Source organism: Pseudomonas sp. EggHat1, assembly GCF_014892995.1.
Taxonomy (GTDB): domain Bacteria; phylum Pseudomonadota; class Gammaproteobacteria; order Pseudomonadales; family Pseudomonadaceae; genus Aquipseudomonas; species Aquipseudomonas chaetocerotis.
Genome location: NZ_JACKQK010000016.1, coordinates 56,835 through 111,253, shown reverse-complemented (window position 1 = coordinate 111,253; position 54,419 = coordinate 56,835). Strand labels below are relative to the sequence as shown.

At 63.3% G+C, this 54,419-nt stretch carries 58 protein-coding genes (2 of these 58 cut by a window edge); 25 read left to right on the top strand and 33 right to left on the bottom strand.

The genetic code is table 11. The features are described from left to right. From INS93_RS21320 to INS93_RS21305, 4 genes are all read right to left on the bottom strand, one after another. Positions 1 to 865 carry the 5' portion of an endonuclease/exonuclease/phosphatase family protein gene (locus INS93_RS21320; protein ID WP_160018543.1) on the bottom strand. 8 nt of this gene lie to the left of the window's left edge, so only the first 865 of its 873 coding nucleotides appear in the window; it begins with the start codon at positions 863 to 865; its stop codon lies beyond the left edge, outside the window. Between the two features lie 19 nt (positions 866 to 884). Further along, entirely contained in the window at positions 885 to 1,511 is a 627-nt protein-coding gene (locus INS93_RS21315; protein ID WP_192985439.1) for a thiol:disulfide interchange protein DsbA/DsbL, read from the bottom strand. 275 nt (positions 1,512 to 1,786) lie between these two features. Continuing rightward, a complete protein-coding gene (locus INS93_RS21310) occupies positions 1,787 to 2,392 on the bottom strand; it encodes a c-type cytochrome (protein WP_192985438.1) in 606 nt (201 codons plus the stop codon). Between the two features lie 51 nt (positions 2,393 to 2,443). Further along, complete coding sequence (locus INS93_RS21305; protein WP_192985437.1) at positions 2,444 to 2,734, bottom strand: c-type cytochrome; 291 nt, start codon at positions 2,732 to 2,734, stop codon at positions 2,444 to 2,446. Positions 2,735 to 3,116: 382 nt separating this feature from the next. On the opposite strand from INS93_RS21305, the gene yihA reads away from it, so the two are divergent. Continuing rightward, positions 3,117 to 3,767, top strand: coding sequence for a ribosome biogenesis GTP-binding protein YihA/YsxC (yihA, locus tag INS93_RS21300; protein ID WP_160018547.1), 651 nt, complete (start codon positions 3,117 to 3,119; stop codon positions 3,765 to 3,767). Positions 3,768 to 4,158: 391 nt separating this feature from the next. Here yihA and polA read toward each other — a convergent pair whose 3' ends face one another. Beyond that, the gene (gene polA / locus INS93_RS21295) at positions 4,159 to 6,954 is read right to left on the bottom strand and encodes a DNA polymerase I (RefSeq protein ID WP_192985436.1); all 2,796 of its coding nucleotides are present in this window, start codon (positions 6,952 to 6,954) and stop codon (positions 4,159 to 4,161) included. 261 nt (positions 6,955 to 7,215) lie between these two features. On the opposite strand from polA, the gene INS93_RS21290 reads away from it, so the two are divergent. Continuing rightward, positions 7,216 to 7,500 carry a DUF2782 domain-containing protein gene (locus tag INS93_RS21290; protein WP_192985465.1) on the top strand — a complete coding sequence of 95 codons (285 nt, stop codon included), beginning with the start codon at positions 7,216 to 7,218 and terminating at the stop codon, positions 7,498 to 7,500. A 16-nt stretch (positions 7,501 to 7,516) separates the two neighbouring features. After that, the gene (locus INS93_RS21285) at positions 7,517 to 8,467 is read left to right on the top strand and encodes a homoserine kinase (RefSeq protein ID WP_192985435.1); all 951 of its coding nucleotides are present in this window, start codon (positions 7,517 to 7,519) and stop codon (positions 8,465 to 8,467) included. Positions 8,468 to 8,734: 267 nt separating this feature from the next. On the opposite strand, the gene INS93_RS21280 is transcribed toward INS93_RS21285, so the two are convergent. Genes INS93_RS21280 through INS93_RS21260 form a run of 5 tightly spaced genes read right to left on the bottom strand, consistent with a single transcriptional unit; the run spans position 8,735 to position 12,693 of the window. Further along, a complete protein-coding gene (locus INS93_RS21280) occupies positions 8,735 to 9,367 on the bottom strand; it encodes an SCO family protein (protein ID WP_192985434.1) in 633 nt (210 codons plus the stop codon). A gap of 8 nt (positions 9,368 to 9,375) precedes the next feature. Beyond that, complete coding sequence (gene cyoE / locus INS93_RS21275; protein WP_372241834.1) at positions 9,376 to 10,266, bottom strand: heme o synthase; 891 nt, start codon at positions 10,264 to 10,266, stop codon at positions 9,376 to 9,378. 28 nt (positions 10,267 to 10,294) lie between these two features. Then, positions 10,295 to 11,353, bottom strand: coding sequence for a COX15/CtaA family protein (locus INS93_RS21270; protein ID WP_160018553.1), 1,059 nt, complete (start codon positions 11,351 to 11,353; stop codon positions 10,295 to 10,297). 55 nt (positions 11,354 to 11,408) lie between these two features. Further along, entirely contained in the window at positions 11,409 to 11,987 is a 579-nt protein-coding gene (locus tag INS93_RS21265; RefSeq protein WP_192985433.1) for a hypothetical protein, read from the bottom strand. Next, positions 11,962 to 12,693, bottom strand: a complete 732-nt coding sequence (locus tag INS93_RS21260; RefSeq protein ID WP_192985432.1) for an SURF1 family protein — start codon at positions 12,691 to 12,693, stop codon at positions 11,962 to 11,964. Before INS93_RS21260 ends, INS93_RS21265 begins: the two co-directional genes overlap by 26 nt. Before the next feature lie 71 nt (positions 12,694 to 12,764). Between INS93_RS21260 and INS93_RS21255 the strand changes: the two genes are divergently transcribed. Beyond that, positions 12,765 to 12,968 (top strand): twin transmembrane helix small protein, encoded by a 204-nt coding sequence (locus tag INS93_RS21255; protein ID WP_021487546.1) that lies wholly within the window; start codon positions 12,765 to 12,767, stop codon positions 12,966 to 12,968. A 6-nt stretch (positions 12,969 to 12,974) separates the two neighbouring features. Here INS93_RS21255 and INS93_RS21250 read toward each other — a convergent pair whose 3' ends face one another. From INS93_RS21250 to coxB, 4 genes are read right to left on the bottom strand one after another with little or no spacing between them, the layout of a single operon-like run. Continuing rightward, positions 12,975 to 13,871 (bottom strand): cytochrome c oxidase subunit 3, encoded by an 897-nt coding sequence (locus INS93_RS21250; protein ID WP_021487545.1) that lies wholly within the window; start codon positions 13,869 to 13,871, stop codon positions 12,975 to 12,977. 11 nt (positions 13,872 to 13,882) lie between these two features. Continuing rightward, on the bottom strand, positions 13,883 to 14,431 hold the full coding sequence (locus INS93_RS21245) for a cytochrome c oxidase assembly protein (RefSeq protein WP_160018557.1): 549 nt from the start codon (positions 14,429 to 14,431) through the stop codon (positions 13,883 to 13,885). 10 nt (positions 14,432 to 14,441) lie between these two features. After that, positions 14,442 to 16,025 carry a cytochrome c oxidase subunit I gene (gene ctaD / locus INS93_RS21240; protein WP_160018558.1) on the bottom strand — a complete coding sequence of 528 codons (1,584 nt, stop codon included), beginning with the start codon at positions 16,023 to 16,025 and terminating at the stop codon, positions 14,442 to 14,444. Positions 16,026 to 16,029: 4 nt separating this feature from the next. Then, positions 16,030 to 17,154, bottom strand: coding sequence for a cytochrome c oxidase subunit II (gene coxB / locus INS93_RS21235; RefSeq protein ID WP_192985431.1), 1,125 nt, complete (start codon positions 17,152 to 17,154; stop codon positions 16,030 to 16,032). A gap of 404 nt (positions 17,155 to 17,558) precedes the next feature. Between coxB and INS93_RS21230 the strand changes: the two genes are divergently transcribed. Then, positions 17,559 to 18,200, top strand: a complete 642-nt coding sequence (locus INS93_RS21230; protein WP_192985430.1) for a hypothetical protein — start codon at positions 17,559 to 17,561, stop codon at positions 18,198 to 18,200. On the opposite strand, the gene INS93_RS21225 is transcribed toward INS93_RS21230, so the two are convergent. Continuing rightward, on the bottom strand, positions 18,190 to 19,119 hold the full coding sequence (locus INS93_RS21225; RefSeq protein WP_192985429.1) for an AEC family transporter: 930 nt from the start codon (positions 19,117 to 19,119) through the stop codon (positions 18,190 to 18,192). The genes INS93_RS21230 and INS93_RS21225 overlap by 11 nt on opposite strands. A gap of 354 nt (positions 19,120 to 19,473) precedes the next feature. Here INS93_RS21225 and glsB point away from each other — a divergent pair, with 354 nt between their 5' ends. Next, positions 19,474 to 20,382, top strand: coding sequence for a glutaminase B (gene glsB, locus INS93_RS21220; protein ID WP_192985428.1), 909 nt, complete (start codon positions 19,474 to 19,476; stop codon positions 20,380 to 20,382). A 227-nt stretch (positions 20,383 to 20,609) separates the two neighbouring features. On the opposite strand, the gene INS93_RS21215 is transcribed toward glsB, so the two are convergent. From INS93_RS21215 to INS93_RS21205, 3 genes are all read right to left on the bottom strand, one after another. Continuing rightward, on the bottom strand, positions 20,610 to 21,053 hold the full coding sequence (locus tag INS93_RS21215; protein ID WP_192985427.1) for a GNAT family N-acetyltransferase: 444 nt from the start codon (positions 21,051 to 21,053) through the stop codon (positions 20,610 to 20,612). Between the two features lie 27 nt (positions 21,054 to 21,080). Next, a complete protein-coding gene (locus INS93_RS21210) occupies positions 21,081 to 22,070 on the bottom strand; it encodes an asparaginase (RefSeq protein ID WP_192985426.1) in 990 nt (329 codons plus the stop codon). Between the two features lie 128 nt (positions 22,071 to 22,198). Next, entirely contained in the window at positions 22,199 to 23,638 is a 1,440-nt protein-coding gene (locus INS93_RS21205) for an alanine/glycine:cation symporter family protein (protein WP_192985425.1), read from the bottom strand. Positions 23,639 to 23,797: 159 nt separating this feature from the next. Between INS93_RS21205 and INS93_RS21200 the strand changes: the two genes are divergently transcribed. Then, the gene (locus INS93_RS21200; protein WP_192985424.1) at positions 23,798 to 24,616 is read left to right on the top strand and encodes a helix-turn-helix domain-containing protein; all 819 of its coding nucleotides are present in this window, start codon (positions 23,798 to 23,800) and stop codon (positions 24,614 to 24,616) included. Between the two features lie 4 nt (positions 24,617 to 24,620). Here INS93_RS21200 and INS93_RS21195 read toward each other — a convergent pair whose 3' ends face one another. The 3 genes from INS93_RS21195 to INS93_RS21185 are packed head-to-tail and all read right to left on the bottom strand — an operon-like array spanning position 24,621 to position 26,384. Further along, positions 24,621 to 25,292 (bottom strand): GNAT family N-acetyltransferase, encoded by a 672-nt coding sequence (locus tag INS93_RS21195; RefSeq protein WP_192985423.1) that lies wholly within the window; start codon positions 25,290 to 25,292, stop codon positions 24,621 to 24,623. Next, positions 25,292 to 25,732, bottom strand: coding sequence for a GNAT family N-acetyltransferase (locus tag INS93_RS21190; RefSeq protein ID WP_192985422.1), 441 nt, complete (start codon positions 25,730 to 25,732; stop codon positions 25,292 to 25,294). The genes INS93_RS21195 and INS93_RS21190 overlap by 1 nt, the downstream gene beginning before the upstream one ends. Positions 25,733 to 25,751: 19 nt before the next feature. Next, complete coding sequence (locus tag INS93_RS21185; protein ID WP_192985421.1) at positions 25,752 to 26,384, bottom strand: FMN-binding negative transcriptional regulator; 633 nt, start codon at positions 26,382 to 26,384, stop codon at positions 25,752 to 25,754. A gap of 97 nt (positions 26,385 to 26,481) precedes the next feature. On the opposite strand from INS93_RS21185, the gene INS93_RS21180 reads away from it, so the two are divergent. Continuing rightward, positions 26,482 to 27,948 (top strand): PLP-dependent aminotransferase family protein, encoded by a 1,467-nt coding sequence (locus tag INS93_RS21180; RefSeq protein ID WP_192985420.1) that lies wholly within the window; start codon positions 26,482 to 26,484, stop codon positions 27,946 to 27,948. Positions 27,949 to 28,071: 123 nt separating this feature from the next. Here INS93_RS21180 and INS93_RS24830 read toward each other — a convergent pair whose 3' ends face one another. Continuing rightward, a complete protein-coding gene (locus INS93_RS24830) occupies positions 28,072 to 28,200 on the bottom strand; it encodes a hypothetical protein (protein ID WP_256667064.1) in 129 nt (42 codons plus the stop codon). A 13-nt stretch (positions 28,201 to 28,213) separates the two neighbouring features. Then, positions 28,214 to 29,638, bottom strand: a complete 1,425-nt coding sequence (gene aspA, locus INS93_RS21175) for an aspartate ammonia-lyase (RefSeq protein WP_192985419.1) — start codon at positions 29,636 to 29,638, stop codon at positions 28,214 to 28,216. A 249-nt stretch (positions 29,639 to 29,887) separates the two neighbouring features. On the opposite strand from aspA, the gene INS93_RS21170 reads away from it, so the two are divergent. Continuing rightward, positions 29,888 to 30,793: a LysR substrate-binding domain-containing protein gene (locus INS93_RS21170; protein WP_192985418.1), complete on the top strand. Its 906-nt coding sequence runs from the start codon at positions 29,888 to 29,890 to the stop codon at positions 30,791 to 30,793. Positions 30,794 to 31,238: 445 nt separating this feature from the next. On the opposite strand, the gene INS93_RS21165 is transcribed toward INS93_RS21170, so the two are convergent. Both INS93_RS21165 and INS93_RS21160 read right to left on the bottom strand, forming a co-directional pair. After that, a complete protein-coding gene (locus INS93_RS21165) occupies positions 31,239 to 32,333 on the bottom strand; it encodes a polyamine ABC transporter substrate-binding protein (RefSeq protein WP_192985417.1) in 1,095 nt (364 codons plus the stop codon). A gap of 115 nt (positions 32,334 to 32,448) precedes the next feature. After that, positions 32,449 to 33,477, bottom strand: a complete 1,029-nt coding sequence (locus INS93_RS21160; protein WP_192985416.1) for a histone deacetylase family protein — start codon at positions 33,475 to 33,477, stop codon at positions 32,449 to 32,451. Positions 33,478 to 33,786: 309 nt separating this feature from the next. Between INS93_RS21160 and INS93_RS21155 the strand changes: the two genes are divergently transcribed. The 4 genes from INS93_RS21155 to INS93_RS21140 are packed head-to-tail and all read left to right on the top strand — an operon-like array spanning position 33,787 to position 38,014. Then, positions 33,787 to 34,101 carry a PepSY domain-containing protein gene (locus INS93_RS21155; RefSeq protein ID WP_224490501.1) on the top strand — a complete coding sequence of 105 codons (315 nt, stop codon included), beginning with the start codon at positions 33,787 to 33,789 and terminating at the stop codon, positions 34,099 to 34,101. Positions 34,102 to 34,111: 10 nt separating this feature from the next. Beyond that, positions 34,112 to 35,389 (top strand): sialidase family protein, encoded by a 1,278-nt coding sequence (locus INS93_RS21150; protein ID WP_192985415.1) that lies wholly within the window; start codon positions 34,112 to 34,114, stop codon positions 35,387 to 35,389. Further along, on the top strand, positions 35,382 to 35,981 hold the full coding sequence (locus tag INS93_RS21145; protein ID WP_192985414.1) for a hypothetical protein: 600 nt from the start codon (positions 35,382 to 35,384) through the stop codon (positions 35,979 to 35,981). Before INS93_RS21150 ends, INS93_RS21145 begins: the two co-directional genes overlap by 8 nt. Further along, entirely contained in the window at positions 35,978 to 38,014 is a 2,037-nt protein-coding gene (locus INS93_RS21140; protein ID WP_192985413.1) for an LTA synthase family protein, read from the top strand. The genes INS93_RS21145 and INS93_RS21140 overlap by 4 nt, the downstream gene beginning before the upstream one ends. A gap of 196 nt (positions 38,015 to 38,210) precedes the next feature. Here the strand turns inward: INS93_RS21140 and INS93_RS21135 are convergent, their stop codons facing one another. From INS93_RS21135 to adhP, 3 genes are all read right to left on the bottom strand, one after another. Further along, positions 38,211 to 39,203: an AraC family transcriptional regulator gene (locus INS93_RS21135; protein WP_192985412.1), complete on the bottom strand. Its 993-nt coding sequence runs from the start codon at positions 39,201 to 39,203 to the stop codon at positions 38,211 to 38,213. A gap of 81 nt (positions 39,204 to 39,284) precedes the next feature. After that, a complete protein-coding gene (locus INS93_RS21130) occupies positions 39,285 to 40,079 on the bottom strand; it encodes a hypothetical protein (RefSeq protein ID WP_192985411.1) in 795 nt (264 codons plus the stop codon). A gap of 118 nt (positions 40,080 to 40,197) precedes the next feature. Next, positions 40,198 to 41,220, bottom strand: coding sequence for an alcohol dehydrogenase AdhP (gene adhP, locus INS93_RS21125; RefSeq protein ID WP_192985410.1), 1,023 nt, complete (start codon positions 41,218 to 41,220; stop codon positions 40,198 to 40,200). Between the two features lie 276 nt (positions 41,221 to 41,496). Between adhP and purE the strand changes: the two genes are divergently transcribed. The 6 genes from purE to INS93_RS21095 all read left to right on the top strand — a co-directional run bounded on the left by purE (position 41,497) and on the right by INS93_RS21095 (position 45,450). Then, positions 41,497 to 41,988 (top strand): 5-(carboxyamino)imidazole ribonucleotide mutase, encoded by a 492-nt coding sequence (purE, locus tag INS93_RS21120; protein ID WP_003242109.1) that lies wholly within the window; start codon positions 41,497 to 41,499, stop codon positions 41,986 to 41,988. Positions 41,989 to 42,136: 148 nt separating this feature from the next. Continuing rightward, positions 42,137 to 43,222 (top strand): 5-(carboxyamino)imidazole ribonucleotide synthase, encoded by a 1,086-nt coding sequence (locus tag INS93_RS21115; RefSeq protein ID WP_192985409.1) that lies wholly within the window; start codon positions 42,137 to 42,139, stop codon positions 43,220 to 43,222. 54 nt (positions 43,223 to 43,276) lie between these two features. Beyond that, positions 43,277 to 44,041 carry a substrate-binding periplasmic protein gene (locus tag INS93_RS21110; protein ID WP_192985408.1) on the top strand — a complete coding sequence of 255 codons (765 nt, stop codon included), beginning with the start codon at positions 43,277 to 43,279 and terminating at the stop codon, positions 44,039 to 44,041. A gap of 64 nt (positions 44,042 to 44,105) precedes the next feature. Beyond that, positions 44,106 to 44,351 carry a GlsB/YeaQ/YmgE family stress response membrane protein gene (locus INS93_RS21105; RefSeq protein ID WP_192985407.1) on the top strand — a complete coding sequence of 82 codons (246 nt, stop codon included), beginning with the start codon at positions 44,106 to 44,108 and terminating at the stop codon, positions 44,349 to 44,351. A gap of 64 nt (positions 44,352 to 44,415) precedes the next feature. Next, entirely contained in the window at positions 44,416 to 44,952 is a 537-nt protein-coding gene (locus tag INS93_RS21100) for a DUF3299 domain-containing protein (protein WP_192985406.1), read from the top strand. An 18-nt stretch (positions 44,953 to 44,970) separates the two neighbouring features. Further along, positions 44,971 to 45,450 (top strand): FAD/FMN-containing dehydrogenase, encoded by a 480-nt coding sequence (locus INS93_RS21095; RefSeq protein WP_192985405.1) that lies wholly within the window; start codon positions 44,971 to 44,973, stop codon positions 45,448 to 45,450. A gap of 124 nt (positions 45,451 to 45,574) precedes the next feature. Here INS93_RS21095 and INS93_RS21090 read toward each other — a convergent pair whose 3' ends face one another. From INS93_RS21090 to INS93_RS21080, 3 genes are all read right to left on the bottom strand, one after another. Continuing rightward, a complete protein-coding gene (locus INS93_RS21090; protein ID WP_192985404.1) occupies positions 45,575 to 46,474 on the bottom strand; it encodes a D-hexose-6-phosphate mutarotase in 900 nt (299 codons plus the stop codon). 99 nt (positions 46,475 to 46,573) lie between these two features. Continuing rightward, complete coding sequence (locus tag INS93_RS21085; RefSeq protein ID WP_192985403.1) at positions 46,574 to 47,950, bottom strand: TRAP transporter large permease subunit; 1,377 nt, start codon at positions 47,948 to 47,950, stop codon at positions 46,574 to 46,576. Continuing rightward, positions 47,943 to 48,488, bottom strand: a complete 546-nt coding sequence (locus tag INS93_RS21080; RefSeq protein ID WP_192985402.1) for a TRAP transporter small permease subunit — start codon at positions 48,486 to 48,488, stop codon at positions 47,943 to 47,945. Before INS93_RS21080 ends, INS93_RS21085 begins: the two co-directional genes overlap by 8 nt. A 246-nt stretch (positions 48,489 to 48,734) precedes the next feature. On the opposite strand from INS93_RS21080, the gene INS93_RS21075 reads away from it, so the two are divergent. Beyond that, a complete protein-coding gene (locus INS93_RS21075) occupies positions 48,735 to 49,835 on the top strand; it encodes a TRAP transporter substrate-binding protein (protein ID WP_192985401.1) in 1,101 nt (366 codons plus the stop codon). A 75-nt stretch (positions 49,836 to 49,910) separates the two neighbouring features. Here INS93_RS21075 and INS93_RS21070 read toward each other — a convergent pair whose 3' ends face one another. After that, positions 49,911 to 50,315: an acyl-CoA thioesterase gene (locus INS93_RS21070; RefSeq protein WP_017676341.1), complete on the bottom strand. Its 405-nt coding sequence runs from the start codon at positions 50,313 to 50,315 to the stop codon at positions 49,911 to 49,913. Between the two features lie 363 nt (positions 50,316 to 50,678). Here INS93_RS21070 and INS93_RS21065 point away from each other — a divergent pair, with 363 nt between their 5' ends. The 4 genes from INS93_RS21065 to INS93_RS21050 all read left to right on the top strand — a co-directional run bounded on the left by INS93_RS21065 (position 50,679) and on the right by INS93_RS21050 (position 52,920). Continuing rightward, on the top strand, positions 50,679 to 50,876 hold the full coding sequence (locus tag INS93_RS21065; protein ID WP_192985400.1) for a hypothetical protein: 198 nt from the start codon (positions 50,679 to 50,681) through the stop codon (positions 50,874 to 50,876). Positions 50,877 to 50,895: 19 nt separating this feature from the next. Next, positions 50,896 to 51,060, top strand: coding sequence for a DUF1328 domain-containing protein (locus INS93_RS21060; RefSeq protein WP_017676339.1), 165 nt, complete (start codon positions 50,896 to 50,898; stop codon positions 51,058 to 51,060). 10 nt (positions 51,061 to 51,070) lie between these two features. Continuing rightward, on the top strand, positions 51,071 to 51,532 hold the full coding sequence (locus INS93_RS21055) for an inhibitor of vertebrate lysozyme family protein (protein WP_160018588.1): 462 nt from the start codon (positions 51,071 to 51,073) through the stop codon (positions 51,530 to 51,532). Positions 51,533 to 51,690: 158 nt separating this feature from the next. Beyond that, positions 51,691 to 52,920: a nucleoside recognition domain-containing protein gene (locus tag INS93_RS21050; protein ID WP_192985399.1), complete on the top strand. Its 1,230-nt coding sequence runs from the start codon at positions 51,691 to 51,693 to the stop codon at positions 52,918 to 52,920. A gap of 21 nt (positions 52,921 to 52,941) precedes the next feature. Here the strand turns inward: INS93_RS21050 and INS93_RS21045 are convergent, their stop codons facing one another. Continuing rightward, on the bottom strand, positions 52,942 to 53,526 hold the full coding sequence (locus INS93_RS21045) for a hypothetical protein (RefSeq protein ID WP_192985398.1): 585 nt from the start codon (positions 53,524 to 53,526) through the stop codon (positions 52,942 to 52,944). A gap of 290 nt (positions 53,527 to 53,816) precedes the next feature. Here INS93_RS21045 and INS93_RS21040 point away from each other — a divergent pair, with 290 nt between their 5' ends. Next, positions 53,817 to 54,419, top strand: partial view of an SDR family oxidoreductase gene (locus INS93_RS21040; RefSeq protein ID WP_192985397.1) — the 5' portion only. Its footprint extends 375 nt past the window's final position; only the first 603 of its 978 coding nucleotides appear in the window; its start codon is at positions 53,817 to 53,819; the stop codon falls past the right edge of the window.

Genomic DNA, 54,419 nt, shown 5'->3' with positions numbered 1-54,419 from the left:
GAGATGGCGTCTTCAGCATAGGCATTTGCGCAGCATTCTGTGCTTCCGGCAGGCGGATTTCCACGGCCACGGGAAGGTGGTCGGAAATCGGCTGACTGAGCACATCGACGCGCCCCAGTTCGAGCTCGGAACTGAGCAGGATATGATCGAGACAGCGCTGCGGTCGCCAACTGGGGAAGGTTGCTTCGACCTGTGGCGCGATCAGGCCGAGGTCGCGCAGCGGGGAGTTTTCCAGCAGGTCGGCAGCATGGGTGTTCATGTCGCCCATCAGCACCAGATGGCGAAACTCACTGACGCGCTCGCGAATGTAAGCCAGTTGCCGCGTTCGTGTGCGTGCGCCCAGCGCCAGATGCATCATCACCACACCCAATGCGTGCTCGCCCTCACCGAGGCGCAGGAAAATCGCACCACGTCCGGGCGGACCAGGGAGCGGATGATCTTCCAGCAGGGTGGGACGCAAGCGGCTTAGCACGCCATTGCTGTGCTGGGCGAAACGCCCGAGATTGCGATTGAGCTGTTGATACCAGTAGGGAAAGGCGCCCTGCTGGGCCAGGTACTCGACCTGATTGATGTAGCCCGAGCGCAGGCTGCCACCATCGACCTCCTGCAACGCCACCAGATCGAAATCGGCGAGCAGATCACCGATGCGCTGCAGGTTGCCGGCACGCCCGGAATGGGGCAACAGGTGCTGCCAGCTACGGGTCAGGTAGTGATGGTAACGCTGGGTATTGATGCCGACCTGGACGTTGAAACTGAGCAGACGCAGTAGGCCGTCGGCTGGCCAGTCGGCCTGCGGCGAACAGTGCAGGTTGACCTGTGGATCGCACAGGCCAACTGCACGTGTCTTTCGCCAGCGGCGCAGCATGCTTCGCGCCTGCGGTCGCTTAAAGCGCCTCGCGTTCCTTGGCGATCAGGTGGTCAGCGACCTGCAGGGTCTGCTGCGGGCCACCGGCCGAACTCAGGTCGAAGCGATACTTGCCACCGACGATCATCACCGGCACACCCGTGACCTGGTAAGCCATCGCCAGTTTCTTGGCCTTTTCCATCTGACCTTTGACGGCGAAGGAGTTGAAGGTCTTGAGGAAGGCATCGCGATCAACGCCCTGCGTCGCGACGAAGTCGGCGAACTCTTCAGCCGAAGCCAGCTTTTTCTTCTCCTGGTGGATGGCGGTGAACACGGCTTCATGCACCTTGTGTTCGACCTTCATGCTTTCCAGGGTGATGAACGCCTGACCATGCACGTTCCAGATGCCACCGAACAGTGCCGGCACACGAACGAAATTGACGTCTTCCGGCAGATTCTCGACCCAGGGGTTGAGGGTCGCTTCGAACTGATAGCAGTGCGGGCAGCCGTACCAGAACAGCTCCACCACCTCGATCTGGCCGGGTTTGGAAACCGGCACCGGGCTCTTCAGCTCAACGTACTGCTGGCCAGCCACTGGCTCGGCATGAGCAGTGATACCGAACAGGCTGCTGACGGCCAGAGCTGCGCCGAGAATCAGGTTACGCATGGGGTACTCCTTGGTAGTAGGCATCGCCTCGTGGCGAATCGCTAGTAAGACCGGGCGACACGATGCAGGTTCCGGCCATTGTAGCCGCGCCGCAAATGAAAAAGGGTGGCCGTAGCCACCCTTTGTCTTACCAACTGCAACAACCCTTGGCCTTTAGAGAATTTCGCGAGCTAGAGTCATGCAAGGAAGAAACAGGAGAGGAAGCGGAGTGTACTTTTGTACATGAGCATTCCGATCCTGTTTCTGACGCAGCAGGGCCGACGCGCAGCAAATTATCAGTGCAGACCCTGGATGAAGCTGGATACCGCTTCGATATCCTTGTTGCTGAGCTTGGCAGCGATGGCACGCATGATCATCGCGTCGCCGTCGTTGGTGCGGTTGCCTTCGCGGAAATCGGTCAGCTGCTTGGCAACGTACTGGGCATGTTGGCCGCCCAACTGCGGGAAGCCAGCTGCATCCAGACCAGCGCCGTTGGGCGAGTGGCAGCCGGTGCAGGCCGGCATGCCTTCTTCCAGCTTGCCGCCACGGAACAGCGCTTCACCACGCGCGACCAGCTTGGGATCGGCAGCACCAACGCTCATCTTCTGGCTGGAGAAGTAAGCAGCGATGTCAGCCATGTCCTGATCGCTGAGGTTGTCCAGCATGCCGGTCATCTCGACCACTGGACGGTCACCGGACTTGATGTCGTGCAGCTGCTTGAGCAAGTAACGCTCGCCCTGACCGGCCAGCTTGGGGAAGTTTGGCGCAGGGCTGTTGCCATCGGCGCCATGGCAGGCACCACAGACAGCAACTTTGCCCTGACCGGCTTCGGCATCGCCAGCAGCCTGAGCCACGCCGGTGAGGCCCAGGGTCAACAGCAGACTCACGAGTACTTTGTTCATCAGCTAATCCAATTACGGCTAAAAGAGAGAAGGGTTATCGGCGGGGCTCACTCATTCGGTCATCAGTTTGATGACCGCCTGGTAATCCTCGGCCGTGCAGTCCATGCACAAGCCGCGCGGCGGCATGGCATTCAAACCATTGGTGACGCTCTGCACCAGTGTATCCATGCCCTTGGCCAGGCGGGGCTCCCATGCGGCCTTGTCGCCCTTCTTGGGCGCCGTGGGAATCTGGCCGTTGTGGCACACGCCACAGGAACGGTCATACACAGCTTGCGGATCCTGAGCAGCATAGACGTTGAAAGACAGCATCATAACTGCAGCAGCGAGCAGCATTTTCTTCATCAAATCAACCTCATCAGGGTAGGGAACGTTCTGCTTTCTATCGAGCAGAGATGTAATCGCTCCCGGCAATCGGGTTCCTGCGGGTGGGACAAAGCGCACACAAAATCTGCGGCATTATATACTGGCAACGCTGAAACGGAAACGACGCCGCTTGCCGCGCCACCTGGCGTGCGACAGGTGCGCGGAAATGTCGCAATCCCTCGAACGGTCAAGAGGGTCTCTACAAAGCAGCGAGCAAAGGTCAGGCAAGGCGGAGTCAGCCGAAAAAGCGGAGTGTACGAGTAGTACATGAGCATTTTGAGGTTGATTCCAACGCAGCATGGCCGCGCGCAGCCATTTGTAGACACCCTCTCTGCGGATTGAGGTAACCACCGGATACCCCATGCTCCCGAAAAATCCCATCATCGGTCTGTGCCAGCAGGCCAGCTTCCTCATCAGTGCCGCCAAGGTCGATCAGTGCCCCGAGGACAGCGGCCTGGAAGTCGCCTTCGCCGGCCGTTCCAACGCGGGCAAGTCGAGCGCGCTCAATACGCTGACCCATGCCAGCCTGGCGCGCACCTCGAAGACCCCCGGGCGCACGCAGTTGCTCAACTTCTTTCGCCTGGACGACGAGCGTCGCCTGGTCGACCTGCCTGGCTACGGCTATGCCAAGGTCCCGATCCCGCTCAAGCAGCATTGGCAGAAACATCTGGAAGCGTATCTGGGCAGCCGCGAGAGCTTGAGCGGCCTGGTGTTGATGATGGATATCCGTCATCCGCTGACCGAGTTCGACTGCATGATGCTGGACTGGTCGGTGGCCAGTGGCATGCCGCTGCATATCCTGCTGACCAAGGCCGACAAGCTGGCCTTCGGTGCGGCGAAGACTGCGCTGCTCAAGGTACGCCAGGAAATTCACAAGCAGTGGGGCGAGGCCATCAGTATCCAGCTGTTCTCGGCACCCAAGCGCATGGGTGTGGAAGAGGCGCAGATGGTGCTGGCTGGTTGGTTGGATTTGCTGCCGGAAGAGGGTGAAGAAAGCGCTGAAGAGGCCTGAAGCAGGGTGCGCAGTGCGCACCGGAAGACGACTCGTAATAAGCGAGTAAGCTCCCTCTCCCGCCCTTCGGGCACCCTCTCCCGGAGGGAGAGGGTCATCAGATCGTCGCAAGCGACCTTTTTATGGGCAAAAAAAACCCCGAGCTTCGTATGGGGAGGGAGAAGTTCGGGGTTCAAGGTCTGAACCGCTAGGGCGGGGTTCAGATGTCTGCCAACACTTAACACAACAAAGGAGCATTGAAGGGCTTTGCGGCCATTCATGAACTCTGACCGGGTGGGTTTGCGGAAAGTTCATCGCCTTTTTAAAAACCATTTGCAATAAAAAAGCGCCTTTTGATTCCCTGAAACCCCAAAGCTAGAGCGGCCGCGGCATTGCGCCGCGGCGACGGGGATTAGTGTGCCTCGTCCCAGTTGACGCCGACACCTACCTCCACCAGCAGCGGCACGTCCAACTCGGCAGCACCACTCATCAGGCTCTTGAGTTTGGCGCTGACCTCATCGATCAGCTCCTCGCGCACCTCCAGTACCAGCTCGTCGTGCACCTGCAGGATGATGCGCGCATCGATACCGCTGTCCTGCAGCCAGCCGTCCACGGCGATCATGGCGCGCTTGATGATGTCCGCCGCAGTGCCCTGCATGGGCGCGTTGATCGCCGCGCGCTCGGCGCCCTTGCGCATGGCCTGATTCTGCGCATGGATCTCGGGCAGGTAGAGGCGACGGCCGTAGACCGTCTCCACGTAGCCCTGCTCGGCAGCCTGCGCGCGGGTGCGCTCCATGTAGGTCAGCACGCCCGGATAGCGAGCGAAGTAACGGTCGATGTAGGCCTGCGCCTCCTTGCGTTCGACGTCGATCTGCTTGGCCAGGCCGAAGGCACTCATGCCGTAGATCAGGCCGAAGTTGATGGCCTTGGCCTTGCGTCGCTGGTCGCTGCTCACCTCTTCCAGCGCCACGCCGAACACCTCGGCAGCCGTGGCCTTGTGCACGTCCAGGTCATGGCGGAAGGCGTCCAGCAGCCCTTCATCCTTGGCCAGGTGGGCCATGATGCGCAGCTCGATCTGCGAGTAGTCCGCCGCCATCAGCTTGTAGCCCTTGGGCGCGACGAAGGCCTGACGGATACGTCGTCCTTCGGCGGTGCGGATCGGGATGTTCTGCAGGTTCGGGTCGCTCGACGACAGACGGCCAGTGGCGGCCACTGCCTGGTGATAGCTGGTGTGGATGCGCCCGGTACGCGGGTTGATCTGCTCCGGTAGCTTGTCGGTATAGGTGCTCTTGAGCTTGCTCAGGGAGCGGTACTGCATCAGCACCTTGGGCAGTTCGAAGTCCTGCTCGGCCAGTTCGGCGAGAACCGCTTCGGCAGTGGAAGGCTGGCCCTTGGCGGTCTTGCTGATCACCGGATAACCGAGTTTCTCGTAGAGGATAACGCCCAGCTGCTTGGGCGATGCGAGGTTGAACTCCTCGCCAGCGATCTCGAATGCCTTGCGCTCCAGCTCCACCAGCTTTTCGCCCAGCTCGACGCTCTGCTCACCGAGCAGTTTGGCGTCGACCAGCGCGCCGTTGCGCTCGATGCGCGCCAGCACCGGCACCAGCGGGATTTCGATCTCGCGCAGCACCTTGGCCAGCGATGGTACGGACTGCAGCCGGCCCCACAACTCCTGGTGCAGGCGCAGGGTGACATCGGCATCCTCAGCGGCGTAAGGGCCGGCCTGCTCCAGGGCGATCTGATCGAAGGTCAGTTGCTTGGCGCCCTTGCCGGCGATGTCCTCGAAGCGAATGGTGCTGTGGTTCAGGTATTTCAGCGCCAGGCTGTCCATGTCATGGCGGGTGGCGGTGGAGTCCAGCACGTAGGATTCGAGCATGGTGTCGAAGGCCACGCCCTGCACGGCAATCGGTGTGCTGGCATTGGCCAGGACGTTGATATCGTACTTGGCGTGCTGGCCGACCTTGGCTTTGGCCGGGTCTTCGAGAATCGGCTTGAGCGCCTTGAGCACCGCATCGCGATCGAGCTGCTGCGGCACGCCCATGTAGCTGTGCGCCAGCGGGATATAGGCCGCTTCGCCGGCCTTGACCGCGAAGGACAGGCCGACCAGTTGCGCCTGCTGGGCGTCGATGCTGGTGGTCTCGCTGTCGAAGGCGATCAGCTCGGCCTGCTCCAGCTTCTGCAGCCAGGCATCGAACTGCGCCTGCTCCAGCACCAGTTGGTAATCACCATCGCTCGGCGGCGTTGGTTCAGCGGCTGCTTCGGCGGTTTCTCCAGCGGGTTCGGCGAACAGATCGCCAGCCGGCGCAGCAGCCTTGGCGGCCAGCGACTTGTTCTGACGGAGCAGGTCGTCCAGCCAGTTCTTGAATTCCAGTTCACCGTAGAGTTGCACCAGCGCGGCCTGGTCCGGCTCGCCCGGATGCAGCGAGTCAATCTCGATGTTCAGCGGCACGTCGGTCTTGATGGTTGCCAGCTGATAGGACAGGTAGGCCATCTCGCGGTGCTCTTCGAGCTTGGCCGGCAAGCCCTTGGCACCGCGGATCGGCAGCTCGGGGACCCTGTCGAGGTTGGCGTAGAGCACGTCGAGACCACCGCCGATGCCCACCAGCAGGCCGAGAGCGGTCTTCTCACCGACGCCGGGCACACCCGGAATGTTGTCGACCTTGTCGCCCATCAGCGCCAGGTAGTCGATGATCAGCTCAGGGCCGACACCGAATTTCTCCTTTACGCCATCGGCATCGTAGACGCTTCCGGTCATGGTATTGACCAGCGTAACGTGCGGGCAGACCAGCTGCGCCATGTCCTTGTCGCCGGTGGAGATCACCACGTCGCGCTTTTCCCCGGCCGCCTGACGCGCCAGGGTGCCGATCACGTCGTCAGCTTCCACGCCTTCGACGCAGAGCAGCGGCAGACCCAGGGCGCGCACGCTGGCATGCAACGGCTCGACCTGGACGCGCAACTCGTCCGGCATGGAGGGGCGATTGGCCTTGTACTCGGCGAACAGCTCGTCGCGGAAGGTGCCGCCCTTGGCGTCGAAGACCACGGCAAAGGGGCTGTTCGGGTACTGCTTGCGCAGGCTCTTGAGCATGTTCAGCACGCCTTTTACCGCTCCGGTGGGCATGCCCTTGGAAGTGGTCAGCGGTGGCAGGGCATGGAAGGCGCGGTACAGGTAAGAGGAACCGTCGACCAGAACGAGGGGAGCTTGGCTCATGCGCGGGATCAACCTTTTCGGTGGGTGCAGTATTACAGGTAATTGAAAAACGTAGGCGAGGCAGCCAGTGCAATACCGATGGCGGCCCCGCAAAAACAGGCGAGGACCGGTCGGAGTCGCGCTCGACTTTACGAGTTGTAAATGAGCATTCCGACCGGGCTGGCGCTCCAGCCTGTCTTTAACGCAGCAATGGCAACGCAGGTAGTTTTTCAGCGGCCTGTTAGAATGGCTGCATCATTGAATACGAGGAGCAAGGTTATCATGGGTACAGCCAAACGCCTTTTACTGGTCGGCCTGCTGGCCTGTCTTCCGCTTGCCGCGTATGCCGAGGATCCGGTCTCGGGTGATCCGGACGTGACCATCCGCCAGGACGGCGACCGCACCATTCAGGAATACCGGGTCAATGGTTTCCTCTATGCCATCAAGGTCATCCCGAAGAACGGTAAACCCTACTTTCTCGTTCGCGCCGATGGCAGCGACGGCAACTTCATACGTTCGGACGATCCGGACATGCTGATCCCATCGTGGGAAATCTTTAGCTGGTAAGCGATTAAGGTCTGATATGTCGGTATTCACCCCCCTGGAGCGTCATGAGCTCGAAGTCTTCCTGGCGCCCTACGGGCTTGGTCGGTTGCGTGATTTCCAGGGCATTGCTGCGGGCAGCGAAAACAGCAACTTCTTCGTCAGCCTTGAGCAGGGTGAGTACGTTCTGACCCTGGTCGAACGCGGGCCAGTGGCCGACCTGCCGTTCTTCATCGAATTACTCGATGTGCTGCACGATGCCGGCCTGCCGGTGCCCTACGCCCTGCGTACACAGGATGGTGAGGCACTGCGCAGCCTGGCAGAGAAACCGGCACTGCTGCAGCCACGGCTGTCCGGCAAGCATGTGCGCGAGGCCAACGCGCATCACTGCCAGGAAGTGGGTAGCCTGCTGGCCCGCATCCACCTGGCGACTCGCGAACAGCCGGTGGAACGTCGCAGCGACCGCGGCCTGGACTGGATGCTCGCCGAAGGCCCGAGCCAGGCGTTGAAGCTCGATGAGCAGGCATTGCCACTGCTACGTGATGCGCTGGCCGAGATCGCCGAGCTGAAGCCGCGCATCCTGGCTTTGCCGCGGGCAAACCTGCACGCCGATCTGTTCCGCGACAACGTGCTATTCGACGGCAACCATCTGGCCGGGGTGATCGACTTCTACAACGCCTGCTCCGGGCCGATGCTCTACGACCTGGCCATCACCCTGAACGACTGGTGCTCACACGAAGACGGCAACCTCGACGGCGCTCGCGCCCGTGCGCTGCTGGGTGCTTATGCGGCGCTGCGCCCCTTCACCGCTGCCGAGGCGCAGCTGTGGCCGGCCATGCTTCGTGTGGCCTGCGTGCGTTTCTGGCTGTCACGCCTGATCGCCGCCGAATCGTTCGCCGGGCAGGAAGTACTGATTCATGATCCGGCCGAATTCCAACGGCGCCTGGCGCAGCGCCAGCAGATCAACCTGCCCTTGCCATTCGCGCTGTAGTGGGATCGACGCGTTTCGTAGGGTGGGTTAGCCGCCTGTGACACATTGCTGAATCACACTCTGTGCCCGCGGCAGCGTAACCCACCGTCGGCGCAACGCCATCCATTGCCTGGTGGGTTACGCGGCCACGCCCCGTAGGGTGCGCCGTGCGCACCAATGTCTTTGACCGCCAGCCGGTGCGCGTGGCGCACCCTACGAGACCGGGGCCGTAGCCCGGATGAAATCCGGGAAATGCTGGTGATAGTGGTGCGCAGCGCACCCGGCGGATCAGCTACCCGAAACCAGCCCCGGCAGTTGTGCCGCCAGCTTGGCGTTATTGATCGGCGCGCGGATGAAGCCACGCTGGGTGCCGTCCGGGCCGATGATCACCAGGTTGCCGCTGTGATCGACGGTGTAGTTTTCCTTGCTGGTGTCAGCCGGGATGTAGGGAATGCTCACCGAGTTGGCGAATTTCTGCAGGGTTTCCTCTTCGCCTGTCAGGCCTTTGAAGCCCGCATTGAAGAAGCCCAGGTACTTGCTCAGTTGCTCCGGCGTATCGCGATGGGGGTCCACGCTGACCATCACCACGTTCAGCCGTGCACGGGTTTCTTCGGGCAGTTGAGTCTGCAACTGGCGCAGCTGAGCGAGGGTGGCCGGGCAGATGTCCGGGCAGAAGGTGTAGCCAAAGAACAGCAGGCTCCATTCACCCTTGAGCTGATCCACCGCGACCTCCTTGCCGTCCTGATCGATCAGGCTCAGCGCTGGCAGGCTGCGGTTCTGCGGTAGAAGCACGATACCGGCATCGAGCAACGCCGCCGGGTCACCCTGGCTCTTGCTGTTGAGCACCTTGTTGACGGTCAGGCCCAGCACCAGAGCAACGATGGCAACGAGGACGAAAACAGTGGTCTGAGTGCGCGTCATGAAAAACCTTAGATATTCAGCAACAAGTAGTGATCCGCCAGCAAAGCGATGAACAGCAAGAACAGGTACCAGATACTGTACTTGAAGGTGTTGATCGCCGCGTGCGGTTTGCTGTCACGGTACAGCACCCAGGCCCAGTGCAGGAAGCGGCCGCCCAGCAGCAGGGCGCAGACCAGATAAAGTGGCCCGCTCATATGAATGGCGTAGGGCAGCAAGGTCACCGCGAACATCACCAGGGTGTAGAGCAGGATATGCACCTTGGTGTAGTGCTCGCCGTGGGTGACAGGCAGCATGGGGATGTCCGCCTTGGCGTATTCGGCCTTGCGATGAATGGCCAGGGCCCAGAAATGCGGCGGCGTCCAGGCGAAGATGATCAGCACCAGCAACAGTGGCTCGGCGCTCAGGTGGCCGGTGACGGCGACCCAGCCCAGTAGCGGTGGTGCCGCGCCAGCCAGGCCGCCGATGACGATGTTCTGCGGCGTAGCGCGCTTGAGAAAGCCGGTGTAGATCACCGCATAACCGAGCAATGAGGCAAGGGTCAGCCAGGCGGCCAGCTCGTTGGTGAACACCATCAGCAGGCTCATGCCGGCGATGGCCAACAGCAGCGCGAAAGTCAGCGCCGCAACCGGCGAGACCCGCCCGGCAGTGACCGGACGTTTGTGCGTGCGCGCCATGATCGAGTCGATACGTCGATCCACCACGTGGTTGACCGCAGCCGCCGCGCCGGCACACAGGCCGATGCCAAGGTTGCCGAACAGCAGCACCGTCCAGGGCACACCGGCACGGGTGGCGAGGAACATGCCGACCAGCGAGGTGATCAGCATCAGCATCACCACCCGTGGCTTGGTCAGCTCCAGATAATCTCGCCAGGTAGCATGTTCGGCGTGAGCTCGCAGCATTGTCGCCATGGCACTTCTCCCTGAATCGTTATTTGCCGGCCTGAAGCAGACCGTTGGACGCAAGAGACACGCGTGCACCCGCGAGAGCGGATGCTTCGCGAGTAGCCGCAGAAACAGCCCTCAGGCGATAGTTGATCAGCACCATCACCAGCAGCAGGGCCGCGCCACCTGCGTTGTGCGCTACCGCCACCAGCAGCGGCAAATGGAAGATCACGTTGCTGATGCCCAAGCCGACCTGTACGGCCAACGCCAGCAGTAGCAGACCAGACAAGCGCGACAGTCTGGCTGCATGCAGTCGCCAGGCCAGTACCAACAGCGCCAGCGTCACCAGTAGCGCCCCGATGCGGTGACTCATGTGAATGGCGGTGCGCGCATCACTGTCGAGCTGTCCGCCCAGGTAGTTGGGGCCGATGTGCTGGGTCAGGTGAAAGCCCTTGCCGAAATCCATCGCCGGCCACCACTCACCGTGACAGGTGGGCAGGTCGACGCAGGCAACCGCAGCGTAATTAGAGCTGACCCAGCCGCCGAGGGTGATCTGCCCGATCACCAGCAGCAGGCAAGCCGCCGCCAATGTCCGCAGGGGCCCAGGCAGCTGCAGCGGGGCGAAGCGTCCAGACAGGCGCAACGTGAGCAAGGTCAGCAGACTGAGCGTGGCGAAACCGCCGAGCAGATGAGCGGTGACCACCTGCGGCCACAGCTGCAGGGTGACTGTCCACATGCCGAAGGCGCCCTGCAGGATCACCAGCGCCAGAATCGCCAACGGCAACCTGAGCGGCTGGGTTGGCTCCGCGCGACGGCGCACGGCCTGGGCTGCAATGACGAGAATCACCAGCCCCAGTGCACCGGCAAAGTAACGATGGATCATCTCGTACCAGCCCTTGGCGACCTCTACCGGGGCCTCGGGAAATCGCGCCTCGGCGATGGCCTGCTTGTGCTCGCTCATCGGCACGCCGAGAAAGCCGTAGCAACCCGGCCAATCCGGACAACCCAAACCGGCATGGGTCAGTCGGGTGTAAGCACCTAGCAGCACCACCACCACGGTCAGGAGGGTCGCGAACAGCGCTAGACGGTAACCAGGCTTGTGCATGTCAACTCCTTGGGCACTGGGCTTGGCGCTCTGTCGATACGGACAGAGCGCGGCATCAACCGATCAGGGAAATTTTCAGCAGGTAACGCAGATCATCGAGAATGGCCTTGCCCTTGCTGCCGGCCGGATAGCGCAGCACCAGATTGCCGTGTGGATCGACCAGCCACAGCTGTGCACCCGGTACCGACTCGGCGGCCTTGTCGTAGGCCTGCAGATCCAGCCGATAGCGTCCAAGCTGCGGGTACTCACGCTTGAGCGTGGCGTCGTACTCGGCCGGCAATGGTTCGGCCAGCGCCAGACCGTGACTGGCGCGGGCAGTCTCGCGATTGAGACCGATCTGGATCTGCCGCGCCAGGTAAACCAGCTGCTGACAGTCGGCCTCACATGCGCCCGGTGCTGTCACCAGAATCTGCCACAGTGGCTCCACCTCACCCTGCACGCCAAGATCGGCAAGGGTGCGGCCATCGCCGATCAGTACGCCGTGGTAGCTGCGCGTCTCCGGTACCCAGAAGCGCCACTGGTACATGGCGCTGGCCAGGAACATCGGGCCGATGGCAATGGCCAGGATCAACAACAACTGCAGGCGACCACGCCCCTTGCGCGGTGCCTCAGGCATGGCGATGGCTGGGTTCATGACGATGCTCCCGTGCATTGTGAATTCCGAGATAAATGAACAGGCCAAGCAGCGCGGCAGCCAGGGAGAACCACTGCACCGCATAGCCCAGATGCTTGCTGGGGCTCATGGCCACGATTGGCCAGTCGACGCGATAACTGGCAGGCCCGGACTCCAGGCGCACCTCGAAAGGCAGGCCACCACGGCCCAGCTGGCGCCAGAGGCTGTCGGCCTCGACCTGCGTGATCAGTCGCGGCCAGCCTTCGGATGCCGTGTCGGATCGCAAATTCAGACCGCCAGAGGGCGCCACGTAGACCCAGGCAGTGAGTTGCAGCACGCCATCGAGGCTGTCGAAGTGCGGCGGCGTGCGCCGGTCCGGCCAGGGTAGCCAGCCACGATTGAGCAACACCCAGAGTCCGCTGGACTGATCGTAAAAAGGCTGCAGCAGCTCGACTCCGGCATGACCATCACGAATGCGGCTGTCTAGCAGCAGGCTGTGCTCGGTATCGAAGTGTCCACGCAGCTGAACGCGGCGGTAGGCGGGGTCCGGCATGGGCTCGAGTTGCTCGAGGCTGATCGGTTCGGCCTGGCGCCGCGCCTCGAAACTGGCCAGCAGCAGGCGCTTTTCATCGCCACGCTGCAGCTGCCAGAAGCCCAGCCACAGCAATCCCGGCAGCAGCAGGGCAACCAGCACGCTGGGCAACCAACCGGGACGGAAGGCGCTCATTGCGCCCTGCCGTTACGATCGGGGTTGCTGGCTATACTGCAATGCATCACTCGAATCCCCCGGAGTCTCACATGCTCAAGGCCGCGATCGTCCTCATGCTGCTGGCAACCATCGCCAGCCTGTTCAGCGGCCTGTTCTTCCTGGTCAAGGACGAAGGCCATGGTTCCCGCGTGGTCGGCGCGCTGACTGTCCGTGTCGGCCTTACCGCCATTACCGTTGCTCTGGTCGCCTGGGGCTTCTACTCAGGGCAACTGGTGTCCCACGTTACGTGGTAGCCCCCGCTACAGTACGTAGACGAAGACGAACAAGCCCAGCCAGACCACATCGACGAAGTGCCAATACCAGGCGGCCGCCTCGAAGCCGAAGTGCTGATCGGCGTCGAAATGCCCGCGCGTGATGCGCACCAGCATCACGATCAGGATGATGGTGCCCAAGGTCACGTGCGCGCCGTGGAAGCCGGTGAGCATGAAGAAGGTGGCGCCATAGATGCCTGAGCCCAGGGTCAGCCCCAGCTCGGTATAGGCCTCGATGTATTCCTCGACCTGAAAGAACAGGAACGCCAGGGCGAGGACGATGGTCGCGGCCAGCCAGGCCTTGAGCGGGCCACGGTGGTTCTTCTTCAACGCGTGGTGAGCCAGGGTAATGGTGAAGCTGGATGACACCAGCAAGATGGTGTTGACCAGCGGCAGGTGCCAGGGGTCGATCACCCCGGTTGGCGGCGGGAACAGCTTGGAGTCGGGATTCTGCAGCAGCGGCCAGCTGTATTCGAAACCTTCCCAGAGCATGTTGGCCACGCCCTTGTCACCCTCGCCGCCAAGCCAGGGTCCGGCCCAGGTACGGATATAGAACAGGGCGCCGAAGAAGGCGGCGAAGAACATCACCTCGGAGAAGATGAACCAGCTCATCCCCCAGCGGAAGGAGCGGTCCATCTGCGCGCTGTACAGACCGCTGCGACTTTCCTTGATGACGTTACCGAACCAGCCGAACAGCATCCAGGCCAGAATCAGCCCGCCGACGAAGAAGATCAGCGGCCCGTTGGAACCCTCGCGGCCCGCCGACAGATCGTTGAACCAGGTGCCGACACCGTAGAAGCTGACCAGCAGGCCGATGGTGGCGACGATAGGCCACTTACTCTGCGCCGGTACGTAATAGTTCTCGTGACTTTCGTGACTCGACATTGTTGTTCTCCTTATGGAGCCTGTGCCACTGGCGGTTTGCGCGCGGTGATATCGAACAGGGTGTAGCCCAGGGTCAGGTGCTTCACGTCCTTGGGTAGATCCCTGTCGACGATGAAACGCACCGGCATTTCGATGCGCTCGCCCGGTTGCAGCACCTGCTGGGTAAAGCAGAAACACTCGGTCTTGTGAAAGAAGGCTGCCGCCTTCGAAGGCGATACGCTGGGAATCGCCTGTGCGCTCATCGGCTGGTCACTGGGGTTGTAGGCGACGAACAGCATGTCGCGCGACTCACCCGGGTGAACCAGTATTTCGTCAGCCTGCGGGCCGAACTCCCAGACCATGCCGGCGGCGTTGGTGGCGAGAAACTGCACGCGCACCTGACGCTGCTCGTCCACCATCTGCTCACCCTGGTAGGCCCCGGCCGTCTTGCCGTTGATGCCGAATACCCGGCACATGGCGTCGTAGAACGGCGGCAGGACGAAGATGCCGAAGCAGAACATCACCACCACCACGAGCAGCAGACGGGTAACCAGGCGACGAGTCGCGATGACCTCGCTCACGGCAGACCTCCTATTTCACTTCCGGTGGTGTGCTGAAGGTGTGATAGGGCGCCGGTGACGGCACCGTCCACTCCAGGCCTTCGGCACCATCCCAGGGTTTGGCCGGGGCCGGCTTGCCGCCGCGGATGCACTTGATGACGATGAACAGGAACAACAGCTGAGTGGCGCCGAACATGAAGGCGCCGATGCTGGAGACCATGTTGAAGTTGGCGAACATCATGTTGTAGTCGGGAATACGCCGTGGCATGCCGGCCAGGCCAACGAAGTGCATCGGGAAGAACGCCAGGTTCATGCCGATGAAACTCATCCAGAAATGCAGCTTGCCCAGGGTTTCGTCATACATATGGCCGGTCCACTTGGGCAGCCAGTAGTAGGCCGAGGCGAAGATGCCGAAGATCGCACCGGGCACCAGCACGTAGTGGAAGTGCGCCACCACGAAGTAAGTGTCGTGATACTGGAAGTCCGCCGGGGCGATGGCCAGCATAAGCCCGGAAAAACCGCCGATGGTGAACAGGATGACGAAGGCCACCGAGAACAGCATCGGCGCCTCGAAGGTCATCGAGCCCTGCCACATGGTGCTGGCCCAATTGAACACCTTCACCCCGGTGGGTACGGCAATCAGCATGGTGGCGTACATGAAGAACAGCTCACCGGTCAGCGGAATGCCGACAGTGAACATGTGGTGCGCCCATACGATGAACGAGAGGAAGGCGATCGAGGCGGTGGCGTAGACCATCGAGGTGTAGCCGAACAGCGGCTTGCGCGCGAAGGCCGGAATGATCGAGCTGACCGCGCCAAAAGCGGGCAGGATCATGATGTACACCTCGGGGTGGCCGAAGAACCAGAACACGTGCTGGAACAAGACCGGATCACCACCGCCAGCGGCGTTGAAGAAGCTGGTGCCGAAGTGGATATCCATCAGCATCATGGTCACGCAGCCAGCCAGTACCGGCATCACCGCGATCAGCAGGAAGGCGGTGATCAGCCAGGTCCAGACGAACAGCGGCATCTTCATCAGGGTCATGCCGGGGGCGCGCAGATTGAGGATGGTGGCGACCACGTTGATCGCCCCCATGATCGAGCTGATGCCCATCAGGTGCACGGCGAAGATGAAGAAGGTCGTGCTCTCCGGCCCGTAGGTGGTCGACAGCGGCGCGTAAAAGGTCCAGCCGAAGTTCGGCCCGCCACCTTCCATGAACAGCGTCGAGACCAGCAGACCGAAGGCCGCCGGCAACAGCCAGAAGCTGAAGTTGTTCATCCGCGGCAGGGCCATGTCCGGCGCGCCGATCATCAGCGGGATCATCCAGTTGGCCAGGCCGACGAAGGCCGGCATCACCGCGCCGAAGACCATGATCAGGCCGTGCATGGTGGTCATCTGGTTGAAGAATTCCGGCTGCACGATCTGCAAGCCAGGCTGGAACAATTCGGCGCGGATGACCATGGCCATCGAGCCGCCCAGCAGGAACATGCAGAAGCTGAACCACAGGTACATCGTGCCGATGTCCTTGTGGTTGGTGGTCAGTACCCAGCGCATCAGGCCCTTGGCCGGGCCATGGTGGTGGTCAGTATGACCGTGGTCGATCACTGCACTCATGTCCTTACTCCTGCGCCTTGGAGAAATCGAGAATGTCCTTGGGCGTGACCATGTCACCGACATTGTTGCCCCAGGCATTGCGCTCGTAGGTGATGATGGCGGCCAGGTCGACCGGCGACAGCTGCTTGCCGAAGGCGGCCATGGAGGTGCCCGGCTTGCCGTTGTAGACGATGTCGATATGGCCCTCGGCTGCCCCCTTGGCGATGGCCGAGCCCTTGAGCGCCGGGAACATCGGTGGCAAACCTTCACCGGTAGGCTGGTGGCAGGCCGCACAGGCGGTGTTATATGCCTTCTCGCCGCGTGCCATCAGCTCTTCCATGGTCCACTCCTTGCTGGTCAGCTCACGCTCTGCGGCAGCGGCCTGCTTGCGTTCGGCCAGCCAGGCGTCGAAGTCTTCCTTGGACTTGGCCTCGACCACCACCGGCATGAAACCGTGATCCTTGCCGCACAGCTCGGTGCACTGGCCACGGTAGATGCCGGGCTCTTCGATGCGCGTCCAGGATTCATTGATGAAACCGGGAATGGCGTCCTTCTTCACCGCCAGTGCCGGCACCCACCAGGAATGGATGACGTCGGCGGCGGTGATCAGGAAGCGCACCTTGGTGCCCACCGGCACCACCAACGGCTCGTCGACTTCCAGCAGGTAGTGTTCGCCCTTGGCTTCGCGGTTGTCGATCTGCGAGCGCGGTGTGGTCAGGTTACTGAAGAACTCGACGTCCTGACCCAGGTACTTGTAGTGCCACTTCCACTGGTAGCCAGTGACCTGGATGTCCAGCTCGGACTCGGAGGTGTCGTAAATCTCGATCAGCGTCTTGGTCGCCGGAATCGCCATCACCACCAGAATGGCCAACGGCACCACGGTCCAGAGAATCTCGACGGTGGTGCTTTCGTGGAAATGCGCAGGTTTCTGGCCCGTGGAGCGGCGGTGCATGATCATTGACCAGAACATGGCGCCGAACACGATCACACCGATCACAACGCAGATCCAGAAAATGGTCATGTGCAGATCGAACACGGAGCGGCTGACGTCGGTTACACCGGGCGCCATATTGACCGTCCACTGCGCGTGCGCCGAGCCTAATGCCAGCCACAGCAGGAGGCCCATCCAGACTCGTGGATGTCGCATCATTGCGGGTTCCCCTTGATTGTTCTTGTTATCCCGCCGGCTGAGCCTGCGGCTAAGGGATCGACTGCCATGGAGCGACAAGGCGAACTCACTGTCCGCGCACCGTGCTCAACTGCTGGCGACTACTGCCGAAACCTCTCCGTGCCTGAGCTCGTCCGGTTCCATCAGGTACTGCCTTTCGAACTCGAGTATAGACGGCGAGTTTCACCTCGCAACGTGTACGCAAAATTGGCCGAAGGCGCGCAGGCCCTGTCCTAAACGCCCCGACTGACGCGGGGTGTAGCCTTTCTGATACAGGTCGTTATAGCGAACTCGCATAAGTATGAAAAAATTATGACAATCGCGTCTTAGCCCGACCAAACGGCCGGCTAATGTTCACGCCCATGTCCTGAAATGTAGGAGCCGTCATGAACACCGTCGCCCTTCGTCAATTGATCGCCCAGGCTCGCCAGCAGGAAAGCGGCAGCCAGGCGCTCTCGCGCTTGCTGCAGGCTCAGCTGGATCGACTGCATCCGTCCATCCGCCTGCCGGAGGAGGATGCGCCGGGGGCGCTGAGCGCATTCGTCATCGCTTATATCGAGGAGGTGCCGGACGTGCTCGACGCGGCTGCCGAAGTCGCGCGCGAAGCGGGAATCGAGGCGGCTGTGAAACCGGTGCTGAAGATCGCCGAGCATTTCTTCCTGCAGCCACCGGCGCTGATGGAGGGTCATGAAGGTCTCGAAGGCCTGCTCGACGAAGCCTATCTGGCCCATCGCCTGGTGGAGGAGGTCAATGACCGCTATATCGCCCATCTCGGCCAGCCGCTGATCCCGCTGGACACTACACGCGCCAACCTGATCGCTCATCAGTTGATCGGCGAACCCTTCGCCAACCAGCTCGACGAGGCCGTGCATCATGCCCTGGCCGGCATGCTCGATGACGCCAGCTTCGACCTGCCGTCGGTGCAGGCCTACCGTGAGCGCCTGGCGGCGCCGGATACCGCATCGGCCTGGCGGCGCTGGCCCTGCCTGTCGCAGCAGTTGGGCGTGGAGCTGCAGCTCAAGGGGTGATCGCCAGCAGAATCAGCGACAGGGTCAGCAGCGAACCGAGGGTAGAGAACAGGATCGCCCGCGAAACCAGCGCCGCCTGGCGCTGGTAGTACTCGGCGAGCATGAACGGCCCGGTGCCCGTTGGCAGTGCGCTGAGCAACAACGCGGCATGCGCCCAGAACGGCGGCAGGTCGAGCAGCACAAAGGCGATGAACCAGGTCACCAGCGGTTGCAGCACCAGCTTCAGGGCCACCAGCGGCCAGGCACCTTCGCTCGGCCCGCTCTGCCGTTGCGCCAGGAATAACCCCAGCGATACCAGTGCACAGGGCACCGTGGCCGCGCCGAGCAGGCGCAGAAACTCGTCCAGCGCCGCAGGCATCTGCACGCCGCCAAACGCCCAGGCAGCACCAAGCAGTGGCGCGACCACCAGCGGATTCTTCAACAGCGCGGTGACCACCTGAACGATGGCACCGCCCAACCCCTTCTTGCTCTGCAGACCCACCTCGATGCACACCACCGCCAGGCCGAATAGCACGCAGACCACCAGCAGCGAGGCGATCAGCGCGGGCGCCATGCCGTCCTCACCCAGCACCAGTACGCACAGTGGAATGCCGATATAGCCGGTATTGGCATAACCGGCACTGAGCCCATCGATGCTGGCGTCGACCAGGCTGCCAGTGGTTTTCCAGCGGTACACCAGCGTGATCAGAAACACCGCGAGCATGCCGCCGGTGAAGGCGAGCAGGAAACCGGGTTGCCAGATCTGCGTCCAGTCGGCCTTGGCCGTGAGGCTGAACAGCAACGCTGGCAGGCCGAGCCAGACCACGAAGCGGTTCATCTCCGATGCCGCGGTCGGCCCCAGGCGATTGGTTCGTCGACAGATGAATCCGACCAGGATCAGGCCGAAGATCGGCAGCAGCACATTGAGAACGGTGGACATCGAACTACGCCAACGACAGGAGAGGACCGAGCCTATGGGTGCAGGCCGCTCAGGGCAAGTCATGAGCTGTGATTCGACGGCGCCCGCTGGCGTCTAGCAGTGACATGCCGGGCGAGCCCGGCGCCGCCACGAGCCGAAGAGCCAGCCAAAGTCTGCTGCGCGTCGGCCATGCTGCGTTAAAAACAGGCTGGAACGCCAGCCCGGTCGAATGCTCATTTACAGCTTGTAAACTCCGCTTCCTCGCCTGCTTGATTCGCTGGCGCTCACCCTTCGGGCCAGCCTTTGGCTGTTACTCCCGCTGGTCGTTGCGCCTTGCATGGCTCTAGCTCGCGAGACTTTGAACAGGCTCTACACATGCAAGCGCTGTTGAACGAAATTCTCGATGAAGTCCGCCCACTGATCGGCCAGGGCAAGGTGGCCGACTACATTCCCGCACTGGCCAGCGTGGCGCCTGATCAGCTGGGCATCGCCGTGTATGGCAACGACGGCCAGGTGCATGTCGCAGGCGATGCACGTACACCCTTCTCGATCCAGAGCATTTCCAAGGTGTTCAGCCTGGTCCAGGCCATCGGCCACAGCGGCGAGAGCATCTGGCAGCGCCTGGGCCACGAGCCGTCCGGGCAGCCGTTCAACTCGCTGGTGCAGCTGGAGTTCGAGCGTGGCAAGCCGCGCAATCCGTTCATCAATGCCGGCGCCCTGGTGATCTGCGACATCAACCAGTCGCGCTACGCCGCACCGGCGCTGTCGATGCGCGACTTCGTCCGGCGCCTGTCGGGCAACCCCGAGGTCACCGTGGACAACCATGTCGCCGAGTCGGAGTACCAGCACCGCGCGCGCAACGCGGCAGCGGCCTACCTGATGCAGTCGTTCGGTAATTTCCACAACGAAGTCGAGGCCGTGCTGCGCAGCTACTTCAGCTGCTGCGCGCTGCGCATGAGCTGCGTCGACCTGGCGCGTGCCTTTGGCTTTCTGGCCAACCAGGGTTTCTGCCAGCACAGCGGCGAGCAGGTGCTGTCGCCCCGCCAGACCAAGCAGATCAACGCCATCATGGCCACCAGCGGGCTGTACGACGAAGCAGGTAACTTCGCCTATCGAGTCGGTCTGCCGGGCAAGAGCGGCGTCGGCGGCGGCATCGTCGCGGTTGTCCCAGGGCAGTTCAGCGTGTGCGTGTGGTCACCGGAGTTGAACACGGCGGGTAACTCCCTGGCAGGGATCAAGGCGCTGGAACTGCTCAGTGAGCGTATTGGCTGGTCGGTCTTCTGAATCGGCGCGCTACAGCTGCGTAGCCCAGATGAAATCCAGGGAAAAGGGGCGCGCTCCCCAAATCGCATCCAGGCCAAGAGTGCCAAAGGTACGCACAGCGCACCCTACAACAGCGCGCTGAATCGGCGCGCTACAGCTGCAGTAGCCCGGATGAAATCCGGGGAAGGGGCGCCGCTCTCGCCGGATCGCACCCAGGCCAAAGGGACCAAAGGTGCGCGCAGCGCACCCTACAACAGCTTGCGGTACTGCACGAATCCCGAGCGCTCACCGATGCGCTCGTACAAGAGCTTGGCCTGGCTGTTGCTCTCGTGAGTCAGCCAGTGCACCCGTGAACAGCCGGCAGCACGCGCCTGCTCAAAAACATGCTGGATCAGCTGACGACCGACGCCGCCACTGCGCTGGCCCTTGGCGACGAACAGGTCCTGCAGGTAACAGTAATCGCCGGTGGTCCAGGTCGAGCGGTGAATGACCCAGTGCACCAGGCCAATGGCCTGGTCACCCTGCCAGGCCAGGGCGGCGCCCATGGGCTCGGCGGGATCGAGAAAACGCTGCCAGGTAAACGCGCTGGTGTCGGCTGGAATCTCGGTCATGTAGAAGCGCTGGTAGCCCTGCCACAAGGGCAACCAGGCTTCGTGATCGGCAGCAACTACAGGGCGAATTTCGATACTCATCGTCCTTCCTCTGTTAGGGCAGGTGGATCAGTCGCTCATCTCACCACAGAGATCGCGCGCCAGCCAGTGCTCAACCTCGGTTTGTGGCAACCCCGCGCCGAGCAGGGCGAACAGCTTGCCCAGTGCGGCTTCGCGGGTCATGCCGCCACAGGACACCAGACCGACCTCGGCCAGACGGCTGCCGGCCGCATACACGCCGAACTGCACATGGCCCTGCGGGCACTGGCTGATTGCCGCCAGCACCACGCCGCGCTGGTGCGCCTCACGCAGCACGCTCATCAATTGCGCGTCGCCGGCCGGGCCGGTACCGCTGCCATAGCACTCCAGCAGCAGACCCCGCACGCCGCTGGCCAGCAGCGCGTGCAGATGCCCTGCCTGCACCGCCGGATGCAGCGGCAATACAGCGAGATTCACCGCCTGGCGCGGCTGACGGAAGTCGATCCGCGCATCGACCGTGGCACGCTCTGCCTGACGCTGACGCGGCAGCACCTGGAAGGCATCGAAGGCATCGCTGCGCAACTTCGAACAACGTGCGCCATGCAGCAGCTGGCCGTTGAAGTACAGGTGCACGCCCGGCTTCACGCCGCGATACAGCGCGCGCATGGCGCCGAACAGATTGGGCCAGGCATCGCCGTCGGTCACACCGGCCGGCTGCATGGCGCCGGTCAGCACCACCGGCACATCGAGGCCGAGTAGCAGGAAACTCAGCGCTGCGGCGCTGTAGGCCAGGGTATCGGTGCCGTGCAGCACCAGCACGGCGTCGTGGCCGCCTTTCTGCACCGCTGTGACGATTTCGTCGCTCAGCGCCAGCCAGTGGCCGGTGTTCATGTTGGCGCTGTCGATCAACGGCAGCAGCTCGCGAAAGGTCCATTGCGGCAGCTCGCTGCCGTCCTCGCTGGTTTGTTGCGTGCGCATGCGCGCCTCGAAGCCCGAGGCCGGCGCCAGGCCGTCTGCGCTCATCTGCATGCCGATGGTGCCGCCTGTGTACAGCACCAGGAGTTTTTCCGGGGTCGCCATGGGCTCTCCTCACAAATCACGGGCCTGCGCGACATTCGCTACGTCGCTCACGACTGCCCGAACAATGGCTGCCAAAGGTGGCAGGCAAGAAAAAGGGGGCCTCGCCCCCTTCTTCCATCTGAGTCAGATCAACGCTGGTAGACGCGATCACCGATTTCCGCCTGGTCGGCGGTTTTGCCTGGCTGACTGCCCCAGACGGCAGGGTCGAGATCCAGGTCAGCGAACTGCTTGGCGTCGAGCACCGGCGATTCGACACCCGCCTTGATCTGGCTATCGTAGTCGCGCATCAGGCGCAGGCCCACCTTGAACAGCAGCGCCAGAGCGATGAGGTTGCAGATCGCCAGCAGGCCCATGGTCACGTCAGCGAAAGCGAACACGGTGCCCAGATCCTGCACCGAGCCCCACAGCACCAGGCCGACCACCAGCACGCGGTAGATCATCACCGGGCCGCGCTTCTGACTGAAGAAGCCCAGGGCGTTCTCACCCAGGTAATAGTTGTAGATCAGCGTGGTGAAGACGAACAGCAGCAGCGCCAGACTGACGAACACCCGGCCCCACTCACCGACAACGGCTGCGACGGCACTCTGGGTCAACACCACACCGGCCTGCTCCATGCCCGGCTGATACACGCCGGACAGCAGAATGATCATCGCCGTGCAGCTGCACAGGATCAGGGTGTCGATGAACACACTGAGCGACTGCACGATGCCCTGCGCGGCCGGGTGCTTGACCTCGGCCACCGCAGCCACGTTCGGCGCACTGCCCAGACCAGCTTCGTTGGAGAACAGGCCGCGCTTGACACCCATGATGATGGCCGCGCCGATGCCACCGGCGAAGGCCGGCTCGAGGCCGAAGGCGCTCTTGAAGATCAGGGCGAAGGTGGCTGGAACTTCGCTGATGTTCAGACCGATCACCAGCAGTGCCATGGCCAGGTAGGAGAACGCCATGACCGGCACCAGCACGTCGGCGAACTTGGCGATGCGCTTGATGCCACCGAAGATGATCAGACCGATCACCACGGTCAGGGCGATGCCGCTGGCCAGGGTCGGAACGCCGAAGGTGTCGTGCAGCGAGCTGGCGACGGTGAAGGACTGCACGGCGTTGAAGCCGAAGCCGAAGGTCACCAGCAGCAGGATCGACACGACGATACCCAGCCAGCGCTGGCCAAGGCCGTGCTGGATGTAGAAGGCCGGACCACCGCGGTAGCCGCCATCGGCCTCGCGACGCTTGTACAGCTGCGCCAGCGAGCACTCGAAGTAGCTGGTGGCCATGCCGACCAGGGCCACGACCCACATCCAGAAGATGGCGCCCGGACCGCCGAGCATGATCGCCACCGATACGCCGGCGATGTTGCCGGCGCCCACGCGACCGGCAACCGACAGCATCAAGGCCTGGAACGAGCTGAGCTGGCCCGGCTGACGCTGGAAGGCCTCGCTGAAAATGCGGAACATGCTGCCGAAGTAGCGGAACTGGACGAAGCGTGAGGCGATGGTGAAGAACAGGCCGAGACCGATCAGCATCACGATCAGCAGCTTGCTCCAGATGAGGTCATTGAGAAGATCGAGCATGGAGGCTTTCTCTCTTGTTGTTCTGAATGGGAATGCGCCGCGCCTGGCGGGTGGCGCAATCTTTGGTGAAGGCGCCGCGCGGGACAATTTCGCAGGTCGCGGCGATCTGATGCGAGTTGATGCTAGAATCGCGTCATTCGCATCAGCTGGAGCGGCCATATGTCCGATTCCCTCGGCAGCAATCTGAAATTGCTTTGCAGCCATTACCGCTCGATTGCCGAGGTGTGCCGCAAGCTGTCGATCAACCGTGCGCAGTTCAACCGCTACCTGGCAGGGCAAAGCCGGCCGACCACGCACAACCTCAAGCGCATCTGCGATTTCTTCGGCGTCGAACCCTTCGAGCTGGCCATGCCGGCCGAGCAGTTCACCCGCCTGATCGGCGCACGCAGCGGCGATGCGCAGCAGCAAAATGGCAGCGACCCGCTGCTGGACCTGTTCGCCCCACTGCGCCGTCAGGCCAGCCCGATGGAGCGCTACTGCGGCTACTACTTCGAATACTCCAACTGCATGTCGGTGCCGGGGCACGTGCTGCTGTCTCTCGTGCACCTGCGCGAGGAGCGCGGCAACTACCTTTTCGAGCGCCAGGAACGCCAGGAGCGCCAGGAACCCACACGCGGCGGCAGTGAGGACTGGGTGCGCTGTCGCTACCTGGGCACGGCGTTCTTCCTGCAGGACCGCCTGTTTCTGGTGGACTACGAGTCGCTCACCGGTAACGAGATGAGCCAGACCATCCTGATCCCCAGCTTCAAGAGCCGCATCATCCGCCTCAACGGCATCAAGACCGGCGTCTCCAGCGGAGACCGCCGCACACCGGCCTGCACCCGCGTGGTCTGGCAGTACCTGGGTAACGAGATCAACCGGGTCAATGCCTATCGCCAGCTGATGCTCTACGCCCCCGATGACCCACGCATCGACGACGACATCCGCCAGCGCCTGGGCGGCGCACAGCTACGTGACGGGTTGTTCGAGATGGAGTAGGGCGTTACCCCCGCAGCGCCTCCAGGCGCTGCTTCTGCCGCGCCGTCTCATCGAAGTTGTCCACAGCCAGCCAGCGCTCGAAGGCCTCGCGGCAGGCCGGCCATTCCCCGTCGATGATGGAGAACCAGGCGGTGTCACGATTCCTGCCCTTGCGCACCATGTGCTGACGGAACAGCCCTTCCTGGGTGAAGCCGAAGCGCTCGGCGGCGCGCAGCGAGCGGGCATTGGCCGCGTCGCACTTCCATTCGAGGCGGCGATAACCAAGATCGTCGAAGGCATGTCGCGCCAGCAGATAGACTGCTTCGGTCGCCCCTGGTGTGCGCTGCATCGGCGCGCCGAAGGCGACGTGACCGATCTCGATGCTGCCGTCCTGCGCGGTGATACGCAGGTAGCTGAACACCCCAAGGGCGCGGCCGCTGGCCAGGTCGACCACCGCATAGAACAGCGGATCGCGGCTCTGCGCATTGCCGGCCAGCCAGGCATCGAAGAGGCCACGTTCGGTAAAGGGGCCGTAGGGCAGATAATCCCAAAGTGCCGGGTCCGGCCCCTGCAACGCACGCCACAGATCATCACCATGACGCCCGACATCGAGCCCCTCGAGACGAACGAAGCGGCCCTGCAGCACGCGCTGGTCCGGTGTGGGACGGGGTTGCCAGTGAGCGAGATCGCTGTTCATTAGAAGAGCTTCCTGTACTGGATGAAGCCGGAGCGGTCGCCGATTCGGTCGTAGAGCATACGCCCCTGGTAATTGTTTTCCTGGGTCAGCCAGTGCACGCGGCTGGCACCGGCGGCACGGGCATCGGCGTAGACATGCTCGATCAGCGCGCGGCCGATGCCGCCACCGCGAATGTGCTCGGCGACGAACAGATCCTGCAGGTAGCAGTAGTCACCACGCGTCCAGCAACTGCGGTGATAGATGAAGTGCACCAAACCGACCGCCTCGCCGTCCTGCCAGGCCAGGGCGGCGTGCATCGGCTCGGCCGGGTCGAGAAAGCGCTGCCAGGTGAGGGCGCTGGTCTCGGCTGGAATCTCGGCCTGGTAGAAGCGCTGGTAAGCCTGCCAGAGCAGCAGCCAGGCGGCGTGATCGGCAGCGGTGACAGGGCGAATGTCGCGCATGTGGGCATTCCTTTGATGGTCAGTCGGTGGGATTCATCTGCACCGCCAGTTCATGGTCACGCGGCGCGGTTGACGTCGTCAGGCCGGCACGGACACCAGCCTGGTCTGCCTTGGAACGGTTCTGGCTGAGCTTCCACTTGCCCTCTAGCCTGCAAATCGGCAGGGCAAAACCGACAATGGCGCGCAACATGGCGTCGATGTAGTTGCGTGGCGCATCGCTGACCGCCCAGGGCTGTGGGCGCCCTTGTTCGTGGCGCTCGCTGAGGCGGCTGACCAGCTCGAGCAGGCGCTCGGGATCATCGAACACCTCGGCCTGGCCCCAGGCATGCACGGCGATGTAGTTCCAGGTCGGCACCACCTTGCCGTGCTCGGCCTTGGCCGGGTACCAGCCAGGATGCACATAGGCGTCAGCGCTGCTGAACACCACCAGCGCCTCGGCCCTAGCGGCCAGGTCGCGCCAGTGCGGATTGGCGCGGGCGAAGTGGCCGTAAAGAGTGCCGAACTCGCCCTCACCAGGCTCAAGCAGCAGCGGCAGGTGACTGGCCTGCAGGCCCTGCTCGCCAGTGCTGGTCAAAATGGCCAGGCCACTGGCCTGAATCTGCGCATGCAAGGTGGCAAGGTCGTCCTGGCGGAAGGCGGCGGGGCAGTACATGACGTTTTCTCCTGGCGTGATGGGGCCATGCTAGGCAGGATATTGGCCTGACGTAAGATCCATTCCTTATGACTTTGATAGAGCCAATCTGCTGATCATGAATCGCTCGTCCGCCTTGCCATTCGATCTTTCCGGCATTCATCTGCAGCCCGGCCAGGGCCTGGCGCGCCAGCTCTACCAGGCCTTGCGCGAGCGCATCCTCGACGGTCGCCTGGCCGGCGGCACACGCTTGCCTGCCAGCCGTGAGCTGGCCGCGCTGCTCGACATCTCGCGCAATACCGTGACCCGCGCGCTGGACCAGCTGTATGCCGAAGGATACGTAGCCGGGCGGGTTGGCGATGGCACCTATGTCGCCGAGCTGACGCGCAATCGCCCTGTCGCAGTAGCAGCCGTCACCCCAGCAACCGCCAGCCCGGCATTGCAGCTGTTACACGACCACCACCTGGCGATGCCCACCGAGGGCGCACCGCGCGCCTTTCGCATCGGTATACCGGCCTTCGACCTGTTCCCCTTCGAGACCTGGGCACGCCTGCAGGCACGCTTCTGGCACAAACCCTCGCCAGCACGGCTGGGCTATGGCGATCCGGCCGGTGACATGCAGTTGCGCGAGCTGATCGCCGCCTACCTGCGCAACAGCCGCGGCCTGACCTGCGAGGCACAGCAGATAGTGATCACCTGCGGCTCGCAGCAGGCCATCAGCCTCTGCGCGCAATTGCTGATTCAACCGGGCGACCGTGTGGCCATTGAAAACCCCGGCTACCGCGCGGCGGGCCATGCCTTCGCCATGGCCGGCGCGCAGCTGTGCGGCGTTTCGGTAGACGGCGAAGGTCTGGACGTCGCCGCCCTGCAGCGCCTGAATGATTGCCGCCTGACCTATGTCACGCCCGCGCACCAGTACCCCACCGGCGTCACCCTGTCACTGCCGCGACGCCTGACATTGCTGGAGTGGGCCAAGCGCGTGAACGGCTGGATCATCGAGGACGACTACGACGGCGAGTACCGCTACAGCGGTACGCCGCTCGCGCCGCTGGCAGCGTTGGACGAGCAGCAGCGAGTGATCTACATCGGCACCTTCGGCAAGCTCGCCTTCCCGGCGCTGCGCCTGGGCTATCTGCTGCTGCCGCCAGCGCTGGCCGAGAGCTTCGCGAGGCGCCAGGCGCTGGAGATGCGCCATTTGGAGGTCGGCACCCAGGCGGTGATGGCCGAGTTCATCGCTGCCGGGCACTTCCAGCGCCACGTGCGGCGCATGCGTCAGGCTGCGCGCAGCCGACGCGACGCCCTGATCGAAGCCTGGCCGCAGGTAATTCCCGGGTGTTCTTCTTTACCGGCCGTGGAAGCCGGCCTGCACCTGTGCATCAGGGTCGAGAGCCTTACGCGTGAACGCGAGCTGATCGGCGCTGCGCGCGCAACCGGCATCGAGATGAACCCTCTGAGCGATTACTGGCTGCCAGGCAGCGAGACGGCCGAGGACGCCCGCGCCGGACTGGTGCTGGGATTTGCTGCAGTGCCGGAGGCGCAGATCGTCGAAGCGGTGCAGACGCTGCGCCGGGCGTGGAAGCTGTAACCCAGGCCAACAGACGGTGCGCACGGCGCACCCTACCCCCAATTGAATGGCAGGCAAAAAAAAGGGATGGCCAAAGCCATCCCTGAAGGTTGAGGCTGGTGAAGGCCTCCTATGAACAGGTTGTCAGCTGCGCGGGCGGGCTTGCACCTGGCTCGCCCCGGTGTAGAAACCACCCAGGCCCGGCCAGAAGCGCCGTGGCGGATGCACCGTACGGAACAGGAACCGGACGTTAGGCGTCGTTGTAGGCTGCATGATGGTTCTCCACTCAGGGCTGCAAGGGCACGAGACGCGGGGCGATCATGTTCTCAGGGCGCAGGATGTCGGCCAGCGTGGCTTCGTCCAGCAGTTGCTCCTCGCGTACCAGCTCCAGCACGCCGCGCCCGGTTTCCAGGGCGACCTTGGCGATGCGGGTGGCGTTCTCGTAGCCGATATAGGGGTTCAGCGCGGTGATCAGGCCAATGGAGTTTTCCATCAGCTCACGGCAGCGCGCCTCGTTGGCGGTGATGCCGTCGATGCACAGCTCGCGCAGCATATCCATGGCGCGAGTGAGCAGGCGGATCGAGTCGAAGATCTTGTAGGCGATCAGCGGCTCCATCACGTTCAGCTGCAACTGGCCGCCCTCGGCTGCCATGGTTAGCGCCAGGTCATTGCCGATCACTTCGAAGGCCACCTGATTGACCGCCTCGGGGATCACCGGGTTGACCTTGCCCGGCATGATCGAACTGCCCGGCTGACGGGCCGGCAGGTTGATCTCGTTGATGCCGGTACGCGGGCCGCTGGAGAGCAGACGCAGGTCGTTGCAGATCTTCGACAGCTTGACCGCGGTGCGCTTGAGCATGCCGGAGAACAGTACGAAGGCGCCCATGTCGCTGGTGGCTTCGATGAGGTCGGCAGCCGGGGTCAGCGGATGGCCGCTGATGATGGCCAGGCGCTTGACCGCCAGGGCCTGGTATTTCGGGTCGGCATTGATGCCGGTGCCGATCGCGGTACCGCCCAGGTTCACCTCGGTGAGCAGGGTCGGCGCCAGCAGTTTCAGGTGTTGCAGGTCTTCGCCGAGGGTGGTGGCGAAGGCGCGGAATTCCTGGCCGAGGGTCATCGGCACGGCGTCCTGCAGTTGGGTACGACCCATCTTCAGCACGTGGCCGAACTCCAGGCCCTTGGCGGCGAACGACTGGATCAGCTTGTGCAGTGCGCTCAGCAGGCTGTCGTGACCGAGCAGCAGGCCGAGGCGGATGGCGGTCGGATAGGCGTCGTTGGTCGACTGCGCCATGTTCACGTCGTTGTTCGGGTGCAGGTGCTGGTACTGGCCCTTCTCATGACCCATGGCCTCGAGGGCGATGTTGGCGATCACCTCGTTGGCATTCATGTTGGTCGAGGTGCCCGCGCCGCCCTGGATCATGTCGACCACGAACTGCTCGTGGAACTCGCCCTGGATGATACGCGCGCAGGCGGTGCTGATCGCCGTGTGCTTGGCGGCGGACAGGTGGCCCAGCTCGCGGTTGGCGTCTGCCGAGGCCTGCTTGACCATGGCCAGGCCGATCACCAGCTTCGGGTAGTGCGACAGCGGCACACCGGACAGGCGGAAGTTCTGCACGGCGCGCAGGGTCTGGATGCCGTAATAGGCATCGGCAGGGACTTCGAGGGTGCCGAGCAGGTCTTTTTCGACGCGAACAGATGCAGCAGAGGACATGATAGCGATGGCTCTTGGGAAGTACGGCGAGTGCCGCGATGCCCATAGAATAGGGGCTCCGACCGTCTCGCTACCAATGCCGTTACTTGCTGACCTATGCACAATCGGCATAATGTGGATGTGACGTCGGCCGCCGTTGCGGCGTACATGACCGCCGTGGGAGGGGCTTCAGCCGCGACCGCTCGCCGCTGAAGCGCCTCCCACGGTTCGCGCCCCATCTACCGAGTCGTCTTTCCTCGGGAGCCTGCTATGAACCTGGAAATAAAATGGCTGGAAGATTTCGTCGCCCTGGCCGGCACCCGCAGCTTTTCCCAGGCTGCGGAAAAGCGCTTCGTCACCCAGCCGGCGTTCAGCCGACGCATCCGCAGCCTTGAGGCGGTGCTCGGCCTGACACTGGTTGACCGCTCCTGCACCCCCGTCGAACTCACCGAAGCCGGCCGGCTGTTTCTGGTCACCGCGCGCAGCCTGGTCGAACAGCTCGGCGAGGTGGTGCGCCACCTGCACAACCTGGAAGGTCAGCAGGGCGAAATGCTGTCGATTGCCGCCGCTCACTCGCTGACCCTGGGCTTCTTCCCCGAGTGGATCGCCCGCCTGCGCCGCGAAGGCCTGCCACTGACCACACGACTGGTAGCGACCAACGTCGGCGAAGCGGTGCACTCGTTGCGCGAAGGCGCCTGCGACCTGATCCTCGCCTACTACGACCCCGACGCGGCGCTGCAGATGGACCCGGCGATCTTCCCCTCGCTGCACCTGGGCGCCACCTCGATGTTGCCGGTGTGCGCGGTGAACGAGTCCGGCGCGCCGCTGTACGACCTCGACAATGGCCAGAGCGTGCCGCTGCTGGCCTACAGCGCCGGCGCCTTTCTCGGGCGCTCGGTCAACCTGCTGCTGCGCCAGCGCGCGTTGCGCTCGACGACGGTGTACGAAACCGCCATGGCCGACAGTCTCAAGAGCATGGCCCTGCAAGGCATGGGCGTGGCCTGGGTGCCACGGTTGTCGGTCACCGCTGAACTGGCCCGTGGCGAACTGGCCATCTGCGGCGGCGAACACTGGCAGATCCCGCTGGAAATCCGCCTGTACCGCTGCGCCCTGGTGCGCAAGGCGGCGGTGCGTTTGCTCTGGCGCAAGTTGGAGACGGGGGAAGTGGGCAGCTGAGCTTTCGGCTAGGGTGCGCTGCGCGCAGCGGCTCTCGCGGGAAATTTGATCGTTCCCACGCTCCGCGTGGAAACGCAACCCAGGACGCTCTGCGTCCGTCACAGCCACCAACTCCGCCACACATGACGCAGAGCGTCACAAACGCAGGTGCCCACGCAGAGCGTGGGCACCATCGGTACAGAGGGCATCGCGTTCTGCAGGAGCGGCTGGGGCGACATTGCGCTTCAGCCGCGAGCTTTTCATTGATCGTTCCCACGCTCCGCGTGGAAACGCAGCCTAGAACGCTCTGCGTCCGTCACAACCACCAACGCCGCCACACATGACGCAGAGCGTCACAAACGCAGATGCCCACGCAGAGCGTGGGCACCATCGGTACAGAGGGCATCGTGTTCTGTAGGAGCGGCTGGGCGGCATTGCGCTTCAGCCGCGAGCCTTTAGCGACGAATCACTTACCCGATTTGATCGACGTCCACGCCCGCGTGCGCACACGCTCGATCTTCTGCGGCAGCGGCTGCACCACGTACAGCGACTTCTGCAGCTCCGGTGTCGGGGTCAGGTCATGGTCGTCGGCGATATCCGCACCCACCAACTCCATGCCCGGCACGTTGGGGTTGGGGTAGCCGAGGAAATCGCTGATCGGCGCGATCACCTTGGGTTCGAGCAGGTGGTTGATGAAGGCGTGGGCTTCGTCCGAATTATTCGCGCTCTTGGGGATGGCCCAGGTGTCGAACCAGATCGGTGCGCCCTCTTTCGGCAAACGCCAGTTGATCACCACGCCGTTGCCGGCTTCCTTGGCGCGGTTGGCGAACTGGTAGAAGCTGCCCGAATAACCGATGGCCACGCAGATGTCGCCGTTGGCGATGTCGGTCATGTACTTGGCCGAATGAAAGTAGGCCACGTACGGTCGCACTTTGAGCAGCAGTTCAGTGACCTTGTCGTAGTCGGCCGGGTTGGCGCTGTTGGGGTCCAGGCCCAGGTAGTGCAAAGCGATGGGGATGATTTCGGTGGGCGAGTCGAGCATGGCCACACCGCAGGATTTCAGCTTCTCCATGTACTCGGGTTTGAACACCAGGTCCCAGCTGTTCACCGGCGCATCGTCACCGAGCGCAGCCTTGACCTTGTCCGGGTTGTAGCCGATCAGCACGGTGCCGTACATGTAGGGCACGCCGTATTGGTTGCCGGGGTCGTTCTTCTCCAGCAGGCCGAGCAGTACCGGGTCGAGATTCTTCCAGTTGGGCAGCTTGGACTTGTCCAGCGGGGCGAATACGCCCGCCTTGATCTGGGTCTCGAGGAACTGGTTGGAGGGGATCACCAGGTCGTAGCCGGAGTTGCCAGTGAGCAGCTTGGCCTCCAGCGCCTCGTTGGTCTCGAAGGTGTCCCAGGTGATCTGGATGCCGGACTCCTTCTGGAAGTCCTTGGGCACCTCCGGGAGGATGTAGTCGGCCCAGTTGTACACGCGCAGCTCCTTGGCCTGCACTGCGCCGCTGAGCAGGGTGGCGCCGCACAGGGCGGCGCCAAGCATCTGTTTGATGGCTTTCATCGTTTCTCACCCCTGAAGTGTCGTTGTTAGTTTTTCGTAGGGTGGATGGCGCTTTATCCATCCACCGGACTGGAGCTACAACGGTGGACGAAAAAAGCGTCGTCCACCCTACGCGCTACGCGCCCTCGAAGCCTTCCAGCACGTTGACCGCGTTGACGCCGATGGCCTCCACCGCGTAGCCGCCTTCCATGATGAACAGCGTCGGCAAGCCGAGCGCGGCGATGCGCCGGCCCATGGCCAGGTAATCCGGGCTGTCGAGCTTGAACTGCGAAATCGGATCTTCCATGTAGGTGTCCACGCCCAGCGAAACCACCAGCACGTCGGCGCCGTAGTCGGCGATGCGCTGACAGGCCTGCTCCAGCGCCGCGTTCCAAGTGTCCCAGGAGCTACCCATCGGCAACGGGTAATTGAAGTTGCAGCCCTCGCCAGCCCCTTCGCCCAGTTCGTCGGCATAACCGAGAAAGAACGGGAATTCCTCGGCCGGGTCGCCGTGGATGGAGGCGAACAGCACGTCGCTGCGCTGGTAGAAAATGTCCTGGGTACCGTTGCCGTGGTGGTAGTCGACATCGAGGATGGCGACTTTCTTGCGACCCTGGTCGAGGAAGGCCTGGGCGGCGATGGCGGCATTGTTCAGGTAGCAGTAGCCGCCCATCACGTCGCCAGCGGCGTGGTGGCCTGGCGGACGGCACAGGGCGAAGGCACTGTGGGCGCCGCTGGCGATCTCGGCCTGCCCGCTCAGCGCAACCTGCGCAGCGCTGTAGGCGGCCTGCCAGGTGCCGGCGGTGATCGGCGCGCCGCCATCGAAACTGTAGTAACCGAGCTGGCCGTGCAGATCGTTGGGGATCATCCGGCGCAGGGTGCGTGCAGGCCAGGTGAACGGCAGCAGGTCGCCCTTGCCGCCCTGCTCCTGCCAGCGCGCCCAGGCGCCCTTGAAGAATTCCAGGTAGGCCTTGCTGTGGATGCGCTCGATGGGCGCCAGGCCGAAATCCTTGGGCGCGCGGACTTCGCCGAGCTGGCGAGCCTTGACGCGCGCAAGGATGTGATCGGCGCGCTGCGGCTTCTCGAAGCAGGGCATCAATTGCCCGTCGATCAGCTCGCATTTGCCGTGGTGCAGGTGGTGGTCGTCGCTGTAGTAGGTGAGCATGCAAAGCGCTCCAGGCTCGTTGTTGTGCCTGCATTGTTCGCCCGCTGGCAGCGAATCGAGAACGCTGGCAACGGCCAAAAGGGGATCGAAATGGCCAAAAAATGGACGAGAGCGGTTTTTTAACAGCGCGCAGCGACGCTGCCCGCCGGGTCGCCGCCAGGTAGGGCTGGCCATGAATCTCCCCACCACCCACGGCGGATAAATGTAACAACCCGTGATGCTTAAGCTTTCCTTAAGCCTGGCGGCCGATGGTGGCAACCTGCCTGGGGCCAACCCCCGAACCATCAGCCACGCCAAAGGATGCCGAGCATGTCGACACCGGCCCGCCGCCCCGTTCGCGCCCTGACGATGCTCGCACTGCTTGCACTATCCAGCGCCGCACTCGCTGATACCGACTGCGCTCGGCAAGACCGCAGCGCCTGGATGCCCGAGTCGCAGTTCCGCGAGCAGATGAAGCGCCAAGGCGTGCAGATCACCAAGTTCCGCATCACCCCCGGCAATTGCTACGAGATCTATGGCTTCGACCGTGACGGCCGCAAGCTGGAGATCTACTACGACCCGGTCGATGCCCGCCCGGTAGAAGAAGTCGCCAGCTCGCACCCGACTTCACCCAGACACCCCTGAACCACCGAACATGACCTCGACCCTCAAGACCTGCACCCTGCTGCTGGGCGCTGCCACGGTGTTCGCCTGCGCCTGGTTCGGCGCTGCCCCGCACGCACTGGCGCCCTTCGCCAGCCAGCCACCGATGCCGGCCGATGCGCCACCGGCCAGGGCAGCTCACTTCGCCTCCTCCGATCTGGAGGATTTCGTCCATTCCGCCTCGATCACCGGCCTGCCCGGCGGCGATCTGATGGCAGCCTGGTTCGCCGGTACTCGCGAAGGCGCCGCCGACGTACAGATTCGCGCCGCGCGCTTCGATGCCGCCAGCGGCCAGTGGAGCACCGAGCGTGTGCTGGCCAGCCGCGAGTCGACCCAGCGCGCGGTCGGCAAGCACATCCGCAAGCTGGGCAATCCGGTGATCAGCCTGGCTCCGGACAACCGCCTGTGGCTGTTCTACGTCTCGGTGTCGCTCGGCGGTTGGGCTGGCAGCGCGATCAACGCCATGGTTTCCGACGACCTTGGCGAAACCTGGTCGGCGCCCCGGCAACTGATCACCAGCCCCTTTCTCAATATCAGCACGCTGGTGCGTGCCGCGCCGGTATTCCACGCCGACGGCAGCATCGGCCTGCCGGTGTATCACGAGTTCCTCGGCAAGTTTCCCGAGTACCTGCACCTGAGCGCGAAGGGCGAAGTGCTGGGCAAGTACCGCATCGGCAAGGGGCGAGATTCCCTGCAACCGGCCGTGGTGGCGCTGGACGAACGTCGCGCCGTGGCCCTTTTGCGCTATGCCGGCGAGGAACATCACCGCGTGCTGGCCAGCTACAGCGAGGACGCCGGGCGCAGCTGGAGCCATCCGCAGCCGGTCGAGCCGAGCAACCCCAACTCGTCCCTGGCGGCGGTCAGCCGCCCGGATGGCAGCTTGCTGGTGGCGATGAACGACCTCGAAGATGGGCGCTTTCGCCTGACCCTTTATGCCACCGACGCCAACCTGGCCAACTGGCGCACTCTCGGCGAGCTCGACGAAAGCCCCAACCCCTGGGGCGAACCGATTGCGCAAGACGAATTCCCGGCCGTGGTCAGTGAAAAATTCCGCGCCAGCGGCGGCAAGCCGGAACAGCAGGCGCAGTTCCTCGAGCGGGTGAGCGAGCGCATGTGCAGCGCCGAGGGCTGCACCTTCGACTACGAATACCCCTATTTCACCCGTGACCGCGAAGGCACTTACCACCTGGTGTATTCGTGGAACGACATGTTCATCAAGCACCTGAGCTTCAACGAGGCCTGGCTCTCGGAGCGCCGCCCACATGACTGATTTCTGGCTGCCGCATCTGGCCTTCACTCTGCTCGCATTCCTGATCTTCGCGCGCCTGACGCGCACTGCGACGCAGCGCGGCATCCTGCTGGCGGGTTGCCTGCTGCTCAGCCTGGCGCCGGTGCAGGGCATCAGTCTGGCACTGCAGTTGCGCACCTATATCGGCGACCTGTCGGTGGCCAGCCTGGTTCTGCTTGGCTGGGCGACGCTATGCCATTTTGGCCTGTCGCACGCCGGCGCCCGTGATCGCCTGGCCAGCCTGGCGCTGTTTGCCGGCCTGGCCGTGCTGCTCTACCCGGCGGCGCTGGGCCTGAGTTATGCCGACCCGTACCAGCTCGGCTTCGAGCCCCGCCCCATGTTGTTGGTGCTCGGCCTGTTGTGCGCGGTGCTGATCCTCCAGCGCAGCTGGCTCGGCGCCCTGACGCTGGTGCTGGCGACCCTTGCCTTCGCCCTGCGCCTGGGCGCTTCGGAAAACTACTGGGACTACCTGATCGACCCCTACCTGGCTCTATACAGCTTCGGTGCGCTGCTTCTGGCAGGCGGACGCTGGATGCTGATCCGGCTTTCGACTCGTACAAGGAACCTCGCATGAGCTGGCTGAAATCCCGCCGCCTGCATTACCTGGCAGGCCTCACGGCGCTGCTGTTCGTGCTCTTCGCCGCCTTGCGCGGACTGTTTCTGCTGGGCTTTTCGGCTGTCGAAAGCATCAGCGAACCGGACGTGCTGCGTACCCTCGGTATCGGCCTGCGCTTCGACCTGCGCCTGGCCCTGCTGCTGATGCTACCGGTGGGTATCCTGCTGGCGCTACCCAGGGTGCGCCTGGCGCGTTTTCGCGCGGTGCGCTGGCTGCTGCGCGGCTATCTGCTGCTGGCCGTGGCCGCGCTGGGCCTGCTCTACATTATCGATTTCGGCCACTACGCCTACCTGGGTGTGCGCCTCAACGCCACGGTGCTGCGCTTTGCCGGTGATGCGCAGATCTCCACCGGCATGCTCTGGCAGACCTACCCGGTGCTGTGGATAACCCTGGCCTGGCTGGTAGGCGTGGCACTGTGGTCATGGGCGCTGCTGCGACTGGAGCGCGCCACCCTGGATCGGCCGCACGCACAACGAGTCGGCATATTGCCGGCAATCGGCGGCGCGGCAGTGGTCAGCGTGCTGGTGTTCTTCGGCCTGCTCGGCCGTGCCAGCGCGCTGAACCTGGAGAACCCGGTGCCGCTGCGCTGGAGCGATGCGTTCTACAGTGGCAACAGTCAGGTGGGTGCGCTCGGGATCAACCCGGCGCTGTTTCTCTTCGACACCCTCAAGCTCGAACCCAGCGCTTTCGATGAGACGGCCACGCGTGCGCATTACGACGTGGTGGCCGATTATCTGGGCGTCAGCGAGCGCGATCCGAACGCGCTGAACTTCTTTCGCCACCAGCCAGTGCAGGCGCATCGCATCCAGACCGAACGCCAGCCCAACGTGGTTTTCGTCATGCTCGAATCCCTCGGCACCAGCGCCGTGGGCGCCTACGGCAACCCGCTGAATCCGACGCCGAACCTCGATCGTCTGGCCAGGGAAAGCTGGTTCTTCCGTCACTTCTACGTGCCAGTCACCGGCACTGCCAAGACCGTGTGGGCGAGTATCACCGGCATCCCCGATGTATCGCGCCAGGAGACAGCGACGCGCAACCCGCTGATCGCCCGTCAACGCACGCTGATCAACGCGCTACCAGGCTACGAAAAGTTTTACATGATCGGCGGCAACGCCGGCTGGGCCAACATCAACGCGCTGATCCGCCAGAGCATCGACGGCGTTCAGCTCTATGAGGAACGCCACTGGCAGTCGCCGCAGGTGGACGTGTGGGGCATCTCCGACCTGGATTTCTTCAAGGAGAGTTCGCGCATCCTTGGCGCACTGCCCAGGGACAAGCCGTTCTTCGCTTACCTGCAGACCTCCGGCAACCACCGCCCTTTCACCATTCCCAAGGACAACGACGGCTTCGAGCCACTCGACCTGCCGCTGGAACAGGTACAACAGGCCGGCTCGCGCAGCGTCGAGCAATACAACGCGGTGCGCCTGCTGGACTTCAACATCGGGCGCCTGATGGAGTTGGCCAAGGAACAGGGCTTCTACGACAACACCATTTTCGTCTTCTTCGGCGACCACAACACCCGCATCAGCCAGATCCCGCACATGGCGCCGGCCTTCGAGCAACTGGGGCTGGAGAGCAACAACGTGCCGCTGCTGATCCACGCACCGAAATGGCTGACACCGCGTGAGTTCGACGAGGCCGTGGGCCTGGCCGACCTATTGCCGACGGTGGCCGGACTGGTCGGCGTGCCCTTCGATAACGGCGGCCTCGGCCGCGACCTGCAACTGCCGGCGCCGGAAGGCGAACGCGTGGTGCCGCTGGTGCTGCAGGAAGGCACCTTCCCGGTGATTGGCGCGGTGACCCGTGACTTCCTCGTGCAGATGCAGCACGACGGCAGCTCGCCGACCTTGCACGACCTGCGTTCGCCAACGCCGCGCGACAACGTCGCCGAGCGTCACCCGGAAGAGTTCCGGCGCCTGCTGGCGCTGAGCCGCGGCTTGCATGAAGCAGCGCGGTTACAGATGTACCGCAACGTGCAGGCGGAGGAATGAGCGATACCTGTGGGAGGCGCTTTAGCGGCGAGCTTTTATCGCGGCTGAAGCCGCTCCTACGGTTTCAGTGATCGCCCGGTATCACACATCGCCCGCAAGCGGGCTCCTAAAGGGAGAGTCGGGCATTCCGTAGGAGCCGGCTTGCCGGCGATCCGTCACCCAAAGGCCCGCGCCAGTGCCCCGAATTACATCCGGGCTACGCGCGAAAGCGGCTCGGCGGCACGCCGCTCCAGCGCTGGAAGGCATGACGGAAGCTGGCGGTCTCGCTGAAGCCGAGCACCTCGGCGATGCGGTACACCGGCCATTGCTCCTCGCTGAGCAGCGCCTTGGCGCGCTCGAAGCGCAGCTCGTCGAGCAAGCCCTGGTAGCTGGTGCCCAACTCCTGCAGGTGACGACGCAGGGTGCGCGGCGAGCAATGCATCTGCTGCGCCAGGTTCTCCAGCCCCGGCGGCTCGGCCAACTGCGCGGCGAGCAACTGGCGCACCCGCTCCAGCCAGGCCTGGCGGCTGCTGAACTCGGCGTTGAGGCGACGGCAGCGCTCCACCATGTCGCCGTGGGTGACGCTATCGGCCAGCGGCAGTCGGCGCTCCAGCAGTGCAGCGGGAAAAGCGAAGGCGTTGCGCTGGGCCTCGAAACGCAGCGGACAGGGAAAGCTGCGTGCATAGCGCTTCACGTAGCGCGGCTGGGCATAGGTGAACTCGGCGCCCTCCAATGGCAAGGGCTGGCGCAGCAGTTCATCACCGATCAGTTTCAGCGAGGCCAGGCACATCTCCACGTTGAACACCTCCAGCGCCTCGGCATCGCGGTAACCGCTGGCGCAGATCCAGGCCAGCTCGCCTTCCACCTGCAGGTCGAGGCGAAAATAGGTGCCGAGCAGCGCCGGGTACTGCAGCAACAGACGCCAGGCGTCACCAAAGGTGGCAGCCGACAGCGCAGCGTAACCAAGCAGCCCATAGGAGGAAACATGCAGGCTGCGCCCCAGGTCGAGCCCCAGATCAGCACGCAGGGCCAGGGCATTGGCGCAGACCTGCAGCTCCTGCACCCGGGTGATGCGGGCATCGGCATTGTCCAGATCAGCCGCACCAATGCCGCTCCCGGCCAGCAAGTGCGGGCGTAACTCGGGCTGCTCGGCGAAGCGTTGCAGGATCAGGGAAACCACATGCAGGGTGGTCAGTGGAGCGTGCAGCATGATGCGTTCCGTATGCGTGATTACACAAAGGAACGCAAGAAATATGCCGCGAGACGGCGGGCCGCAGCCCGCCGGGAAGGATCAGCGATTACGCAGAATCGCGTTGATGAAGTCGCCCTGATTCGGTTCGTCCTTGAGGGTGGTGAACTGCAGTTGGCCGTCCTGCTCGCGCAACTTCATGCTCTCGCCGAAGCGGCAGTCGATACCCTTGAGCGTCTTGGCCTCAGCCTTGTAGCGCTCATCCTTGCCACACAGGTAGGCCATCTGGTTGACCACTTCGCCGCAGAAGCTCGGCACGCTGAGACTCATCAGTTGCTCATCGGACATCGCGCTCCAGTCCACCTGGGTGCTCAGTGGGGTGGCGCAGGCCTCGGAGGCCTCACCGTCGATCTCCTGCAGGCGAGCGCTGTAATCGGCAACACGTTGCTCGCGGTCGAAGGCGGCGAGGCGCACCTGCAGCCCATCCTTCTCCTGCTTCTGGTACATCGCCAGGAGGTCCTTCGGCTTCAGCGCCTTGGTCTTGTCCTCGTTGTAGCTGAGCTCAAACCCTGGGGTGTTCGGCAGGTTGAGCTGGTAGCTCTCGCCGCTCCAGGCGCGGCGTTTGTTCAGCAGGTTGTAGTCGCGACCATCGAGACGGATGCCATAGTCACGCTGCTCGTTGCCCAGCTCACGGACGTCGGTGAGAAACACCACCTCGTCGAGCGGGTGATTGATGCCGCGAACCTGCACCAGCGCCTGCTTGCCGTCGGCGGAAGGGGCCAACGCCAGACTGACGCCCTGACCGGCGTCGAACACCTGCGGGTGCTTGGCCAGATCCAGCGCAGCAGCTTGAAGGGAAAGCAGGGAGAGGGCTACCAGCGAAACGTACTGTTTCATGACGACACGTCCTTGTTCGGATGAAGGACGCACAGTATAGCCCGCCGCTTGGCGGTGATCTGTGCGCCCGTCCGCGTCCGCTCTGTAGGAAAGTTGCCAATCCGTGACCTTTCCCGAATCAGAACTGCAGCACGACCCGCCCCTCGATCTGCCCACCGCGCATCTGATCGAAGATGCCATTGATGTTGTCGAGCTTGTCGCTGTGCACCGTGGCCTTGACCAAACCCTCGCCGGCGAAATCCAGCGCTTCCTGCAGATCCGCGCGAGTACCGACGATGGAGCCGGTGATCGTGATGGCCTTGAGCACCACATCGAAGATGGGCGTGGGGAAATCACCTGGCGGCAGGCCAACCAGCGCCACAGTGCCATGTCGGCGTGCCATGCCGATGGCCTGGCCGAAAGCAGCATTGGATACCGCCGTGACCAGCACGCCGTGAGCACCGCCGATATCGCGCTGCACCACCTCGGCCGGGTTTTCCTTGCGCGCGTTGATGGTCAGGCTGGCGCCGAGCTTGCGCGCCAGCTCCAGCTTGGCGTCATCGACGTCAACCGCGATGACGTGCAGGCCCATGGCGCGGGCGTATTGCACCGCAACGTGGCCGAGGCCGCCGATGCCGGAAATCGCCACCCACTGGCCGGGACGTGCCTTGGTTTCCTTGAGGCCCTTGTACACCGTCACGCCAGCGCAGAGGATCGGGGCGATTTCGAGGAAGTCGACATTTTTCGGCAGGATGCCGACGTAGTTGGGGTCGGCGAGCACGTACTCGGCATAACCACCGTTGATCGAATAACCGGTGTTCTGCTGGCTCTCGCACAGGGTTTCCCAGCCGGTCAGGCAGTGCTCGCAGCAGCCGCAGGCGGTGTATAGCCAGGGCACGCCGACGCGGTCACCCTCCTTCACCCGGGTCACGCCGCTGCCGACCGCCGCCACATAACCAACCCCCTCGTGGCCGGGAATGAACGGCAGGCTCGGTTTCACCGGCCAGTCGCCCTCGGCCGCGTGCAGGTCGGTGTGACAGACGCCGGAGGCCTCGATCTTCACCAGAATCTGCCCGGGGCCGGGCAGCGGGGTTTTTACCTCCTCGATACGCAGCGGCTCACCGAAAGCGTGGACGACGGCGGCTTTCATGGTCTGGTTCATGCGCGGTTCCTCTTGCATGCGAGTGTCTGACCAGTGTGCGCGCACAGCCCACCCCGGCATTGCCCCAGAGCAAGGTTTAGGCGGTTTTCCCCCTCTGCCACGCCTTGCATGACAAACGGTCATCGCCACTGCCCGACAGCAGTGGCTTTGCGTTATACTGCGCGGCCTTCGGCCGGCAGCACCCGGCCAACGAATCATGACAAGCCACGCTGGCCCGCCCGCGTGGCTTGTTGGTTTTTGACGCGCCGCGAGGCGCCCGAGAGAAGAGGCACTTTGATGAGCGCACTGGTTGGCGTGATCATGGGCTCCAAGTCCGATTGGTCCACCCTTAGCCACACCGCCGAGATGCTGGACAAGCTGGGCATTCCCCACGAGGTCAAGGTGGTCTCTGCCCACCGCACCCCGGATCTGCTGTTCCAGTACGCCGAAGAGGCAGAAGCACGTGGCATTCAGGTGATCATCGCCGGTGCCGGTGGCGCCGCTCACCTGCCGGGCATGTGCGCCGCCAAGACCCACCTACCGGTACTCGGCGTGCCGGTGCAGTCGTCCATGCTCTCGGGCGTCGACTCGCTGCTGTCGATCGTGCAGATGCCGGCCGGTATTCCAGTCGCCACCCTGGCCATCGGCAAGGCCGGCGCAGTCAACGCAGCCCTGCTCGCCGCCAGTATCCTCGGTCACCAGCACCCGCAGTTTCACGCGGCGCTGAAGCAGTTCCGCCAGGAACAGACCGATACCGTGCTGAGCAACCCGGACCCGCGCGAGGCCTGAAGCCCATTCCATCAGGGGCTGCGACACGGTGCATTTGAACGCTGTCCGCTGCTCGGAATGCTCATTTACCGGCGTAAACTCCGCTTCCTGCGCTGCGGGCAGCGTTCAACTGCTTGGTCTCGCCACCTGCTGATAAAGGGGCTTTGTTATGAAAATAGGTGTGATCGGTGGCGGCCAGCTGGGCCGCATGATGGCCCTGGCGGGCACCCCGCTGGGCATGAACTTCGCTTTCCTCGACCCCGCGCCGGACGCCTGCGCCCAGGCGCTCGGTGAGCATATCCGTGCCGACTACGGCGATCAGGACCACCTGCGCCAGTTGGCCGACGAGGTCGACCTGGTCACCTTCGAGTTCGAGAGCGTGCCGGCCGAGACCGTGGCCTTCCTCTCGCAGTTCGTGCCGGTTTACCCGAGCGCGCAAGCCCTGCGCATCGCCCGCGACCGCTGGTTCGAGAAGTCCATGTTCCGCGAACTGGGCATTCCCACCCCGGAGTTCGCCGATATCCAGTCGCAGGCTGACCTCGACGCCGCCGTGGCCAGCATCGGCCTGCCGGCGGTGATGAAGACCCGCACCCTGGGCTACGACGGCAAGGGCCAGAAGGTGCTGCGCAAGCCCGAAGATGTCAGCGGCGCCTTCGCCGAGCTGGGCAGCGTGCCGTGCATCCTCGAAGGCTTCGTACCCTTCACCGGCGAGGTATCGCTGATCGCCGTGCGCGCCCGCGACGGCGAAACGCGCTTTTACCCGCTGGTGCACAACACCCACGACAGCGGCATCCTCGCCCTGTCCGTCGCCAGCACCGATCACCCGCTGCAGGCACTGGCCGAGGACTATGTTGGCCGCGTGCTGGAAAAGCTCGATTACGTCGGCGTGCTGGCCTTCGAGTTCTTCGAGGTGGACGGCGGTCTCAAGGCCAACGAGATCGCCCCGCGCGTGCACAACTCCGGGCACTGGACCATCGAAGGTGCCGAGTGCAGCCAGTTCGAAAACCACCTGCGCGCCGTCGCCGGCCTGCCGCTGGGCTCCACCGCCAAGCTGGGCGAAAGCGCCATGCTCAACTTCATCGGTTCGGTGCCGCCGGTAGACAAGGTGATCAGCGTTGCCGACTGCCACCTGCACCACTATGGCAAGGCCTTCAAGGCCGGGCGCAAGGTCGGTCATGCCACCCTGCGGTGCGCCGATCACGCCAGTCTCGACGCGCGTATCGCCGACGTTCAGGCGCTGATCGCCGAAGACTGACCGGTCGATTCGCAGCTAGACTCTTGAACGACGGTGGTCGTTCAAGAGCCCCCCATGAAGCGTCTTCTTTCCTTGCTGCCTCTACTGTTCACGCTGACCTGCGTTGGCGCGTCAGAGGTGCTGCGCGTCGACTTTCGCGAACGGCCGCCGGAAATGCGAGCGGTCGACGGGCTGCCCAGCGGCCCGCTGATCAGCGTGCTGGAAACTGCCGCACACCGCGTCGGGGTAGACCTGCAGTGGCGTGAAGCACCCTTTCTGCGCAGCCTCGACGACCTTCGCTCCGGGCGAGTCGACCTGGTGCCGCGCGTATTGCTCACTCAACAGCGGCTCGAGTACATCCATTTCCTGCCCAGTATCGGCAATCAGCAACTGAACGTTCGCTTCGTCGTGCGCCCGGGGGACGAAGCCAGACCGAGCCGCTACGAGGATCTGTACGATCTGTCCGTGGGCGTCAAACGCGGTACAGCCTATTTCGAGCCCTTCGACAGCGATGACCTGCTCGATCGTGCCTATGCCAGCGACGACGCGCAGCTGGCCGCGATGTTCCGGGCCGGGCGCCTGGACACCATCGCAGTGATCGACGCCGTACCGATGGAAGCGCAATTCCAGGCGATTAACTTTCGCGACTACAGCTACGCGCACTACAAACACCAGCAGATACTGGGCAACCACTTCGGCGCATCGCTGAAACGCTACCAGAGCGACCGGCGCGAACTCTACGACCGCCTGGGCACTGAGCTCGAGCGCATGCGTGAGGAGGGCGAAGTGGCCCTGATCTACCGTCGTTATGGCGTTCTGCCGCCAGACGAGGCGAACTGATGGCCCATTGACCTGTCCCAAGCTGGTCTGCCGCACAAGCGGTACTCACCAAGGAGATACGCCAATGGGCATTATCGGTACCATTTTCATCGGCCTGATCGTCGGGTTGATCGCACGTTTTCTCAAACCCGGCAATGACAGCATGGGCTGGATCATGACCATCCTGCTCGGCATCGGCGGCTCCATTGCCGCCACCTATGGCGGCCAGGCGCTGGGCATCTACCAAGCCGGACAGGCCGCCGGTTTTATCGGCGCAGTGATCGGCGCCATCGTTCTGCTGGTAATCTACGGCGCGATCAGGAAGGGCTGACAGGCCCTGCTCAGGAGCCGATTTGTCGGCTCCTCGTTCACGCTGCCACGAGATGCCATACCCCATGCGCCACCTGTTGCTCACCCTGCTGCTCTGTACCGGTCTGGCCCACGCCGAACTGCCGGAAACCGACTGGCTCGACCTGATGCCCCCCGAAGACCGCAAGGCTCTCGAGGAAATGCCCGACATCAGTCACGACAGCCCCGAAGGCGACAGCACCTTCTACGGCGAAGGCGGCCTGCGTCAGCAGGACAAGGACCTGCCTGCGGTCATGTACTCCACCAAGACCGTCGCCGCACTCGACGGCAAGGCCATCCGCCTGGGGGGTTACCCGGTGCCGCTGGAGAACGACGAGAAAGGCAACAGCACGCTGTTCTTTCTGGTGCCCTACCCGGGCGCCTGCATCCATGTACCGCCACCGCCGCCCAATCAGCTGGTGCTGGTGCGCTATCCCAAGGGCATCGCGCTCGACGATATCTACGCCCCACTGTGGGTCAGCGGCGAGCTCAAGGTGGAGCAGGTCAGCAACGACCTGGCCGACGCCGCCTATGCCATGGAAGCGGGCGAAGTCCGCCTGGTAACTGACGAAGACCTCTACTGATCGCTCTGGAGCCCGCACATGAAAGCTGCCGCCCTGCTATTGCTGTGCCTGCTGTCCACCGCTGCACTGGCCCTGGAGCCCGGCGAGCGCCTGGTGCCCTGGACGCTGCTGGATCAGCATGACGCACCCTATACCCTCAACGAGCAGACCCGCGTGCTGCTGGTGGCGCGCGACATGGACGGCGCCAAGCTGGTCAACGCCGCCCTCGACGGCAAACCCAGGGGCTATCTGGAGCAGCGCCAGGCGGTCTTCCTCGCCGATATCAGCCGCATGCCCGGCATCATCGCCAGCCTCTTCGCCCTGCCGAAGATGCGCGACTACAGCTACCGCATCCTCCTCGACCGTGATGCGCGCATCGCCCCGCGTTATCCGGCCGGCGAGGGCGAAGTGCTGTGGCTGCAGCTCGATGGTCTGCAGATCGTCTCGCAGCAGGTTTTCAGCCGCGCTGACGATCTGCGAAAAGCCCTGGAGGCACAAGCAAGCACTGACAGTCAGTGAAGAATCAGAAGGCCGCTAAATGCCTTTCGTAGGAGCCCCCTGGGCGAAGCTTCCGGTTTGGCGGCGTACTTGCGATTCGCCGCGAGGCGCCGCTCCTACAGGTTCGGTGTATCGACACATGAAGCTAGTCAGTCAGCTCACTCGAAATACGCAACTCCAGGCGATGCCTTTCATCCGGCTTTAGCTGCACGACGTCTTCCAGCACATTGGCCGTTTCGATACACAACATGTTCTGCCAGGCGTCATCGGGAAACTGCGAGAGGCGCCTGGACTTGTCGATCCAGGGATTCCACAGCACGGCCGAACGTGAGCCGCGTGCATCCAGATGGATGCGCCGGCCCCAGCCGCGGTCGACGATACTCAGCCGCGCGGGCGTATCGAGGTAGATGCGATCGGTCTCGGCGCTGAATCCCAGTTCGCTCTGCTGACGCAGCTCCTGCCAGTCCAGCAGGGTGTCGAGGTAGCGACAGGCCTGCAGCCCCTCGACGCTGACCTGGCGCACGTCGCTGACGGCGAAGTAGCTGTGCAGTGCCTGGCTCAGGGTCAGGGGCGTGTCACCGCGATTGTGGGTTTCCAGGCTCATGCTGAGATCCTGCGCCAGACGCACGACGAAGGTCAGGCCGACGTCCCTGGGCCAGCCGTCCAGCGGCTGATTACGCGTGTCATAGGCAAAGCGCAGAGTGACAGTGTCGTCCTCCTCGTCGATGCCCAGCAGCTCCCAGTCCATCGCTCGCACCAGGCCGTGGGCCGGCGCCTGCTCCTGATGATAGTGCGCCTGCACGGCCTGCGGATTGCGCCGCAGGTCACCGAACCAGGGCCAGCACACCGGCACACCACCACGCACGCTTTGGCCACGTTGGTAGGCCGCATCCGGGCTTAGCCAGATCAGCGGCGGCTGCTCGCCCTGCTGGTAACTGAGAATCTGCGCACCCTGCTGGGCCACCAGCAATTCGCTATCAGCAGCACGGATGCGCCAGCAGACCAGTTGATCCAGTTCCACACGTTCGACTTGGGCGGTGCTCATGGCGACCTCTCGTTGAGATAGATGACAGACAGTGTGACAACGCAAAAAGCAAAACGCCCATCACGAGGACGGGCGTTTTGCCAAACCAGCCAGCAATGCTTACTTGCCGTAGACCTGTTCCGGCAGCCAGGTGATCAGCCCCGGGAAGATGTAGGCGATCACCAGCAGCAGAATCTGGATCAGGATGAACGGTACGACACCCTTGTAGATGGTGCTGGTCGGGATGCTCGCCGGCGTCACGCCACGCAGATAGAACAGCGCGAAGCCGAATGGCGGAGTCAGGAAGGAGGTCTGCAGGTTCAGCGCGATCATCACGCCGAGCCAGATCGGGTCGAGGCCCATGGCCAGCAGCACCGGGCCGACGATCGGCACCACCACGAAGGTGATCTCGATGAAATCGAGGATGAAGCCGAGCAGGAAGATCACCAGCATCACCAGGAAGAACGCACCGAGCACGCCGCCAGGCAGCTGGGCGAACACGTCCTCGATCAGCACCTCACCGCCGAAGCCTCGGAACACCAGGGAGAACAGCGAGGCACCGATCAGGATCATGAAGACCATGGCACTGATTTCGGTGGTGCCGTAAGCCACTTCCTTGAGCTGACCGAAGTTCAGCTTGCCTTTGCTGAAAGCCAGCAACATGGCGCCCACGGCCCCCAGTGCGGCAGCCTCGGTCGGCGTGGCAAAACCGGCGAGGATCGAGCCCAGCACCGCGCCAATCAGGATCAGCGGGGGTACCAGGGCTTTGATCAGCTTGCCCCACTCGATCGGACCCAGTTCTTCCTGGGGCAGCGCCGGTAGCTTCTTCGGCTGGAGGATGGCGACTGCGATGATGTAGACGATGTACAGACCAACCAGCAGCAGCCCGGGAATCAGCGCGCCGACGAACAGGTCACCGACCGACACGGTCTTCGGCGAGAAGATGCCCATCTTCAGCTGCGCCTGCTGATAGGCGCTGGACATCACGTCACCCAGCAACACCAGCACGATCGAAGGCGGAATGATCTGCCCCAGGGTGCCGGTAGCCGCCAGGGTACCGGTGGAAATGGCCGGGTCGTAACCACGGCGCAGCATGGTCGGCAGAGCCAGCAGGCCCATGGTCACCACGGTGGCACCGACGATACCGGTGGAAGCCGCCAGCAGAGCGCCGACCACGCACACGGAAATCGCCAGGCCGCCACGCAGGGTGCCGAACAGGCGCGACATGGACTCCAGCAAGTCCTCGGCCACCCGTGAACGTTCCAGCATCACGCCCATGAACACGAACAGCGGTACGGCGAGCATGGTCTGGTTGTTCATGATGCCGAACAGACGGTTCGGCAGAGCGCTGAGGTAACCGGGGTCGAAGGTGCCCGTGACGACGCCGATAGCGGCGAACAGCAGGGAAACGCCGGCCAGGGTGAACGCCACCGGGAAGCCGGCCATCAAGGCCACGCAAATACTGACGAACAGCAGAATCGCCATCAACTCAGCCATGTTTCACCTCCGGAGCCGGCAGGCGACCGCTGAAGACGTAGAGCGCCTTGATCATATTGGAAATACCTTGCAGTACCAGGCTGATGACCAGTACCAGGATGATGCTCTTCTGCAGATAGACGAACTTGAGGCCACCAGACTCGCTGGAAGCTTCCAAAGTCGACCAGGCGTTGCTGACGTAGTCCCAGCTGGCCCAGCCGAGGAACAGCGCGACCGGCAGCAGGAACAGCAGGTTACCGAGAATTTCCACCAGCGCCTGACGGCGACCGCTGAACTTCTGGTAGAAGATATCCACGCGCACGTGACCGTTGCGCTGCAGCACCCAGGCCGCTGCACCCATGAACACAAGTGCGTGAGCGTAAAGCACCGCCTCCTGCAGGGCTGTCGCACCGATACCGAAACCGTAACGCAGCACCACGACGATGGCGGTACCGATCACCAGAAATACCGTCAGCCAGGCGCAGGCCTTGCCGAACCAGCTGTTGAGCGCATCGATCAGGTATGCGAGAGCGAGGGGAAATGAAGGCTTGTCGGACATAGTGAGTCCTTTATCGTTATGAGTGTAGGAGACAGGACTGCAAGCCGGTTGGCTGCACATCACGCCGCCCGCGTCCTTGTGAGCCGCAGGCCGGCGATTCTAGGCAGGCTACCGGTAATGCAGCAATGCCCGTACAACTTTAGTCGTAGTAGCTAGGCTTGTAGGTCACGACCCCCTATGTTATTCACGCCCGGTCTACCTTCGGCGATCCCGTGGTAAGACCAATACAACAAGAAGGAGCATTGCATGAAACGTCGCGACATACTCGCCGCAGCGGGCGTAGGCCTTGCAGCAACCGCACTGGCTGGCTGTAAAGAAGAGGCCAAGAGCGCCGCAGCACCCCAAGAGGGCTCGAGTTCCCAAACCTTCAACTGGAAGATGGTCACCTCCTGGCCGAAGAACTTTCCGGGCGTCGGCGTGGGGGCCGAGCGCTTCGCCAAGCTGGTCGATGAAATGAGTAACGGCCGCCTGAAGGTCAAGGTGTACGCAGCCGGTGAACTGGTACCGGCACTGGAAGTGTTCGATGCAGTCTCCCGCGGTACCGCCGAGATGGGTCACGGCGCACCGTACTACTGGAAAGGCAAGGTCCCGGCGGCCCAGTTCTTCTGCGCCTCGCCATTCGGCCCGAATGCCCAGGAAATGAACGCCTGGCTGCATCGTGGCGGTGGCCAGCAACTGTGGGAAGAAGTCTACAAACCATTCGGCGTGCTGCCGATGGCCTGTGGCAACACCGGCGTGCAGACCGCTGGCTGGTTCAACAAGGAAATGAACTCGGTCGAAGACTTCAAAGGTCTGAAGATGCGTACCCCTGGCCTGGGCGGCGAAGTGCTGACCAAGATGGGCGGCACCGTGGTCAACATGCCGGCCGGTGAAATCTTCACCGCCATGCAGACTGGCGCCATCGACGCCACCGAGTGGATCGGCCCATACAACGATCTGGCCCTCGGCCTGCACAAAGCAGCCAAGTATTACTACACCCCAGGCTGGCAGGAGCCGAGCGTTCTGTTCGAGCTGGACGTCAACATCAAGGCCTGGGAAACCCTGCCGGCGGACCTGCAAGCCATCGTTCGCGCTGCTGCTCGTGACGTCAACGGCGACATGCTCGACGATTACAACGCCAAGAACATGGAGGCCATGGAGCAACTCAAGGCCGACGGCGTGGAAGTTCGCCGCCTGCCGGACGAAGTCCTGGCCCGCCTGAAGGAAGTGGCGGCCGAGGTGGTCGATGCCAGCGCAGCGGCCGACCCGGCAGCAACCAAGGTGTGGGAACACCAGAAGGCCTACCTCAAGCGCCTTTACGAATACGCGGAAAGCAACGAGAAGGATATCTACAACATCCGCGGCTGATCGCTCAGCAAAACAAAACGCCGGCTTCTAGCCGGCGTTTTCGTTACTGCAATTCGCGTTTGCGCTGGGTGAACGTCAACCGCGACGCGGCGGCACCGGGCGAGTGCGACCACTGCCGTCGATGGCGACGAACACGAATACCGCCTCGGTGACCTTGCGCCATTCGTTGGACAGCGGATCATCGCTCCACACCTCGACCATCATCTGAATCGAACTGCGGCCGATCTCCAGTGCCTGGGTGTAGAACGATAGCTGGGCGCCCACCGATACCGGTACCAGAAAGGCCATGCGATCGATGGCGACGGTCGCCACACGGCCACCTGCGACCTTGCTCGCCATCGCGGTGCCGGCGAGATCCATCTGCGATACCAGCCAGCCACCGTAGATATCCCCGAAACCATTGGTCTCGCGCGGCAACGCGGTGATCTGCAGGGCGAGGTCACCCTGGGGAATCGGGTCTTCCTGTTCGTAGTCGTTCATCGGTTCGAGACTCGCGGCGCGGTTGTTGTTCTGGGCGCGGAACCCGCATGGCACACGGGCGCAGCGAGTATACCGACTGTGCAGTCGACGAGCGACCACTCTGGCAGGCCGCAAGACGTCACAGCCCATGCCGGGTCGTGCAAAACGCACGACAGGCCAAGCCTCGTTCGGGCAGTATGCCTGCCCCCTAGCACCTCTTAGAAAACATAAATAACTGATTCTTAAGGATTTTATACAAAAAAACAGCCTGGCACGGGTGCTGCACTGTTCCCAGTGGGTGGCCGGTCATGCACCGGTTGCAATGCAGAACAAGGAAGAGACGGATAACGAGCCATCCGCCTCCAACGCAACAGGAGAATCGCCATGTGGATAGTTGCTCTGGTGCTCGCCACCTTGCTGCTTCTGCTCAGCCTGACGCTCGCCAGCGTTGTACTGATTGGCCAGACCCTGTGCGCGAGCCGCAATACCGCCGAGCTGGAGCTGCCCACGGGCGCTGCGCCCCAGCCTGTAGACCCGAGCAACGCGCAAGACCCCTGGCCTGCCTGGGCCTTCACCCACTGATCCATCGAGGAGAAACACCATGCTTAGTTGGGCAGTCACTTTCCTGATCATCGCCATCATCGCCGCAGTACTGGGCTTCGGTGGTATCGCTGGCACCGCTGCAGGTATCGCCAAGATTCTGTTCGTGGTGTTCCTGGTGCTATTCATCGTCTCGTTCGTCATGGGCCGTCGCCCGCGTCTTTAGGGAGAAATAGATGCAGTCGATTCACGCCATTGCCGCCGCCCTGCTGATGGGCGGCGCCCTGGCGGCTCAGGCCGCCGACCGCGACACCAGTTTCCATCCAGGCGAGTTGCTGACCAGTAACGCCGAGTACCGCCATGCCTGGCAGGACCTGGTAAAGGATGAAGAGCGCCTGCCGGACTGGCTGATCAATCTCAGCGGCCTGTCTACTCCCATGCAGGCAGTGGAAGCCGACAGTGATCGCTACCTGGTCGGCCAGGTCTGCGAAGCGCACAGATGTTTCGGGCAGCGCGCCTATGTCGCCTTCGAATGGGAAGACGACGAAGCCTACGCGCTATACGTGCAGGTGCCCGATGGCCTGCCCGAGGATCGCGCGCCCAGTGAACACGCCAGCCTGCGCTGGTTGGGCGACCCGGACGAGGAGGTCCAGCAGATGCTGATGGAACAGCTGCGCAGCGATCCCAACTGGTATTGAGTGACGACAGTTTGCCGGCTGTCCCATAGACACCGCCGGCACGTTATCATCCCCCGCCATAACGGCATGCCCTCCTGCATCCGGCGCTTCGCGCCACCTTTCCCTCAGGGATAAGAACACCAAGGAAGGCACCGCCGGCCAATCTAAGGGGGGTCGCAATGCTCAATGGCCTATGGCTGAGCTTTTTTCTGCTGGGTGCTGCTGCCGCTCTGGCACGCTGGCTGATCGGCGGCGACGCCGCCGTATTCGGCGCGATGGTCGAGAGCCTGTTTGCCATGGCCAAGCTCTCGGTCGAGCTGATGGTGGTGCTGTTCGGCACCCTGACGCTGTGGTTGGGGCTGCTGCGCATCGCCGAAAAAGCTGGGCTGGTCGATCTGCTCGCACGCATGCTGGGCCCGTTGTTCGCCCGCCTGATGCCGGAAGTGCCACGGGGCCACCCGGCGCTCGGGCTGATCAGCATGAACTTCGCCGCCAACGGCCTGGGCCTGGACAACGCCGCCACGCCCATCGGCCTCAAGGCCATGCGCGCCCTGCAGGATCTCAACCCCAGCGCCAACACGGCAAGCAACGCGCAGATCCTGTTCCTGGTACTCAACACCTCATCGCTGACCCTGCTGCCGGTATCGATCTTCATGTACCGCGTGCAGCAAGGCGCCGAAGATCCCACCCTGGTGTTCTTGCCCATCCTGCTGGCGACCAGCGCGTCGACCCTGGCCGGCCTGCTCGCGGTGTCGCTGATGCAACGCCTGCGCCTGTGGGACCCGGTGGTGCTGGCTTACCTGATTCCATCCGCGCTGCTGCTCGGCGGCTTCATGGCCCTGCTCGCCGGCATGAGCGCCACTGCCCTGGCGGCGCTGTCATCGCTGCTCGGTAACCTCACTCTGTTCGGCCTGATCCTGCTGTTCCTGGTGGTCGGCGCCCTGCGCAAGGTGGCGGTGTACGAGAGCTTCATCGAAGGCGCCAAGGAAGGCTTCGATGTGGCCAAGAGCCTGCTGCCCTATCTGGTTGCCATGCTCTGCGCCATCGGCGTGCTGCGCGCGTCCGGCGCGCTGGATTTCGGCCTCGACGGCATTCGCTGGCTGATCGAAGCGCTGGGCTGGGATACCCGCTTCGTCGACGCCCTGCCCACTGCGCTGATGAAACCCTTCTCCGGTGGTGCTGCACGCGCCATGCTGATCGAAACCATGGAGAATTTCGGTGTCGACAGCTTCCCGGCGCTGGTTGCGGCTACGGTGCAGGGCAGTACCGAGACCACCTTCTACGTGCTTGCGGTGTACTTCGGCGCGGTCGGCCTGCAGCGCGCCCGCCATGCCGTAGGCTGCGCGCTGGTCGCCGACGCGGCAGGCATCATCGCCGCCATCGGCGTGTGCTACTGGTTCTTCGGCTGATCGTCTTCGCGCTGGGGCGGCTCAATCGGCGCCGAACCCCAGCTTGTCGCCCGCCCAGCTCAGCAACGGATCGGTGTGCTGGTATTCACGCAACGCCAGCAGCTTGGGCGCGATGAACGCCTCGAAGTCCTCGGGCTGCTCGAAGTACACCCCGGTGAAGATGGTGAACATCGACTTGTTGCCGACTGTGGCATAGAACAGGTTGCCCACCGGCTCACCGTCCTGGGTCAGCAGCTTGAGGCTGGCGCGACTGGCCAGCTTGGTTTCCAGTGGCAGATCCTGCTGCACCAACCCGCTGTCACGCAGGCCGAACGAGGCGCCGAACGTCTCGGCGTAGCTGGTCATCAGGGCATCACCGGCGCGCGGGTAAAGCGAGACGCCGCTATAGAGATAGAACCAGTCGCTGCCCTCGCTCTCGAAACTGAGGTCGATGCTGCGCGCAGCGTAGGTCACCAGCTTCTCGTAGCGCCCCTCGTCCGGCGCCTCGTAAGCGGCGAAATCCTCACCGCTGAGCAGCAGGCGGCGCTCCTCGACAAGTGGCGGTTCGTTGTCGATGCAGCCGCCGAGCGACAGCGCGACGAACAACACCAGCACCATCCTGAACATGACTATCCTCCCTGAACAAGCGTGGCCAGCTTGCCTGATCCACGCCTTGGTGGCCAGCCGCAACCCTCATGGCTGTGCGCGGTGCCACACCCTCCGTCCGCCTGGCGTAAATCGCCACGGCCGCTGGCGACTTCCGCCATTGTCAGCCGACGGTCGCCTGCCTAGCCTGACGCCGGGTAAAAACAATAACCACCAGGCCCGTTTATCCAAAGGGCCACGTCCGTCGCGCCGGGGCTCTTCCGGCAATCGAACGGACCAGGGCGGACATCAGCGTCCGCCGGGAGACCGTCATGCGCGTTCTGATCACCGGTGCAGCCGGCTTCATAGGCCATCAGTTGCTCGACGAACTGGCCATTCAGCACCCCGAATGGACGCTTATCGCCGCAGACATACGCCCCCTCGCCAGCCAAGGGCTGAAAGCCAACGTCGAGCCGGTGCTGCTGGACATGGGCCGCCCGGCGCAGGTGCGCGCCTGCATCAGCGGCTGGAAACCAGACGCCATCGTCCACCTGGCCACGGTAATACGCCCACCGCGCGATATGACCGAAGCCCACCTGCACGCCATCGAAGTCGGTGGTAGCCAGTGTCTGGTGGACAGCGCACTCGCCAACGGCGTACGCCAACTGATAGTTGCCAGCTCCGGCGCAGCCTACGGCTACGCCGCAGACAATGCCGAATGGATCGACGAAGACCAGCCGCTGCGCGGCCACCCATATTTCGCCTACGCCAAGCACAAACTGGAGATCGAACAATTTTTGGCGCGCTGCCGCGAGGAACATCCGCAACTGCGTCAACTGGTGCTACGCCCCGGCACCATCCTTGGCAAACGTCTGAACAACCCGATCAGCGACCTGTTCAAGAAGCGCACGGTGCTCGGCGTGCTCGGCCACAGC

Bases quoted from the DNA above. Each gene is read 5' to 3' on its own strand.
- INS93_RS21270 (WP_160018553.1), bottom strand. From the start codon at position 11,353: ATGCACAAGCCTGGTTACCGTCTAGCGCTGTTCGCGACCCTCCTGACC.
- yihA (WP_160018547.1), top strand. From the start codon at position 3,117: ATGCTCCCGAAAAATCCCATCATCGGTCTGTGCCAGCAGGCCAGCTTC.
- glsB (WP_192985428.1), top strand. From the start codon at position 19,474: ATGCAAGCGCTGTTGAACGAAATTCTCGATGAAGTCCGCCCACTGATC.
- INS93_RS21310 (WP_192985438.1), bottom strand. From the start codon at position 2,392: ATGAACAAAGTACTCGTGAGTCTGCTGTTGACCCTGGGCCTCACCGGC.
- INS93_RS21265 (WP_192985433.1), bottom strand. From the start codon at position 11,987: ATGAACCCAGCCATCGCCATGCCTGAGGCACCGCGCAAGGGGCGTGGT.
- INS93_RS21155 (WP_224490501.1), top strand. From the start codon at position 33,787: ATGTCGACACCGGCCCGCCGCCCCGTTCGCGCCCTGACGATGCTCGCA.
- coxB (WP_192985431.1), bottom strand. From the start codon at position 17,154: ATGATGCGACATCCACGAGTCTGGATGGGCCTCCTGCTGTGGCTGGCA.
- INS93_RS21170 (WP_192985418.1), top strand. From the start codon at position 29,888: ATGAACCTGGAAATAAAATGGCTGGAAGATTTCGTCGCCCTGGCCGGC.
- INS93_RS21095 (WP_192985405.1), top strand. From the start codon at position 44,971: ATGAAAGCTGCCGCCCTGCTATTGCTGTGCCTGCTGTCCACCGCTGCA.
- INS93_RS21130 (WP_192985411.1), bottom strand. From the start codon at position 40,079: ATGAAACAGTACGTTTCGCTGGTAGCCCTCTCCCTGCTTTCCCTTCAA.
- INS93_RS21090 (WP_192985404.1), bottom strand. From the start codon at position 46,474: ATGAGCACCGCCCAAGTCGAACGTGTGGAACTGGATCAACTGGTCTGC.
- INS93_RS21135 (WP_192985412.1), bottom strand. From the start codon at position 39,203: ATGCTGCACGCTCCACTGACCACCCTGCATGTGGTTTCCCTGATCCTG.
- INS93_RS21255 (WP_021487546.1), top strand. From the start codon at position 12,765: ATGCTCAAGGCCGCGATCGTCCTCATGCTGCTGGCAACCATCGCCAGC.
- INS93_RS21200 (WP_192985424.1), top strand. From the start codon at position 23,798: ATGTCCGATTCCCTCGGCAGCAATCTGAAATTGCTTTGCAGCCATTAC.
- cyoE (WP_372241834.1), bottom strand. From the start codon at position 10,266: ATGCTGCGAGCTCACGCCGAACATGCTACCTGGCGAGATTATCTGGAG.
- INS93_RS21105 (WP_192985407.1), top strand. From the start codon at position 44,106: ATGGGCATTATCGGTACCATTTTCATCGGCCTGATCGTCGGGTTGATC.
- INS93_RS21060 (WP_017676339.1), top strand. From the start codon at position 50,896: ATGCTTAGTTGGGCAGTCACTTTCCTGATCATCGCCATCATCGCCGCA.
- polA (WP_192985436.1), bottom strand. From the start codon at position 6,954: ATGAGCCAAGCTCCCCTCGTTCTGGTCGACGGTTCCTCTTACCTGTAC.
- INS93_RS21150 (WP_192985415.1), top strand. From the start codon at position 34,112: ATGACCTCGACCCTCAAGACCTGCACCCTGCTGCTGGGCGCTGCCACG.
- INS93_RS21070 (WP_017676341.1), bottom strand. From the start codon at position 50,315: ATGAACGACTACGAACAGGAAGACCCGATTCCCCAGGGTGACCTCGCC.
- INS93_RS21080 (WP_192985402.1), bottom strand. From the start codon at position 48,488: ATGTCCGACAAGCCTTCATTTCCCCTCGCTCTCGCATACCTGATCGAT.
- INS93_RS21190 (WP_192985422.1), bottom strand. From the start codon at position 25,732: ATGCGCGACATTCGCCCTGTCACCGCTGCCGATCACGCCGCCTGGCTG.
- INS93_RS21180 (WP_192985420.1), top strand. From the start codon at position 26,482: ATGAATCGCTCGTCCGCCTTGCCATTCGATCTTTCCGGCATTCATCTG.
- INS93_RS21165 (WP_192985417.1), bottom strand. From the start codon at position 32,333: ATGAAAGCCATCAAACAGATGCTTGGCGCCGCCCTGTGCGGCGCCACC.
- INS93_RS21140 (WP_192985413.1), top strand. From the start codon at position 35,978: ATGAGCTGGCTGAAATCCCGCCGCCTGCATTACCTGGCAGGCCTCACG.
- INS93_RS21225 (WP_192985429.1), bottom strand. From the start codon at position 19,119: ATGTCCACCGTTCTCAATGTGCTGCTGCCGATCTTCGGCCTGATCCTG.
- adhP (WP_192985410.1), bottom strand. From the start codon at position 41,220: ATGAACCAGACCATGAAAGCCGCCGTCGTCCACGCTTTCGGTGAGCCG.
- purE (WP_003242109.1), top strand. From the start codon at position 41,497: ATGAGCGCACTGGTTGGCGTGATCATGGGCTCCAAGTCCGATTGGTCC.
- INS93_RS21315 (WP_192985439.1), bottom strand. From the start codon at position 1,511: ATGCGTAACCTGATTCTCGGCGCAGCTCTGGCCGTCAGCAGCCTGTTC.
- INS93_RS21160 (WP_192985416.1), bottom strand. From the start codon at position 33,477: ATGCTCACCTACTACAGCGACGACCACCACCTGCACCACGGCAAATGC.
- ctaD (WP_160018558.1), bottom strand. From the start codon at position 16,025: ATGAGTGCAGTGATCGACCACGGTCATACTGACCACCACCATGGCCCG.
- INS93_RS21115 (WP_192985409.1), top strand. From the start codon at position 42,137: ATGAAAATAGGTGTGATCGGTGGCGGCCAGCTGGGCCGCATGATGGCC.
- INS93_RS21285 (WP_192985435.1), top strand. From the start codon at position 7,517: ATGTCGGTATTCACCCCCCTGGAGCGTCATGAGCTCGAAGTCTTCCTG.
- INS93_RS21065 (WP_192985400.1), top strand. From the start codon at position 50,679: ATGTGGATAGTTGCTCTGGTGCTCGCCACCTTGCTGCTTCTGCTCAGC.
- INS93_RS21210 (WP_192985426.1), bottom strand. From the start codon at position 22,070: ATGGCGACCCCGGAAAAACTCCTGGTGCTGTACACAGGCGGCACCATC.
- INS93_RS21260 (WP_192985432.1), bottom strand. From the start codon at position 12,693: ATGAGCGCCTTCCGTCCCGGTTGGTTGCCCAGCGTGCTGGTTGCCCTG.
- INS93_RS21250 (WP_021487545.1), bottom strand. From the start codon at position 13,871: ATGTCGAGTCACGAAAGTCACGAGAACTATTACGTACCGGCGCAGAGT.
- INS93_RS21280 (WP_192985434.1), bottom strand. From the start codon at position 9,367: ATGACGCGCACTCAGACCACTGTTTTCGTCCTCGTTGCCATCGTTGCT.
- INS93_RS21185 (WP_192985421.1), bottom strand. From the start codon at position 26,384: ATGTACTGCCCCGCCGCCTTCCGCCAGGACGACCTTGCCACCTTGCAT.
- INS93_RS21230 (WP_192985430.1), top strand. From the start codon at position 17,559: ATGAACACCGTCGCCCTTCGTCAATTGATCGCCCAGGCTCGCCAGCAG.
- aspA (WP_192985419.1), bottom strand. From the start codon at position 29,638: ATGTCCTCTGCTGCATCTGTTCGCGTCGAAAAAGACCTGCTCGGCACC.
- INS93_RS21195 (WP_192985423.1), bottom strand. From the start codon at position 25,292: ATGAACAGCGATCTCGCTCACTGGCAACCCCGTCCCACACCGGACCAG.
- INS93_RS21290 (WP_192985465.1), top strand. From the start codon at position 7,216: ATGGGTACAGCCAAACGCCTTTTACTGGTCGGCCTGCTGGCCTGTCTT.
- INS93_RS21145 (WP_192985414.1), top strand. From the start codon at position 35,382: ATGACTGATTTCTGGCTGCCGCATCTGGCCTTCACTCTGCTCGCATTC.
- INS93_RS21045 (WP_192985398.1), bottom strand. From the start codon at position 53,526: ATGTTCAGGATGGTGCTGGTGTTGTTCGTCGCGCTGTCGCTCGGCGGC.
- INS93_RS24830 (WP_256667064.1), bottom strand. From the start codon at position 28,200: ATGCAGCCTACAACGACGCCTAACGTCCGGTTCCTGTTCCGTACGGTG.
- INS93_RS21305 (WP_192985437.1), bottom strand. From the start codon at position 2,734: ATGAAGAAAATGCTGCTCGCTGCTGCAGTTATGATGCTGTCTTTCAAC.
- INS93_RS21085 (WP_192985403.1), bottom strand. From the start codon at position 47,950: ATGGCTGAGTTGATGGCGATTCTGCTGTTCGTCAGTATTTGCGTGGCC.
- INS93_RS21050 (WP_192985399.1), top strand. From the start codon at position 51,691: ATGCTCAATGGCCTATGGCTGAGCTTTTTTCTGCTGGGTGCTGCTGCC.
- INS93_RS21100 (WP_192985406.1), top strand. From the start codon at position 44,416: ATGCGCCACCTGTTGCTCACCCTGCTGCTCTGTACCGGTCTGGCCCAC.
- INS93_RS21110 (WP_192985408.1), top strand. From the start codon at position 43,277: ATGAAGCGTCTTCTTTCCTTGCTGCCTCTACTGTTCACGCTGACCTGC.
- INS93_RS21075 (WP_192985401.1), top strand. From the start codon at position 48,735: ATGAAACGTCGCGACATACTCGCCGCAGCGGGCGTAGGCCTTGCAGCA.
- INS93_RS21055 (WP_160018588.1), top strand. From the start codon at position 51,071: ATGCAGTCGATTCACGCCATTGCCGCCGCCCTGCTGATGGGCGGCGCC.
- INS93_RS21205 (WP_192985425.1), bottom strand. From the start codon at position 23,638: ATGCTCGATCTTCTCAATGACCTCATCTGGAGCAAGCTGCTGATCGTG.
- INS93_RS21215 (WP_192985427.1), bottom strand. From the start codon at position 21,053: ATGAGTATCGAAATTCGCCCTGTAGTTGCTGCCGATCACGAAGCCTGG.